General features: G+C 48.6%; 59 protein-coding genes, 2 tRNA genes and 1 pseudogene (1 of these 62 only partly in view). 18 read left to right on the forward strand and 44 right to left on the reverse strand.

The features are described from left to right. Window positions 1–1,111: 1,111 nt before the first annotated feature. Window positions 1,112–1,270: pseudogene (locus BLS62_RS30500) on the forward strand (IS3 family transposase); the annotation flags it as partial. Window positions 1,271–1,518: 248 nt separating this feature from the next. After that, a complete protein-coding gene (gene rirA, locus BLS62_RS15490; protein WP_093182471.1) occupies window positions 1,519–1,989 on the forward strand; it encodes an iron-responsive transcriptional regulator RirA in 471 nt (156 codons plus the stop codon). Window positions 1,990–2,042: 53 nt separating this feature from the next. On the opposite strand, the gene BLS62_RS15495 is transcribed toward rirA, so the two are convergent. The 5 genes from BLS62_RS15495 to BLS62_RS15515 are packed head-to-tail and all read right to left on the reverse strand — an operon-like array spanning window position 2,043 to window position 5,282. Then, on the reverse strand, window positions 2,043–3,269 hold the full coding sequence (locus BLS62_RS15495) for a cell envelope integrity protein TolA (protein WP_093182474.1): 1,227 nt from the start codon (window positions 3,267–3,269) through the stop codon (window positions 2,043–2,045). After that, the gene (locus tag BLS62_RS15500) at window positions 3,266–3,652 is read right to left on the reverse strand and encodes an ExbD/TolR family protein (RefSeq protein WP_093182476.1); all 387 of its coding nucleotides are present in this window, start codon (window positions 3,650–3,652) and stop codon (window positions 3,266–3,268) included. The genes BLS62_RS15495 and BLS62_RS15500 overlap by 4 nt, the downstream gene beginning before the upstream one ends. Before the next feature lie 31 nt (window positions 3,653–3,683). Continuing rightward, the gene (locus BLS62_RS15505) at window positions 3,684–4,067 is read right to left on the reverse strand and encodes an ExbD/TolR family protein (RefSeq protein ID WP_093182479.1); all 384 of its coding nucleotides are present in this window, start codon (window positions 4,065–4,067) and stop codon (window positions 3,684–3,686) included. Next, window positions 4,057–4,782, reverse strand: coding sequence for a MotA/TolQ/ExbB proton channel family protein (locus tag BLS62_RS15510; RefSeq protein ID WP_208990881.1), 726 nt, complete (start codon window positions 4,780–4,782; stop codon window positions 4,057–4,059). The genes BLS62_RS15505 and BLS62_RS15510 overlap by 11 nt, the downstream gene beginning before the upstream one ends. A 56-nt stretch (window positions 4,783–4,838) precedes the next feature. Beyond that, window positions 4,839–5,282: a hypothetical protein gene (locus BLS62_RS15515; protein WP_093182484.1), complete on the reverse strand. Its 444-nt coding sequence runs from the start codon at window positions 5,280–5,282 to the stop codon at window positions 4,839–4,841. A gap of 306 nt (window positions 5,283–5,588) precedes the next feature. Here BLS62_RS15515 and BLS62_RS15520 point away from each other — a divergent pair, with 306 nt between their 5' ends. Then, a complete protein-coding gene (locus tag BLS62_RS15520; protein ID WP_093188982.1) occupies window positions 5,589–5,747 on the forward strand; it encodes a hemin uptake protein HemP in 159 nt (52 codons plus the stop codon). Window positions 5,748–5,859: 112 nt separating this feature from the next. Here the strand turns inward: BLS62_RS15520 and BLS62_RS15525 are convergent, their stop codons facing one another. The 7 genes from BLS62_RS15525 to kynU all read right to left on the reverse strand — a co-directional run bounded on the left by BLS62_RS15525 (window position 5,860) and on the right by kynU (window position 12,967). Further along, the gene (locus BLS62_RS15525; RefSeq protein ID WP_093188985.1) at window positions 5,860–7,059 is read right to left on the reverse strand and encodes an ABC transporter substrate-binding protein; all 1,200 of its coding nucleotides are present in this window, start codon (window positions 7,057–7,059) and stop codon (window positions 5,860–5,862) included. 86 nt (window positions 7,060–7,145) lie between these two features. Further along, complete coding sequence (locus BLS62_RS15530; protein ID WP_093182486.1) at window positions 7,146–8,126, reverse strand: branched-chain amino acid ABC transporter permease; 981 nt, start codon at window positions 8,124–8,126, stop codon at window positions 7,146–7,148. A gap of 13 nt (window positions 8,127–8,139) precedes the next feature. Beyond that, complete coding sequence (locus BLS62_RS15535) at window positions 8,140–9,012, reverse strand: branched-chain amino acid ABC transporter permease (RefSeq protein ID WP_093182488.1); 873 nt, start codon at window positions 9,010–9,012, stop codon at window positions 8,140–8,142. 14 nt (window positions 9,013–9,026) lie between these two features. Continuing rightward, window positions 9,027–9,797 carry an ABC transporter ATP-binding protein gene (locus BLS62_RS15540; RefSeq protein WP_244283591.1) on the reverse strand — a complete coding sequence of 257 codons (771 nt, stop codon included), beginning with the start codon at window positions 9,795–9,797 and terminating at the stop codon, window positions 9,027–9,029. Then, window positions 9,797–10,570 carry an ABC transporter ATP-binding protein gene (locus BLS62_RS15545; protein ID WP_093182490.1) on the reverse strand — a complete coding sequence of 258 codons (774 nt, stop codon included), beginning with the start codon at window positions 10,568–10,570 and terminating at the stop codon, window positions 9,797–9,799. Before BLS62_RS15545 ends, BLS62_RS15540 begins: the two co-directional genes overlap by 1 nt. A gap of 319 nt (window positions 10,571–10,889) precedes the next feature. Next, window positions 10,890–11,732 carry a tryptophan 2,3-dioxygenase gene (kynA, locus tag BLS62_RS15550; RefSeq protein ID WP_093182492.1) on the reverse strand — a complete coding sequence of 281 codons (843 nt, stop codon included), beginning with the start codon at window positions 11,730–11,732 and terminating at the stop codon, window positions 10,890–10,892. A gap of 2 nt (window positions 11,733–11,734) precedes the next feature. Then, on the reverse strand, window positions 11,735–12,967 hold the full coding sequence (gene kynU / locus BLS62_RS15555; protein ID WP_093188991.1) for a kynureninase: 1,233 nt from the start codon (window positions 12,965–12,967) through the stop codon (window positions 11,735–11,737). Between the two features lie 355 nt (window positions 12,968–13,322). On the opposite strand from kynU, the gene BLS62_RS15560 reads away from it, so the two are divergent. Then, entirely contained in the window at window positions 13,323–13,781 is a 459-nt protein-coding gene (locus tag BLS62_RS15560) for an NUDIX hydrolase (RefSeq protein WP_093182494.1), read from the forward strand. Window positions 13,782–13,787: 6 nt separating this feature from the next. On the opposite strand, the gene BLS62_RS15565 is transcribed toward BLS62_RS15560, so the two are convergent. Further along, window positions 13,788–14,633, reverse strand: a complete 846-nt coding sequence (locus BLS62_RS15565) for an amino acid ABC transporter permease (RefSeq protein WP_208990882.1) — start codon at window positions 14,631–14,633, stop codon at window positions 13,788–13,790. 161 nt (window positions 14,634–14,794) lie between these two features. Here BLS62_RS15565 and BLS62_RS15570 point away from each other — a divergent pair, with 161 nt between their 5' ends. Beyond that, a complete protein-coding gene (locus BLS62_RS15570) occupies window positions 14,795–15,571 on the forward strand; it encodes a transporter substrate-binding domain-containing protein (protein WP_200798524.1) in 777 nt (258 codons plus the stop codon). An 80-nt stretch (window positions 15,572–15,651) separates the two neighbouring features. Here BLS62_RS15570 and BLS62_RS15575 read toward each other — a convergent pair whose 3' ends face one another. The 6 genes from BLS62_RS15575 to BLS62_RS15595 form a co-directional block, all read right to left on the reverse strand. Then, a complete protein-coding gene (locus BLS62_RS15575) occupies window positions 15,652–16,311 on the reverse strand; it encodes a glutathione S-transferase family protein (RefSeq protein ID WP_093182496.1) in 660 nt (219 codons plus the stop codon). A gap of 226 nt (window positions 16,312–16,537) precedes the next feature. Then, window positions 16,538–17,308, reverse strand: coding sequence for a hypothetical protein (locus tag BLS62_RS15580; RefSeq protein WP_093182498.1), 771 nt, complete (start codon window positions 17,306–17,308; stop codon window positions 16,538–16,540). Further along, window positions 17,308–18,375, reverse strand: coding sequence for a Rieske 2Fe-2S domain-containing protein (locus tag BLS62_RS15585; RefSeq protein WP_093182500.1), 1,068 nt, complete (start codon window positions 18,373–18,375; stop codon window positions 17,308–17,310). Before BLS62_RS15585 ends, BLS62_RS15580 begins: the two co-directional genes overlap by 1 nt. After that, window positions 18,372–18,539 (reverse strand): hypothetical protein, encoded by a 168-nt coding sequence (locus tag BLS62_RS31075; protein WP_159436546.1) that lies wholly within the window; start codon window positions 18,537–18,539, stop codon window positions 18,372–18,374. Before BLS62_RS31075 ends, BLS62_RS15585 begins: the two co-directional genes overlap by 4 nt. After that, window positions 18,539–18,808, reverse strand: a complete 270-nt coding sequence (locus BLS62_RS15590; protein WP_093182502.1) for a hypothetical protein — start codon at window positions 18,806–18,808, stop codon at window positions 18,539–18,541. The genes BLS62_RS31075 and BLS62_RS15590 overlap by 1 nt, the downstream gene beginning before the upstream one ends. Window positions 18,809–18,854: 46 nt before the next feature. Continuing rightward, window positions 18,855–20,471, reverse strand: a complete 1,617-nt coding sequence (locus BLS62_RS15595; RefSeq protein WP_093182504.1) for a glutamate synthase-related protein — start codon at window positions 20,469–20,471, stop codon at window positions 18,855–18,857. Between the two features lie 552 nt (window positions 20,472–21,023). On the opposite strand from BLS62_RS15595, the gene mog reads away from it, so the two are divergent. Then, window positions 21,024–21,548, forward strand: a complete 525-nt coding sequence (mog, locus tag BLS62_RS15600) for a molybdopterin adenylyltransferase (protein WP_093182506.1) — start codon at window positions 21,024–21,026, stop codon at window positions 21,546–21,548. An 8-nt stretch (window positions 21,549–21,556) separates the two neighbouring features. Here the strand turns inward: mog and BLS62_RS15605 are convergent, their stop codons facing one another. Next, entirely contained in the window at window positions 21,557–22,141 is a 585-nt protein-coding gene (locus BLS62_RS15605; RefSeq protein WP_093182508.1) for a nitroreductase family protein, read from the reverse strand. 215 nt (window positions 22,142–22,356) lie between these two features. On the opposite strand from BLS62_RS15605, the gene BLS62_RS15610 reads away from it, so the two are divergent. Continuing rightward, the gene (locus BLS62_RS15610) at window positions 22,357–23,577 is read left to right on the forward strand and encodes a dipeptidase (RefSeq protein ID WP_093182510.1); all 1,221 of its coding nucleotides are present in this window, start codon (window positions 22,357–22,359) and stop codon (window positions 23,575–23,577) included. Between the two features lie 73 nt (window positions 23,578–23,650). Here BLS62_RS15610 and BLS62_RS15615 read toward each other — a convergent pair. The 5 genes from BLS62_RS15615 to BLS62_RS15635 form a co-directional block, all read right to left on the reverse strand. After that, window positions 23,651–23,727, reverse strand: a tRNA-Arg gene (locus tag BLS62_RS15615). A gap of 79 nt (window positions 23,728–23,806) precedes the next feature. After that, window positions 23,807–23,883 (reverse strand) — tRNA-Arg (locus BLS62_RS15620). A 192-nt stretch (window positions 23,884–24,075) separates the two neighbouring features. Then, entirely contained in the window at window positions 24,076–25,620 is a 1,545-nt protein-coding gene (locus tag BLS62_RS15625) for a sensor histidine kinase (protein ID WP_208990884.1), read from the reverse strand. Between the two features lie 130 nt (window positions 25,621–25,750). Further along, the gene (locus tag BLS62_RS15630; RefSeq protein WP_093182512.1) at window positions 25,751–27,196 is read right to left on the reverse strand and encodes a dihydrolipoyl dehydrogenase family protein; all 1,446 of its coding nucleotides are present in this window, start codon (window positions 27,194–27,196) and stop codon (window positions 25,751–25,753) included. 40 nt (window positions 27,197–27,236) lie between these two features. Beyond that, complete coding sequence (locus BLS62_RS15635; protein WP_093182514.1) at window positions 27,237–28,013, reverse strand: TVP38/TMEM64 family protein; 777 nt, start codon at window positions 28,011–28,013, stop codon at window positions 27,237–27,239. 448 nt (window positions 28,014–28,461) lie between these two features. Here BLS62_RS15635 and rpmH point away from each other — a divergent pair, with 448 nt between their 5' ends. The 10 genes from rpmH (at window position 28,462) to BLS62_RS15685 (ending at window position 37,539) form a co-directional block, all read left to right on the forward strand. After that, a complete protein-coding gene (rpmH, locus tag BLS62_RS15640; protein ID WP_093182516.1) occupies window positions 28,462–28,596 on the forward strand; it encodes a 50S ribosomal protein L34 in 135 nt (44 codons plus the stop codon). Window positions 28,597–28,599: 3 nt separating this feature from the next. Continuing rightward, window positions 28,600–29,064, forward strand: a complete 465-nt coding sequence (rnpA, locus tag BLS62_RS15645) for a ribonuclease P protein component (RefSeq protein WP_348271864.1) — start codon at window positions 28,600–28,602, stop codon at window positions 29,062–29,064. Between the two features lie 49 nt (window positions 29,065–29,113). Then, window positions 29,114–30,925 (forward strand): membrane protein insertase YidC, encoded by a 1,812-nt coding sequence (gene yidC / locus BLS62_RS15650; protein ID WP_093182518.1) that lies wholly within the window; start codon window positions 29,114–29,116, stop codon window positions 30,923–30,925. Between the two features lie 223 nt (window positions 30,926–31,148). After that, entirely contained in the window at window positions 31,149–31,799 is a 651-nt protein-coding gene (gene yihA, locus BLS62_RS15655; RefSeq protein ID WP_093182520.1) for a ribosome biogenesis GTP-binding protein YihA/YsxC, read from the forward strand. 276 nt (window positions 31,800–32,075) lie between these two features. After that, a complete protein-coding gene (locus BLS62_RS15660) occupies window positions 32,076–33,002 on the forward strand; it encodes an EAL domain-containing protein (protein WP_093182522.1) in 927 nt (308 codons plus the stop codon). Between the two features lie 152 nt (window positions 33,003–33,154). Next, the gene (gene argB, locus BLS62_RS15665) at window positions 33,155–34,042 is read left to right on the forward strand and encodes an acetylglutamate kinase (protein ID WP_208990885.1); all 888 of its coding nucleotides are present in this window, start codon (window positions 33,155–33,157) and stop codon (window positions 34,040–34,042) included. Between the two features lie 114 nt (window positions 34,043–34,156). Then, on the forward strand, window positions 34,157–34,855 hold the full coding sequence (locus BLS62_RS15670) for a pyrimidine 5'-nucleotidase (RefSeq protein ID WP_093182524.1): 699 nt from the start codon (window positions 34,157–34,159) through the stop codon (window positions 34,853–34,855). A gap of 191 nt (window positions 34,856–35,046) precedes the next feature. Continuing rightward, complete coding sequence (locus BLS62_RS15675; RefSeq protein ID WP_093182526.1) at window positions 35,047–35,940, forward strand: LysR substrate-binding domain-containing protein; 894 nt, start codon at window positions 35,047–35,049, stop codon at window positions 35,938–35,940. 119 nt (window positions 35,941–36,059) lie between these two features. Then, window positions 36,060–36,902: a 2,3,4,5-tetrahydropyridine-2,6-dicarboxylate N-succinyltransferase gene (gene dapD, locus BLS62_RS15680; RefSeq protein WP_093189007.1), complete on the forward strand. Its 843-nt coding sequence runs from the start codon at window positions 36,060–36,062 to the stop codon at window positions 36,900–36,902. A 178-nt stretch (window positions 36,903–37,080) separates the two neighbouring features. Beyond that, window positions 37,081–37,539, forward strand: a complete 459-nt coding sequence (locus BLS62_RS15685) for a DUF4265 domain-containing protein (protein ID WP_093182528.1) — start codon at window positions 37,081–37,083, stop codon at window positions 37,537–37,539. A 17-nt stretch (window positions 37,540–37,556) separates the two neighbouring features. Here BLS62_RS15685 and BLS62_RS15690 read toward each other — a convergent pair whose 3' ends face one another. From BLS62_RS15690 to BLS62_RS15735, 10 genes are all read right to left on the reverse strand, one after another. Beyond that, entirely contained in the window at window positions 37,557–38,177 is a 621-nt protein-coding gene (locus tag BLS62_RS15690; RefSeq protein WP_093182530.1) for an HAD family hydrolase, read from the reverse strand. A 134-nt stretch (window positions 38,178–38,311) separates the two neighbouring features. Next, window positions 38,312–38,779 (reverse strand): dienelactone hydrolase family protein, encoded by a 468-nt coding sequence (locus tag BLS62_RS15695; RefSeq protein WP_093182532.1) that lies wholly within the window; start codon window positions 38,777–38,779, stop codon window positions 38,312–38,314. 203 nt (window positions 38,780–38,982) lie between these two features. Further along, window positions 38,983–40,164, reverse strand: a complete 1,182-nt coding sequence (locus BLS62_RS15700) for an acetate/propionate family kinase (RefSeq protein WP_093182534.1) — start codon at window positions 40,162–40,164, stop codon at window positions 38,983–38,985. Between the two features lie 25 nt (window positions 40,165–40,189). Beyond that, on the reverse strand, window positions 40,190–41,611 hold the full coding sequence (locus BLS62_RS15705; RefSeq protein WP_093182536.1) for a bifunctional enoyl-CoA hydratase/phosphate acetyltransferase: 1,422 nt from the start codon (window positions 41,609–41,611) through the stop codon (window positions 40,190–40,192). 276 nt (window positions 41,612–41,887) lie between these two features. Next, window positions 41,888–42,451, reverse strand: a complete 564-nt coding sequence (locus BLS62_RS15710; protein WP_159436547.1) for a TadE/TadG family type IV pilus assembly protein — start codon at window positions 42,449–42,451, stop codon at window positions 41,888–41,890. Window positions 42,452–42,542: 91 nt separating this feature from the next. Further along, window positions 42,543–43,031 carry a TadE/TadG family type IV pilus assembly protein gene (locus BLS62_RS15715; protein WP_208990886.1) on the reverse strand — a complete coding sequence of 163 codons (489 nt, stop codon included), beginning with the start codon at window positions 43,029–43,031 and terminating at the stop codon, window positions 42,543–42,545. Between the two features lie 89 nt (window positions 43,032–43,120). Next, window positions 43,121–43,630 carry a pilus assembly protein N-terminal domain-containing protein gene (locus BLS62_RS15720; protein ID WP_208990887.1) on the reverse strand — a complete coding sequence of 170 codons (510 nt, stop codon included), beginning with the start codon at window positions 43,628–43,630 and terminating at the stop codon, window positions 43,121–43,123. Window positions 43,631–43,777: 147 nt separating this feature from the next. Further along, window positions 43,778–44,644, reverse strand: coding sequence for a C40 family peptidase (locus BLS62_RS15725; RefSeq protein WP_093182542.1), 867 nt, complete (start codon window positions 44,642–44,644; stop codon window positions 43,778–43,780). A 66-nt stretch (window positions 44,645–44,710) separates the two neighbouring features. After that, window positions 44,711–45,061 carry a MarR family transcriptional regulator gene (locus BLS62_RS15730; protein WP_093182544.1) on the reverse strand — a complete coding sequence of 117 codons (351 nt, stop codon included), beginning with the start codon at window positions 45,059–45,061 and terminating at the stop codon, window positions 44,711–44,713. A 114-nt stretch (window positions 45,062–45,175) separates the two neighbouring features. Beyond that, window positions 45,176–46,558: a leucyl aminopeptidase family protein gene (locus BLS62_RS15735; RefSeq protein ID WP_093189013.1), complete on the reverse strand. Its 1,383-nt coding sequence runs from the start codon at window positions 46,556–46,558 to the stop codon at window positions 45,176–45,178. A 212-nt stretch (window positions 46,559–46,770) separates the two neighbouring features. Between BLS62_RS15735 and BLS62_RS15740 the strand changes: the two genes are divergently transcribed. Further along, on the forward strand, window positions 46,771–47,553 hold the full coding sequence (locus BLS62_RS15740) for a tetratricopeptide repeat protein (protein ID WP_093182546.1): 783 nt from the start codon (window positions 46,771–46,773) through the stop codon (window positions 47,551–47,553). A 4-nt stretch (window positions 47,554–47,557) separates the two neighbouring features. On the opposite strand, the gene BLS62_RS15745 is transcribed toward BLS62_RS15740, so the two are convergent. The 9 genes from BLS62_RS15745 to BLS62_RS15785 form a co-directional block, all read right to left on the reverse strand. Further along, complete coding sequence (locus BLS62_RS15745) at window positions 47,558–48,532, reverse strand: type II secretion system F family protein (RefSeq protein ID WP_093182548.1); 975 nt, start codon at window positions 48,530–48,532, stop codon at window positions 47,558–47,560. Window positions 48,533–48,542: 10 nt separating this feature from the next. Then, window positions 48,543–49,562: a type II secretion system F family protein gene (locus BLS62_RS15750; protein WP_093182550.1), complete on the reverse strand. Its 1,020-nt coding sequence runs from the start codon at window positions 49,560–49,562 to the stop codon at window positions 48,543–48,545. Further along, window positions 49,555–51,030, reverse strand: a complete 1,476-nt coding sequence (locus BLS62_RS15755; protein ID WP_093182552.1) for a CpaF family protein — start codon at window positions 51,028–51,030, stop codon at window positions 49,555–49,557. The genes BLS62_RS15750 and BLS62_RS15755 overlap by 8 nt, the downstream gene beginning before the upstream one ends. A 40-nt stretch (window positions 51,031–51,070) precedes the next feature. Then, complete coding sequence (locus tag BLS62_RS15760; protein ID WP_093182555.1) at window positions 51,071–52,351, reverse strand: AAA family ATPase; 1,281 nt, start codon at window positions 52,349–52,351, stop codon at window positions 51,071–51,073. Between the two features lie 12 nt (window positions 52,352–52,363). Next, the gene (locus BLS62_RS15765) at window positions 52,364–53,098 is read right to left on the reverse strand and encodes a CpaD family pilus assembly protein (protein WP_093182557.1); all 735 of its coding nucleotides are present in this window, start codon (window positions 53,096–53,098) and stop codon (window positions 52,364–52,366) included. Window positions 53,099–53,109: 11 nt separating this feature from the next. Continuing rightward, complete coding sequence (locus BLS62_RS15770) at window positions 53,110–54,561, reverse strand: type II and III secretion system protein family protein (RefSeq protein WP_208990889.1); 1,452 nt, start codon at window positions 54,559–54,561, stop codon at window positions 53,110–53,112. 10 nt (window positions 54,562–54,571) lie between these two features. Continuing rightward, the gene (gene cpaB, locus BLS62_RS15775; protein WP_093182559.1) at window positions 54,572–55,351 is read right to left on the reverse strand and encodes a Flp pilus assembly protein CpaB; all 780 of its coding nucleotides are present in this window, start codon (window positions 55,349–55,351) and stop codon (window positions 54,572–54,574) included. A 228-nt stretch (window positions 55,352–55,579) separates the two neighbouring features. Beyond that, window positions 55,580–56,092: an A24 family peptidase gene (locus tag BLS62_RS15780; protein WP_093182561.1), complete on the reverse strand. Its 513-nt coding sequence runs from the start codon at window positions 56,090–56,092 to the stop codon at window positions 55,580–55,582. Window positions 56,093–56,561: 469 nt separating this feature from the next. Beyond that, window positions 56,562–57,409, reverse strand: the 3' portion of a protein-coding gene (locus BLS62_RS15785) for a 2-hydroxyacid dehydrogenase (RefSeq protein WP_093182563.1). The gene runs 97 nt beyond the window's last position; the window shows 848 of its 945 coding nt (coding positions 98–945); its start codon lies off the right edge, out of view; it ends in the stop codon at window positions 56,562–56,564.

A 57,409-nucleotide genomic window follows, 5' to 3' on the forward strand; every position in this document is an offset into this window, starting at 1 on the left:
CCAACCCAAACCCTAACAAATACTCAATTTGCACAGAGACGTGTATTTGCCAACTTCATCAAACACTTCACGCGCCCAGTCTAGCAAGACACTCCCTACACCCATAACAATGAGTAAATACAACCCTCTAATACATCACCAATGTCGATCCAATAACCTACCAAAACATTGAGCGGTGAGCGGTGAGCGGTGAGCGGTGAGCGGTGAGCGGTGAGCGGTGAGCGGTGAGCGGTGAGCGGTGAGCGGTGAGCGGTGAGCGGTGAGCGGTGAGCCAAAAAACACGGTCCAGAATAATCCGCAACTCTCAAACAATCATTTGCATCCTAAACGCAAAGCCATGCGTGTTTTATGTCAAATCCGCGTTCTTATGTTCAGATCATAGCATAAGACGCGAAAACCGTCACTACAGGCGCGCAAGCCGACAGCTAAGTTGTCCCCTCACCAATACATATCTATGCCCGCGCTCGGCCAGTCTGCTCAATACGCCTATTCCGCATTCTACTCCAAACACAACCAACCATCGGGATCATCTTACAACGAGCCAAGATCGTTAGAGCAAGCCCGCAATATCGATCAGCGCCTTTTCAGCACCTCGTTCTCACCAACAAACCTCAGCCAAAACAAACTCAGGAAGAACATTACGGGAATGGATCAAGATCAAAAACTGTTCCATCCTTTCATCGTCAGTGCAACGCCTACTCAGACATCCATAGCGGCGCAAAGCCCAGCTCTTTGAAAACCGAATATCGAAAACAAATGGCCCCTCAAGGCAGAGCCCGTCTACGCAAACTCACAACACAAACATAAATAAGAACAAACACAAGCAGAGGAAGAAATTACGGTAAAACAACCTGATAGGAGTCATCAGCAGATCAAAGCATAGGTATTCCGCGCCAGCACATTCCTCAGCTAGAAAGCAAGCCAATGTTATAGATATGACATGCAACGTCCCTCATCACCGGCAAACATATTACTCAAGTAGAATTCTCCCATCATATGCTCAACGCCCCATGCGACCTGTATGCTGAGCTGGCTCAGGTTTCTTGGGCAAGTAGTGTAAGTGGATTTAGCTCCTGAAAGTGGCATTATGCCAAGAATAGGAGAGCCCCCCGTGAGCAGACGTCCGCGCCGAAACCATAGTCCGGCTTTTAAAAGTCCGGCTTTTAAAGCGAAAGTGGCGCTTGCTGCTATTCGCGGAGAGAAGACCTTAAATGAACTAGCTCAGGACTTTGACGTGCACGCGAACCAGATCAAACAGTGGAAAGAGCAGCCCCATGCAGTAGTACCCCGGCCATTAATGGAGAAGTTTTGGCATATCTTCATGTTTGTGGAACTATTATTGAATAAGCACTCTCGCTTTAATATATTTGCGAGGCGCCCTCTCGTGAGCAACGGTGCCAACCTTCGTTGCGCGACTCGCGAAGTTTTTAATGACTCTAAACTAGGAATGGTTTATTGTTGAGTTAGAAATGCATATTTTTATTGACCACACACTTCGGAAGACGCATAGCTTTAGATATGAGACTGACACAACAAACCAATTATGCCGTTCGTGCTCTCATGTATTGCGCGGCTAACCCTGGCAGACCAAGCAAGGTTGCAGAGATTGCGGCTTCGTTTTCCATGTCGGAAACGCATCTTTTCAAAATTATGAAGGTGCTTGTTGACTCTGACCTGATGAAGACTATTCGCGGGCGTAACGGTGGTATTGTTCTGCCTCGCCCTGCTGAACAAATCAGTGTTGGACAGGTTGTTCGTGCAACGGAAGAATCCTTCCTGCTAGCAGAATGTTTTGACAGTGGCCGACAGGATTGCCCTCTGGTCAATCACTGTGGGTTCAACTCTGTTCTTCATGAAGCGCTGGAAGCATTCCTTGGTGTGCTGGACAAATGTACGATTGCGGATCTTGCAGATAATCGTGCTGGCATTCGTCATCTGTTGCAGATCGAAGATCCTCTTTTGCCAAAGAACATTGCTGCCGCTGAATAAGCCGGGGGTGATATGTGAGATGATCAGGCAGCGGCTATTCGCTGCCTTTTTTGTTATTTGACGCGGAAAACTATTGGCGCCGTTCTGCTTATCGAGTTTTTTCTCATAGACGGAGGAAATGCGGGGAACGGAGAAGCGGCTCTCACAGCCTTCAAAGCAGCCTGATCTAGCTTTTTGTTTCCGCTGGAGCGCGAGACCGTCGCCGCTGTCACAGTCCCACTTCGCTGGACAGTGAACGTCACGCGGACAGTGCCCGTTTTCTTGCGCTTTTTTTCCCGCTTAGGATATTTACGTTCCGCTGCTCTTTGCAGCTTCCTTTGAACACTGCCCCAATAATTATCCTTTGCCGCATTGCCTGCGCCATCACCTGAGCCGGCGACATTATTTCCGCTCTTAGCTGTTTTTGTGCCTTTGCGGGTAACGTCGGACCCTCTTTTCTGATTGAACTGCGCATTGCCTGCACGTTGTGGTGGCTTTTTCTGCTTTTTTGGCTTTGCTTTGTTTGGTTGCTTTGGTCTCGGCGGCGCGGCGCGCGGTATTGGAACAGTCACAGCAGCGACGTTGGTTTCTACCGGCTTCGCTTCCAGTTCTTTTGTTTCTTCAACTCGCGTTGCTGTCTCAGCTTCAACAGGCTTCACTTCTTTCAGCTCAACAGGTGTCTCAAGCTCTTTAGGTTGAAGAGGTTTTGCTGCTTCCGGCTGAACGGATTCAGCTTTCTCCCTCGCTTTAATTTTCAAATCAGCTTGAGTTGACTGTGCCTGTGTCAGCTCGACAGGCTTAAGAGCATCAATCTCGCTGGAGGCCGTCACTTCCCTTACAGAAATTGGAGTAGCGGGCACGGCTTCTTCGTTAGGCTTAACTTCGGAAATTTCAGTTTTCTGCGTGATACCTTCAATTTGCGGCACGATAACCGGCGCAACCGTTTGAGGTATTAGCTGTACAATGCGTTTGGCTGGAGTGATGACGGGTTCAACAACCTCAACCGGTTTTACAGGCGTTATCTCCCGTGGTTCCTGAGTGACTTCTTTTTGTTCAATCTCGCGCGGTTTGATTTCCTTCGGCTGCTCTTGCTCGATTGGTTCTATAACCTCACGCGACCCAGCAATCAGGTCTTCAATGGACCCCACAACAGATACGGAAGTTGATTGGCTTGAGGCGATTTGAACTTCAGGAGTGCGGGTGTAGAACCATGCAAAGCCGGCAGCATGAACACTGACAGAGATAAGCAGGGCGGCGGTTAGGGCTGAGCCACCTAATTTTCCAGATCCATTCCGCTTCATTTTGAAGCCCTGACGGTTACGAGCGTGATCTCTGCAAAACCCTGCTTTTTGAGAGCAGCTAGTGTTCTTGCTAGAGTCTGGCCGGACAAGGCTTTGTCAGCTACAACCATCAACGGACTACTTTCAGATCCAATTGGAACCAAATCAGCAACGTCTACGGGCTGATCATTTTGTAATATGCTGCCGTCAGCAGCCATGATCAGCGCTCCTGCGATGAGCTCCCGGCTGGTTTGTTCGCGCGTCTCCGCGGGTTTGACGTTTTTGGCATCATCCCGATCAATTGACCCCGCGAAGAGAAAAAAGATCAGCATGAGAAACACGATGTTGATCAACGGGATCGTGTTCTCCAGGGCTCTCTTCTGCGGTTTTGTCTGTAGACGCATTTCAAATTCTTCTTTTGGCGAAGTTACTTAATTAATTGCCGACGAGGGTTGCGGACCAACCTGCTGTTTTTAACATTTCCAGCGCGGTTACCACATCCTGAACCGTAGACTCTTTCGCAGCTAAAATCGCGATGGGCCGGCCCTGCTCAATTCCTGCTTCTTTTAGAGATTGCAGCAGGAGTTCAGCCTGCAATGCATCTCCATTGAGTGTCAGCTTTCCTTCTGCAAAAATACGCAGGAGCACAGGCGCCTCTTTCATTTGCCCTGCGCCCTCTTTCCCAGTTCCAACATCCAAACGCTGGTAAACTGAAAATGTAGATGCCAGCATAAAGAACATCAGCAATAGGAAAATCACATCAATCAAGGATGTGAGGCCGGGTGCTCGGCTGCGCTTGGGAGCAGCACTAAGGCGCATCGTGGACAACCTCGAAGCGTGCCATTTCTCTGGATGTCGCTTTTTCGTCCGTCTGAGCCACAACAGACGTGATTGCGCCAGTAAACAGCTCAGTGACGATCCGTTCCATTGCACCCTGCTCGCGTTCGATGCGGCCCTCAAATAATGACAGCATTACAGATGCTGGAATTGCGACTGCCAAGCCTACGGCTGTCGTGAGCAGTGCAACCCAGATGCCTCCGGCGAGCATTGATGGGTCAACCTGAGATCCCGCATCAGCCATCGCCTGAAATGCGCCAATCATACCAATCACAGTGCCAAACAGACCGAGCAAAGGTGCGATTTGAGCGATCATATCCAACGGGCGCAAATAGCTGCGAAGATCACCTAAATGCGTGAAGCAAACGCGCTCGACATCCTCGCGGATTTTTTCTTCTGGCACCTGAGGCTTCATGAGACCGCGCATGGCATGGGCAAGCACATCAGAAACCGGAGAGCGGTCCGTTACGACCAGATGATAGGCTTGGTCTCGTTTACCGACGCGCCAAAATGCGACAGCTTGCTGAGCTTTGCGATGCCGGCCAACACCAGCAACACCAAACTGCCAGAGTTTTGCAAAGACTATCGTCAAAGCCAGCACACTTACAGCCAGCAGTAGGCCGACAACAATACCGCCTTTTTCGAGAAGGCCCATAAAAGGACTGAGGGCGGATGTCAGGCCTAAAGTTTCGATCATTGCGTTCATTTCTGGCGGTCTCGCAGCTCTCTATCAAATCTGGATAATGAGGAAATTTACATGGTTAGTTCTATTGCAGCACGGGAGGACACATGCAATGCGTCCAAACAGCTGGATGGAGACACCGCAGCCGACCCCTCACATTGAGACACATCGTTGATCAGCAGTGACGAGATTTGGTTACACTCGCTTGATGGAAGATCGTATTGCTGAACACGGGTTTTACCAGTGGGAAGACGACCCGTCTTCATGCTCAGAAAGTCGGAGATTCCACCAGTGCTGTCAAACACTACCAAATCCAGTGAAAGCTGGCTGATCTCGTCGTTGAGGTGATTTCTGACCAGTAAGCTGACCCGACACCCTGCATTAATGGTTTCGGCCTTGTTCAGTTGAAGCGCTATGACTGGCTCTTTTGCGCCTTCAGTGGATTGCGCGAAGCCTGTTTGCGTTATCCACAACGGAAGAACCGCGAGTAAAAGTATCTTAGCCAGCTTGTTCATGGGGCCCCAACATATAAAATAAATATATTTGCAAATGCAAATCAGTCGCAGATATCAAGGATATCGTGGGCTGGCTGACTGTTGAGGGAGAGCATAACAGCTGGCTTGCGCACCGATACATACCCTACTCAAGGACGGTTTGCGAGAGGACGCGACTCCAGCAATTTTTGAGTAGGCATTGCACTTGTAATAAAACTTGAATATGAAAGTCAAGAATTAAACACGCTAGATGAAATAGTAATAATGTGAGTATCGCGACCATGCACTGTAACGCTTATCGGGGAAAGACAGGGACGGATGTATGCCATGGATAAATCTCAAGAATGCATTGAAAATCAATCACATGAGAAGATGGTTGATAGCAAGGACCTGTTTGGTCAGGAACGGGAGATCACGATCTCACACCGTGAGAATCTCTACCGACTTTCTATCACAAAGCTTGGAAAACTGATTCTTACTAAGTAATTATGGAAAGCTCAGGCTTCAACTGCATTTGCTCGACAAACCAGCATTCCAAACGAAAACGGCCGGCCCCATATGAGGCCGGCACGCTTTTGGTTCGCTTCAAAGATTGAACTTAGTTCAAGTCCTGCTGCATTACGAACGCATCACCATCAACCTTAAACAGGCCATAAGATCCTGGTACGTCGCCAGCATTGTCAAAGTTCAGGTCGCCAGAAGCGCCCTTGTAGTCGATGTCTTTGCCAGCTGCGATCAGCTCAACAGCCTTTTTCCATTCGCCTGGACGAACAGCTTCGCCCTGACCGTTGGAAACAGCAGCCATCGATGTGGAAACCTTGGTGGAAACACCACCAGATTTTTCCAGTGCCAACGCCATCAGGAATGCCGCGTCGTAAGAGCTTGTCACGAAGATTGCGTCTGGGTTACCGCCAACGCTAATGTAGGCTTCGTTGAACAGCTCAAGGCTATCTGACTTTTCACCAACGGGAGAAGACGCAATAAAGTTGGTGAGGTTTTCTGCACCAAGCTCACGAATGAGCGCATCAGACTTCATGCCATCGCCGCCAACGAAGTTGGTGAAGAAGCCATTTTCCAGAGCCTGACGAAGGATGGTAAGGCCAGTGCCGTCACCGTAATCGAAGATCACCAAAGTATCTGCGCCACCACGAGCCAATTCAGCAAGGTTGGAGCGGTAAGACGCTTTGCCTTCTTCGTGTGCAGCGTAACCAGCGATTTCGCCGCCGTTTGCTTCAAACTCAACTTTGAACGCATTGGAAAGACCGCTGCCGTAATCATTGTTGAGGTAGGCGACAGCGACTTTTTTGGTGCCGAGGTTCAGCAAAGTGCGAGCAAGAGAACGCCCCTGAAAGTCATCTGATGGCACAGTACGGAACACTTGGCCCTTGTCTTCAAGACCAGTGATTTCCGGAGATGTGCCTGACGGTGTGATCAGGGTGATCCCAGCAGGAACAGTTACTGAGTTTGCAACAGCCAGAACAGATCCAGAGCAATGCGGGCCAACAAGACCAGCAACCTGTTCGATGTTCACCAGCTTGGTCGCGGCATCAACGCCGTTCTGCGGGTTACAAGCACTGTCGCCAACAACTGGCTTGATTTTCTGGCCACCCAGAATACCGCCCTGCTCGTTCACCTGCTGGAATGCCAGCTGAGCTGCTTCCAACATTGGTGGTGCCATAGCCGCAATCGGGCCAGAAATACCACCAAGAAGACCAATTTTCACGTCTGCCTGAACAGCCTGTGCTGTCAATGCAGTTGCGCCGAACAAGCTCGCTGCCAATGCGATTTTCTTAAGCATCAGTTCACCTCCAAAGAACCCTGTTTCATATGACATCCGTATCGGACCAGGGCTGTAAAATTGATTTTCATTCGAGTGCTTGGGGGTTATTCCGCTGCACCTTCTTGTTTTTGAGAAAGTTTTTCTTCGGGCCTGCTTGCCGTTCCTTGAGGTTCGGGAAGAATACCTTCCGGGCGGAACCGAAGAACCAGCTGCAACAGCAGGCCAATAATGAAGACACGCATGTACTTCGCCTTAATGGCGTATTCCGTTGGCAATTGATCTGTCACGAATTCTGAAGCGGACCAGATGATCCAGACAACAGCCACGCCGAGCAATGCGCCACGGTTGTTTCCTGAGCCGCCGAGAATCAACATAATCCAGATCAGGAATGTGGCGATCATGGGATCAATTGCTTCTGGGGTTATGGAACGGTTAAAATGCGCGAACAATGCGCCGCCTAATCCCATAATTGCAGCACCAAAGATGAACGCTTCCAAACGACGCGCCTTGATGTCTTTGCCCATTGCTGTTGCGGCATCTTCATTGTCACGAATGCCGCGCATCATCCTGCCCCAAGGTGCGGAAATCTGACGCTCGATCGCAAAATAAACAATCGCAACGATCGCAATGACCAATGCCAGATACGCGAGCTGCGAATACAGATAGGACAGGTCACCAAACGGACGTGGGATCTTGTTGACACCGCGCGCACCGCCGGTCATCCAGCCTTCAGACTTCACAACCAGACGAATAATCTCAGCAACACCGATTGTCGCGATTGCGAGATAATCTGAGCGGAAGCGCAGGCACACTTTGCCAATTGGCCATGCGATCAAGCCAGACGCAATCATAGCCCCGACCCAGCCGAACACGACAGGCAGGTTGAACCCACCCACATGAACCGCTGATTCCGGGGAAGTCAAAACTGCAGATGCATACGCTCCTACTGCGAAGAAGCCTGCAATCCCGGCGTTAAAGAGCCCCGAGAAGCCCCACTGAATGTTGAGACCGAGTGCGAGAAGAGAGTAAATGCCGATAAAGATCGCCATGTACACCGCGTAGTTGAGCAAGCCGATGAGTTCCATGGTTCTTCTCCCTCTACAGTACTTTGCCCTTGAGCAGACCAGTGGGCCGCACAAGAAGAATGAGCAGAAGGATCGCAAAAGCCATCGCGGCCTTGTACTCTCCGGGGATGAAAAGAACGGATGTTTCTTCGGCAATACCGACGATGAGACCACCGATTACGGCCCCTTCAACACGACCTACCCCGCCGAGGATTGCGGCTGCGAACATGGGCAGCAGCATGGTCCAACCCATCAACGGCTTCAGCTCGGTATTAATGCCGAGGAAGAACCCGGAGGCTGCACACAACATTCCGACAATGCCCCAGGTGAGCATTGTGATTTTGCGGTTGTCGACACCGGAAAGAAGCGCAAGATCCGGGTTGTCGGACATGGCCCGCATGGCCTTGCCCCACTTGGTTTTTTGCAAGAATGTCCAAAGCACTCCAACAATCACGAACATTGCGATCATAGTGTAGATCTCACGGTCGCGAATGCGAATGCCCCAGTAATCATCCGGACGAACAATACCGCGCGTGTAGGTTTCTGTATCAACACCCCAAACAACCTGTACGACAGCGCGCAACATCAGCGCGATGCCGAGTGACGACATCACAACAATGATTTTTGGTCGGTCAGACAGATAGTCATAAAAGACCTTGTCGATACCGATTGCCATAAAGGCGCAGACAACCATCGCAACAGGCAGAGCCACCCATGGGCTCACACCGAAAACGGTGACGACACCCAGAGCGGCGAATGCGCCAAGGGTTGCTAAATCACCATGTGCGAGATGCGCAAATCTCAAGATACCGAAAACAAGCGTGATCCCGACGGCTCCCAGAGCGTAGATCGACCCCAGCACGATTCCCGGCATGAGGTAAAAATTGACGAATTCCATAAAAGGCATTGGATTTTCCCTTATTACCCACCGAGGAACATTTCAGCGACTTCGCGATCTGCGAGCAGCTCTTGCCCCGTTCCTTCGTGCCGGTTGTTACCAGCTGCCAGAACGTAGCCTTTGTCAGCAAAAGCAAGCGCTTGCTTTGCGTGCTGCTCTACGAGCAAGATCGAAAGACCTGCATCACGCAGGTTGCGGGTGATCTCAAAAATCTGCTCCATATACTTAGGAGACAGACCAGCGGTTGGCTCATCCAGAAGAAGCAAGGACGGATCAAGCATCAGGGCTCGGCCCATCGCCACCATCTGGCGTTGACCGCCTGACAGGTTGCCTGCCATTGCAGTTCTGCGTTCTTTGAGATCAGGGAAAAGGGTATAAACCCTGTCCAGACTTGCGGAGATGTCGCCTTTGCGTAGGAAAGCGCCCATTTCCAAATTTTCGTGAATGGTCATCTCACGAAAGATGTTGTTGACCTGCGGGACATAACACACGCCGTGCTGAACAATCCGGTTGGGTCTCCAGCCTGCAATGTCCGTATCATTGACGATGATGGACCCACCACGCACCTTCAAAAGGCCGAAGATTGCTTTCATCGCTGTTGATTTACCAGCGCCATTGGGGCCGACGATCACAACGATTTCCTGTTCAGTTACCTGCAGGTCGACACCCATCAGGATGTCCGCGTCCCCATACCCACCGCGAACACCTGTCATGGTGAGGATTGGCTTGCCAGAGTATTTCTGTTGCGCTGTCTGCTTTGACATAGGTTGCTCTGCAATTGCTTGAGACGTCATTAAAGTGCAGCCTCCCCGACGGTTTCACCGAGGTAAGCTTCGAGCACACGCGCATCGGAACGTACGGTTTGGAAATCACCTTCGATGAGAACGGAGCCTTCGGCCATGCAGATGACAGGGTTACAGAGTTTCTCAATCATCTCCATATCGTGTTCGATCAGGATGAAGGTGTAGCCGCGTTCCTTGTTCAAAATCAGTATCTTATCTTCCAATCGGCGGAGTAAGGTTCTGTTGACGCCAGCAGCAGGCTCATCCAGCAATACGAGCTTGGCGTCCGTCATCATGGTGCGGCCAAGCTCAAGAAGCTTTTTCTGGCCACCAGAGAGATTGCCTGCGCGTTCATGTGCGACATGAGACAGCTCCAGAAACTCAAGCGTTTCCGTTGCTTTCTGGCGAATTTCTTCTTCTTGCGTTTTGACGCTGTTATAGCCGATCCAGTTCTGGAGCAGGCTCTCACCTTTTTGTGCCGGAGGAACCAGCATCAAGTTTTCCAACGCGGACAGGCGATGAAATTCATGCGGGATCTGAAACGTGCGCACGAGCCCCTTATGAAACAGCTGGTCAGAGCTGAGCCCGGTTACATCCTCGCCCAAAAAACGAATTTTCCCGCTGGTCGGCTTTAAAGCCCCGGCTATGAGATTAAACGTCGTGGTTTTACCTGCACCGTTCGGGCCAACTAAACCAGTGATTGTGCCTTTTTCAACCGAAAATGCGCAATTATTGACTGCCCTGAACCCGCCAAATTGCTTTGACAGCTGTTCGATTTCCAGCATTCTTATCCCCCCAGACTGCAAAGGACTGGATTATTATTGTTGTCAATCCTCTACCTAATGCCCTTAGCGGCATATTATTTCAAGATAGAAGAAAGTCCCCTTTGCAATACAATCACTCGATTATTCTATTTTTGGCCGAACAAGCTGAGTGAAACTTTCCGGACTCTGCTTGATCACAACCTTCCCAGATATTGCAACAAACATAGCTTCGACTGCGCATATATTGCCTGATCTATATAGATATTTCCACTTATATGCGTAAATTGAATGTTTTTTAGAACATAATAATTTCATTAAACTGCAGAATTACGCAGCAATCTTACAGATCGCCACGCACTTGCCAAAGTTCTGGAAACAGCACGGTATCCAGCATTTTTTTCAAATATGACACTCCAGACGTGCCTCCAGTGCCCATTTTATTGCCAATTATGCGCTCAACTGTCGTCACATGGTTGAAACGCCAACGCCGGAAGAAGTCTTCAAAGTCGATAAGCTTTTCGGCAAGATCATAAAAATGCCAATTGTCGCGCGGATTGCGGTAGATTATTTCCCAAGCCTTCTGAACGGAGGCATCTGCCGTGTAGGGTTTAGTCACATCACGATTGAGCACATCAGCTGAGATTTCAAAACCAGCACGCGCCAATGCACGAACCATCTCGTCGTAAATTCCCGGTGCTTCATAAATCTGCTGTAACCACTTGGCGACCTCAGGCATATGTTCGTGCGGTTTCATGAGAGCTGCATTTTTGTTGCCAACTACAAATTCAATTGCGCGGTACTGGTAGCTTTGGAAGCCGGAGGATTTTCCGAGGCTATCGCGGAAACTGGTATAATCGCTTGGCGTCATCGTGCGCAGGATGTCCCAAGCACCGGTGAGCTGGAAGAAAATTTTATTCACGCGTGCCATGAGTTTGGAAACCTGCGCAAACTCATCTTCTGCCATGGCGGTACAGGCCTCGGACATCTCACGGATCGCGAGTTTCATCCAAAGCTCTGCGGTTTGGTGCTGAATGATAAAGAGCAGCTCATCATGGGCATCTGTTAAGGGCGCTTGTGCTCCCAAAATATCAGGCAGACGAAGGTAATCCCCGTAAGACATATTCTCTTTGAAAGAGAGCTCCGCGCCATGATGTTCCAATTTGGATTTCGTAGTTTCAGCCATGATTATGTCACCTTACTCTTGCGGTGGTACGCAGGAGTATCCCAAAGGTTGCCTGCAATAATTTCACCAAGAATTTCTGCTGCTTTGACGATATTTGCGTAGGTTAGATACAACGGAGCAAAGCCAAAGCGGATGATGTTTGGAGCCCGAAAATCGCCAATAACACCGTGATCAATCAATGCCTGCATAATTGCATAGCCGTGCTCATGACAAAACGACACTTGAGACCCGCGCTTGTATGGGTCTGTTGGAGATGCAAGTTCCAGCGACGGGCAGCGGCGTTTTACTTCGGAAATAAAGAGCTCACTTAACTCAATGGATTTTGCCTGCAACGCTTCAAGGCTGGTTTGGTCAAACACATCCAATGCGGCATCCAGAGCTGTCATGGCCAGAACCTGTGGTGTTCCAACACGCATCTGATCTGTTTTTGCCGATGGTTCGTACCCCAGATCGAACGCAAACGGAGCACTGTGCCCCATCCACCCTGTCAGTGGATTTCCTGCTGCATTTTTATGCTGCGGCGCAACATAAACAAATGCCGGAGCACCTGGGCCGCCATTCAAGTATTTATAACTGCATCCAACAGCGAAATCTGCTTCAGCAGCCTTCAAATGAACCGGAAAAGCCCCTGCAGAATGGCAAAGATCCCACATTGCCAGAGCCCCGACAGCATGTGCCTTTTCTGTCAGTTCCTTCATGTTGTGTTTGCGACCTGTGCGGTAATCCACTTCAGTCAGCATCATAACAGCAACACTCTCATCCAGAGCGTTTTCTACGTCTTCCGGTGCGACAAGGCGCAATTCGAGATCCTCTGAAACCAGACCCTTCAAACCCTGTGCCATATAAAGGTCAGTCGGGAAGTTGCCTGTATCTGAAAGAATGACTTTTCGGCTAGGACGCATTTTGATTGCGGTCGCAAGCACCTTGAACACATTGAGGGACGTGCTATCTGCGCAAACAAGCGTCCCTTCATCTGCGCCAACCAGTTTAGCGATACGATCACCAACCTTGCTCGGCAAGTCGATCCAGTTGTGGCAGTTCCAGCCTTTGATGAGGCTTTTGCCCCATTGTTCTTCTACCGCGTTTGTTAATGCAGCGGAGACGCTTTTCGGCAGAGCACCCAAGGAGTTACCATCCAGATAAATCACATCATCCGGGAGCGAGAAAAACTGCTGAAGGTGGGCAAGTTGATCCTGCTCGTCTCTTTGCTCAATGCTTATTGCATCCAATTCCACAATCACGTCCCCTGTACCCTTTGAATTACTACCGCACAATGTTGGCATCAAACCCGCTTTATGCGGCGATTCCATTTCGGAATATTTCAAGTTTAAAGTAATTTTAGCAACAGTCTTGCCTCAAAGTCTAGGTAAAATGCATTAGGCGTAGAGTTCAGAACAATTATTCCAAATTTGGGGTATATGAAACGATTCTGTTCAGATATAACCTGCCGTACAGCGACATCTTGCAATAGCGCTGAAAAATAATAGGCCGTACATTTGATCATAAGTGGCAGATCAAAACTCTGTTCAAGACCGGAACTCCGCATCAACAACAATAGGATGAGGTCGGGCCACTTTAAGGAAGATGCACATGAAGAGGGCCCTAAGGAAGACGGAGCCGCAACGGTTGCTTGAACCTAAACGCCAGTATGCTGCTCTGCCTTTCAGGAAAAACAAAAAGGGCAAGCTACAGATACTACTCATTACTTCTCGTGAAACCAAGCGTTGGGTTCTTCCCAAAGGCTGGCCGATGAAGGACCTAAGCGGCTGCGAGACGGCAGCTCAGGAAGCGTTTGAGGAAGCTGGTATTCGGGGGAAGTTCTCCACTCGACTTGCAGGGATTTATCACTACCCAAAGCTCAGAGTGACCAAACAACCAATTCCATGCAGTGTAAAAGTGTATCCGCTGGAAGTGGATGACATGTTGGATGAATGGCCTGAGCGAGAAGAGCGCACACGAAAATGGTTTTCCGTGCGCGATGCTGTACGGGCGGTTCATGAACCAGAATTGAAAGCACTGCTTGCCAACTGGCAACCTTCCGATGATTGATATCGTTTAGATGTGCTCAGCATTAAAGCGACGCTCCAGCCAACGGACGCCCTGAGAGACGATCAGGATCAACACCAAATATTCCAAAACCAGCACCGTATAGATTTCCAGTGGCCGATATTCAGTCACGACCAACTCATTGGCACGGCGCGTTAAATCCTGCAATCCGATCACAGATACGAGGCTCGACATTTTCAGCATGTAAACAAGCTGGTTACCCAATGGCGGCAGCATGCGTCTTATTGCGAGCGGCAGAATGATGAAACGTAGGCGTTGGACGTAACGTAGCCCCAGTGAGCGGCCTGCTTCTATTTGGCCTTTATCGACCGATTGAATTCCTGCTCTAAAGATTTCTGCCTGGAAGGCGCTATCTGACAGTGCGAGAGCCAAGACCCCTGCCCAAAACACATTAATGGAAATATTGGCAACCACTGGCAGCCCATAATACACCCAGAAAATTAGCACCAGACTTGGAACGGAGCGGACAACCTCAACATACGTGCGGTTGAATGCACGCCCGTATTTGTTATCAGACAGACCCGGTAATGCAACGCACAGCCCCACAATCATAGAAATGATGATTGCCGTGAGCGAAACAACAAGTGTTTCCTTCAATCCCGAGATCATAAAACTGAGATTAATTCGGCCAGTTTCAGTATTGGGAGAGACGACATACCAGCCCCATTGATCTCCTGTACATCCCGCCAGCACGAATGCCAAAGCGACAAGAACCGCTGCATTTTGGAGTTTCAAGGTATCTACCTTCCAAGAGTAATTTAAGCTGACTGTGCCCTTCACGACTTCGGCAGCTTTCGCACCTGCTCCGACATAGGTCGTTTTGTTGGAAGTCAAACCGCGAGAATCGCACGTATTTATACAAAGCTTACAGGGAATTACCGCACACAATAATTTGAAGGCATTTTCTGTCGAACAAGGGCATTATGGGGCCCAATAAAATCAATAACTTTGCAATGAGCCAGATCTCAAATCGTGTTTCAAGGGACTCAAAGACGATGCTTCGATCATTTCTTGCTATAATTTCCGCAGTGGGCTTCTTATTCTCGGGCTCCGCTTTCGCGCAATCAGCACTCCATGAAATTCTTGATTCCGGCGAACTGAAAGTTGGAACCACAGGGGACTGGAATCCGATGTCTGTTCGTGATCCTGCCAGCAATGGTTATAAGGGCTATGACATCGATATTATGAATGAACTAGCCAATGACCTTGGCGTGAAGCTCGTTTTCATCCCAACTGACTGGAAAACGCTGGTCAATGGGATTATCGCTGGTAAATATGACCTAACAGGATCTGCTTCCATTTCGCCAAGCCGTATGAAAGTTTCTGGATACTCTGACAGCTACATTTCCGTTGAAATTCTGCCGTTCACCCTCAGCAAAAACGTCGACAAATACAACAGCTGGGACAGCATCAACCAAGACAGCGTGATTGTTGCGACCACTCTGGGCACGACCTTCGAAAAACTCAGCAAAGAGTGGTTCCCGAATGCTTCCATAAAAGTTGTTGAAGCTCCGGCACGTGGCTATCAGGAAGTTCTATCTGGTAGAGCAGATGTATTCATCACGTCCAACATAGAAGGTGCAACGCTCAAGGCCAAGTTCCCGACTATCGTGAATGTGCCAGTAGAAGAGAGCCGCAATCCAACTCCAATTGCGATGTTGATGCCGCAGACCGACCAAGTCTGGATTAACTACGTCAACAACTGGATCAAAGTTAAGAGAATGAATGGTTTCCTTGATAGCACAGCCCAGAAATGGGGCCTTGCAAAATAAGACCTTGCTCTCATAAATGCAAAAAGGCGCTGCATTGATAGCAGCGCTTTTTTTGTATGTTCAACAATATGAATTGGGACTTAAGCATCTACCTGAATGAACTTTGCCACCCAGTCCTGCATGGCCTTGCGGTTTATATCAATGGACGTCGCAGCATGAGAAAGGGATTGCATTTCCTGCCACCAGCGTTGGCATTTTGGACCGAGCTTCAGCTCTCCACCGAACATTGTTGCCAATTGGTGAGCCTGTGAGAATGTAGTTGCATAAGCACACTCTACCAACGTTACATGATGACCGACAGCGTAAGGAGCTGCTTCAATTAGGTCTTCCAGACGCTCGAATGCGGCACCCATATTCTCTATGAGCTGGTGGTAACAGGGATCGCTGGGAGACGTACCAGCTTTGATTGGCGCGTAGAACGCACGAACACTTGGTTCAATTCGCGTATCATGCATGCCCATTAACATTCGAACCAAGGCGCGTTCTGCCGCCGCTTCGGGAAGTAGTGCCGGAGACGGAGCCGTTTCCTCCAGATATTCCAAAATTGCATTTGAATCAGATAACCCAGCATTCCCGTCTTTTAGGCCGGGAATAGAGCCAGAGGGAATGATTGCTTTGTATGTTTTAGATCCGTATCCGTCTGGTGGCGGCAATTCTGCGTACTCTAAGCCTTTCATGTCCAAGGCAATTCGAACTTTGGCGCAGAAAACGGATTCCGAATAGGCAAAAAATTGTATCATTAGGTCACCAGAATGCTTCTTGAACCGAGCGTTTAGCCAACATGCTTGGGAACATGCAACGGACATTTAACGCCCGGAAAAGGGGAGCGGTGCTAATTGTGCTGCACTGCAAACCTGATGTTTTTAGCAGCCTCTGGATTTGTAAGCCACTACAACCTTCGGGCATCAAGCCCAATTGAGGAGAAATCAATCCTCCCCGCATTGGCATCCAAAGCTCTGAGTTTTGCTATAACTGCTTTGCAGTATCAAGATCGACTTTGAAGATCATCATATCGTCCCTGCGTTCAACTTCCCCCTCAAGAGAAATGAGCAGCGCTGTCCAATCCTGCACTTCAGACGTTAGCGGTCCACCATCTTTGTTTGCCAACACAAAGAACTCGTGACCTAGAAGTGGGCTAACCGTAACGAGGACAGGTGGAATTCCACCGATGATACATAGGTTGGCACAGGCTTTGTGGGCCAGACCAACGCCCGGACGCATCGCTCCACTATAGCATTTCCCATCACAAATCTCGCCTGTCAGTCGCCATTTACCGAGCTGCTCAGCCGGTGCAGGTGTGAAATCTGCGACAGGATTTTCCGCGGCACGTAGTAAGACACGACCGCCAACCTGCAGCATATCTATATCACCACGCTTGAGCAGAATCCCTCCGGCATCAACGGGTTGCCCGCTGAGTGGGCCAGCTAGTGACTGCATTCCGGTTTTGCCAACACCAGACATTATCATCGCATGAGGCTTGCTACGTCCATCTTCGCCAGCAGGTAACCGTAGGATGGGATAGGGTTTTGCATCCACATAGCCTGTGAAGGTTTGGTATCCAGCTCCCCAAGCAAATCGGGCGTCTCCCGGATCGGGTACGGAAGAACCAATTCCAAAAGCAACTCCTGCTGCCACGCCGACAACAATTGCAGATATGAAAAACAAGAACTTTTGAAGGCTTTTGGGTGGTTTTTTAGCCCACCCAATGAAAAACGGATCTGGTTTCTTTTTAGCCATCAGCTTTTCTCCGCAATCATCGGCAGAATGACAGGTTCAACACGTGTCCCTGGAGGAAGTGCGTTGATGTTCAACCACAATTTCCCGTTTTCCAATTTGAGCCGATAGGTAGATATCTTCTCTGTAAATGGCGGCGGCGATCTTCCATCTTCCAAACGGTATTGGTAACCGTGCCAAGGACATGTGACACAGCCATAGACAATCTTACCTTCCCCAAGTGGTCCATTTTGATGCGCGCACACGTTGGAAATAGCCGAAAGCTTTTTGCCATCCCGGAAGATTGCAACACGTTCGTCATCCGTAATGGCAATAATTTTAGCACGCTTGTCTGGCACTTCACGCGGGTCACCTGCATCCACCCATGAGCCAGAATCATCCATGATATTCTGTTCGGAATCAACTAATCGCTCTTTTCTGGCAGCCAACAAATGAAGCGTGATGACCAGAGCTGCGGACACGCCAACTGCACTGGTCATGAAGGGACCTGCTGCGCTTTGAAGAGCACCCAAGGCCACATGCCCAATGATCAATGCATAGGCCAGATAGATGCCCATATGCAGAATTTTCCAAAACGTTGGTTTTAGAAAATGTAACCAGAAATCATGACTGGTAACCGCCAGAATAGTCAGGATCAAAAGAGCACCTAAACCCAGCAATTCAAATGGGAAGCCGAGAAAGCGGTCAAAGCTCGTGTTTACGATAAAGATAGATGTATATTTATTGACCGGTGAAAACGCGTTGTACCAACCTAGAATATTATCGACATGGAAAAACGCGAGTATGCACGTGAGCACACCCAAATGCCGACGATTATAAAGCAGCGGCAGGAACCGTTTATCCAATCGCGAAAGCGGGCCAATGCAGAGAATAAATGTGAGAAGATAGAAAACGCAGGTCCCGAATGCCTGCGCTTTGTAAATATCCCAATCAATAGGCCGTGTTACATTCTGGAACGTGGGCGCCACATAAATGTAGATCCCCAAATATGCTCCAACAATAGCAAGCACGACAACATCATAGACCAATTTGGTCCGGTTCCAGATTACGGGTACGTATTTGACGCTCACTGGCTTGTCTCCTGAACAGCTTTTGCTTTGTCATCGAGCGGAACAGGTTGCTGTTCATGGACGCCGGTAGGGCGCAACATGAGTGCCAGCCCTAAAACTAAGGGGATGAGGAAAGCCAAAACAATCCAAATTGTGCGGTGAGCTTTACGAAAGGCGCGTTGCATTATTTTTTGCCCTCCTCCTCTTCGTGAAGCTCTTTTTCTTCTTTATCAAGCAAGAGCTTTTCGCCTGTTCGCTCCAAGGCGATCCAGCGCATGATGACAACCGGCCAAAGCAAAATCAGCCCCGGTACAATCTGCAGACGGAAAAGGAATGCACCACGGGCTGCAAGTTCAATGCGCCCGAGGCCAATCGAGATGAAACAGAGCGCAACGACAAGGCCAATCACGCAATAAATTTGTGCAATGAGAATAATGCTTTCAGCAATAACCATATGTGCGACCTACTGAGTTAATCCTAGTGTTTCCTTTCATGGCTCTCTAATCCAGAGGGCCATGTCCAGCCCAGCTTATGCCTGCGAGCTCCGACATTTCTTTTTTCCAACTGGTGATATCGTTGTGACTAAAATCAGAAATGTGCGCATGACCACATGCCCGCGCCAACACCTTCATCAATTCCACTGATGCAGTGAAGAATTTCTCCAAGCGCTTGGCAGATTTCTCGACTTCCAACCGTGCAACCAGATGGGGCTGCTGCGTTGCGATGCCGACCGGACAGTTGTTTGTGTGACACGCCCGCATTGCCAGGCAACCAATAGCCTGCATAGGAGCATTTGCCAGCGCGACGGCATCGGCGCCGAGCGCCATCGCTTTTACGAAGTCCTCAGGTTTCCTGAGACCACCCGTGATAACAAGTGTCACATCACGCCGCCCATTACGATCCAAGTGGCGTCTGGCACGGGCAAGCGCCGGAATCGTGGGAACTGAGATGTTGTCTCTGAAAATCAACGGTGAAGCGCCTGTACCACCGCCTCGACCATCCAGAATAATGTAATCAACGCCGACTTCTAGTGCGGCATCAATATCTTTTTCAATATGCTGTGCGGAGAGTTTGAAACCAATCGGGATACCTCCCGTTTTGTCTCTTACTTCATCAGCAAAGGCTCTAAAGTCAGCAGGTTTCATCCAGTCAGGAAAACGAGCAGGAGAAATAGCCCCCTCGCCTACTTTCAAGCCGCGAACAGCAGCGATCTTCTCAGTAACTTTGGCTGCTGGCAAATGTCCACCAGTCCCAGTTTTCGCCGCCTGACCGCCTTTAAAATGGAAGGCCTGTGCTTTTTCCAGTTGCTCCCATGAGAACCCAAAACGGGCAGAGGCTAACTCGTAGAAATAGCGGGTATTTTCAGCTTGTTCCTCTGGGAGCATGCCCCCTTCTCCAGAACAGATACCTGTTCCGACGCTCTCCGCTCCGCGAGCCAACGCAACCTTTGCTGGTTCGGAAAGAGCGCCAAAGCTCATGTCTGAAACAAAAAGCGGGATCTTGAGATGGAGAGGTTTTTGAGCGCCTGGACCGATGATAATATCAGTCCCGACCGGTTCCTCATCCAAGCGAGGAGGTTTATGCAATTGTGCGGTTAGAATCTGGATGTCTTCCCAGAGAGGCAGTTTTGGGCCGGGTACACCCATCGCCTCAACCGCGCCGTGGTGCCCTGTTTGCTTCAAGCCCGCACGCGCATAGGTTTGAATAAGTTTGGTGTGAGGTTCATCTTCTGTACCGTGGAAATCCGCAAATTTACCAAGGTAAGATTTTCGGAAATACGGCTGAGGGTTATCTGCAGCCCACGCTTTAACTTCGTCCTCATCTACATAGACTTTGCCGTCTTCGATGAAGTGAGTGAACTTCTGCAGAGCTTCCTTGTTGTCATAGGCGCTCACGCCGGAGTTCAGCCGGTAATCCCACTGATGAACTCCACAATAGAGATTGCGGCCCTTCACATACCCGTCAGACAACAGCGCCCCCCGATGAAGGCAGCGGCCATACATGACAGAAATGTCTTCATCAAAACGCACAACAACGAGATCTACCTCGCTAACCAATGCATGGACGGGTTTACGATCTTCAAGCTCATCAAATGCAGCTACTTGCACCTTATGCATTAAGCGACTTCCTCATGCTAAACAGCACCACTGCTGATTGAGCGCTTTCGTTTAAAATTTGACTACCAAGCTACTCTACGTGATTTCCTGTAATTGTTCTAAACAGCACAGTTGCTTTCATGGGTATCCCCATTCACAATTTATTCAGGGGAAAGAGTCACTAGGGTGGTTGATTGAAAACCCCTGTATCTTTGATCTTCAAAGAAGAATATTACATCCACCTCTACGTCATCCGCATGTTTTCTATGGATCTAAACTTAGACTCACTTAGGTTAAGACCCTCATTAAGCAACCATGCCTAAATTGACTGAATTCTTTTGTAATGTCGAAATAGTAACGCCTAAACAAAGAGGCGTCAGTCTCTCAAAATACACACTGAGAAACACATGGGGTATCGGACTGGTATCTGGCTTCCAGCTATCGTTATTTGTTGGGGACGGAGCTAAATAAGAATAAGAGGACAAGAGGTTCTGAACGCTAAAAATATTTGAACCCAAGCAGCTACGGCCTTAATCTCCTACCTAAATCCTTAGAGTCTAATGTGAGACACCCATGAAAATTGCAGCAGTTACTATCTCTGACCGTGCCAGCGATGGAACCTACGAGGACAAGAGCGGTCCTGCTATTCTTGCATATCTTGAGAATGCGGTGACCAGCCCTTGGGAGCCAATTCATAAAATCATCCCGGATGGAATTGAAAGCGTTAGTAGCACCTTGAAGCGACTTGCTGATGAAGACGGCGTTGATCTCATTCTCACAACTGGTGGCACAGGCCCCTCACCGCGTGATCTAACTCCTGAAGCGATGGAGCTGGTGATGGAGAAAGAGCTGCGTGGTTTTGGTGAATTGATGCGCCAGCTCTCCCTGAAAGAAGTGCCAACAGCGATTCTATCTCGTCAAACAGCCGGCACCCGTGGCAAAAGCCTGATCATCAACCTACCCGGCAAACCCACAAGTATCAAAACGTGCCTCGATGCGGTTTTCCAAGCTGTCCCATATTGTCTGGACCTTATCGGCGCAGGCCGAATTGAAACAGATCCAGACGTCATTGTTGCATTCCGCCCAAAGGCGAAATAGCCGGTGATTTAGGTTGGCACCCATGTTGAGAGGATTTCCTGAGCTTCCTGTCTGCCTTTAGCTGGTTTGGCGTCTGCCACCTTGCCCAGGGAGATGAAGCAAAGGAATTCCTCATTTTTTGCCAGACCCAATCCTTTGTGGAAGGTCTCTGCACGTGCAGACTCTCCGCTTGTGATGCGTGATGCATAACCTAATGCATGTGCAACCAGCACCATGCTTTGCATGGCAGCACCTGCTGAAAGCATCTGCTCATACTGAGGGATGCGCGTTTCGTCATTTCCATGAAAACACCCGACCATTACCAAAAGCACGGGGCCTCTTTGTGCTTTCTCTCGTGCACTCGTTAAAGCTTCCTCTGTCGGGTCTTCGTGGGTCTCTTGGATGACTTGCGCAAAAAGATCTCCCAAAGCATTCCGAGCATCGGAAGGTATCTCCAGGATGCGGAACGGGTGCAACCTCCCATGATCAGGAGCTGCTGCTGCGGCCTCCACGATAGCCTTTAACTCTTCAGCAGAAGGTCCCGGAGCCTCCATACGCTTGAGCGAAGCAGAGGTTCTGGATGATATTAGTTCGATCAACTGATCTGCTGTCATTTAGAAGCCTCTTGAGTTTAACTCTCTCTAAAACCAATAAAAACCGTCTCCTATAATACTCAGAGGGCGGCTTGACTGACAAGCTTATGCAACTTAAAAATCAGAATAGCACCTTCACATCAATAAGTTGAAAATACTGGACAGCGCCAGAGATTACCCTAAGGTAATTTGATATCTCCTGCCGTGACAGGCCATATCGATACTGGATGCATATTATGGGTATTTCTTATTTAAAGGTTGGTTTCGCAGCTGTCGTCGGGGTTGCCCTTATTGGATATGGGCTTGTTCGTACGGGTTATGTCGCGAGCTACGTCGACAACTCGCAAAACGTGGTTGTTGAGCACGCGGAGTATTCTATCAGCGCAAAAGCTAAAGCGCTTCACCAAAAGCTACGCGTCGCGGATCTACATAATGACGTGCTTTTGTGGGATCGGGATATTTCCAATGAGTCTCAAATAGGCCACTCCGATCTGCCGCGTTTCAACAAGGGGAATGTGGGCGTACAGATTTTCACAAGCGTGACGAAATCTCCACGTGGGCAGAACTACAAGAAAAACTCCTCTGAAGCCTTTGACAACATCACTCTATTGGGTTGGTTACAGAGCTGGCAAACAAATGCGTTGAACAACTTGTCTGATCGCGCTCTGCTGCAGGCGCAACGCCTCTACGAGCTGGAGAAGAAGCACCCAAACAACGTTAAAGTCGTTCATACAAGACAAGAGCTCGAGGATGTTCTGAAAGACAGAGCTGGTGGCTCCAATAAAATAGCTGGGGTTCTTGGAACCGAAGGCGGCCATGCGCTGGACGGTGACCTGAAGAACATAGACCGGCTTTATGACGGTGGGCTGCGTATGATGGGCTTGCAACATTTCTTTGACAACAAACTTGGCGGCTCGCTGCACGGGCAATCTAAAGCTGGCCTCACCGACTTTGGCCGAGCAGTCGTTCGCCAAATGGAGAGCAAAGAGATGATCGTCGACGTTGCGCATTCATCACCGGCAGTTGTCGATGATGTTCTGGCGATGGCAACCCGCCCGATTGTTGTGTCTCACACTGGCGTTAAAGGCATTTGCGATACACCCCGCAATCTCACAGATGAACAAGTCAGGAAAATTTCTACTAAGGGTGGTTTGATCGGGATTGGATTTTGGGATGCGGCGGCTTGTGATATCAGCCCGAAAGGTGTTGCAGATTCAATCGAATATGCAGTTTCTCTTGCTGGAATAAATCATGTGGCGCTTGGTTCTGACTTCGACGGGTCGGTTACGACCGCGTTTGATAGCTCAGAATATTCTGTCCTAACAAATGAGCTTTTGAAAAAAGGCTTCACCGAAGATCAGATAGCAGCGGTCATGGGAGAAAATATAATTAGGTTCTTGCTAGAAAATCTACCGCAAGGTGCAGCAGTTCAAGAAACAGTTGCCTCAACTGATTAAGTGAAGAAGCAAAATAGATTGCGCGAGCACATCGAATTGTGTCTCGTAATCTATAAAATTTCAAAAGGGAAAATGGTGCACCGGAGAGGAGTCGAACCCCTGACCCCCAGATTCGTAGTCTGGTGCTCTATCCAGCTGAGCTACCGGTGCATCTTTTTTCTCGCGACCGAGAAGTAATCATTTTGGTCTTGTGCCCATTAGGATCACCTGAATTATCAGGAGAAGATAATGGTGCACCGGAGAGGAGTCGAACCCCTGACCCCCAGATTCGTAGTCTGGTGCTCTATCCAGCTGAGCTACCGGTGCATCTGCGTTCCCTGCGGAACGGAGACTTATCTAGCTGCCTTACTGGACCTTGGCAAGCGCTTTAGAGAAGTTTTTTGAAGGTAATTTGCGTTTTGGGGATAACAATTTCTGACTATCAGAACAAAGACGTAGAGCGTTGCAGCCTAAACGTGAGGAAAGCTGTGCTTGCATAGTGCAGCTTTCCTCATTTCGTCACTTACTGCTGTCCGCAGGAAAGAGCCGGGTAATTTTTTCTGCGCTCCGCTGCCCCTGTTTATAGGGCAACTGGATTTTAAAGCAGGCCCCTGTTGTGACCTTGGTTTCCAGCGTTATCTTTCCACCATGAGCAACCACAATCTCTGCAGCGATGGCAAGACCCAAGCCGGTGCCACCGACCTTGCCAGAGGTCTGGAATGCTTTGAACAAACCTTCCTGAGCTCTCTTGGGAATTCCCGGTCCTGTATCGGTCACATAAATGGAGAGCATATCGCCCTCTACCTCTGACTTGATTTCAATGCGGCATACAACACCAGACCCAGACTTGGATGCCTCCATTGCCTGTACAGCGTTGCGGCAAAGGTTGAGGAGGACACGGAAGATCTGCTCAGGATCCGCTTCAAGCTCCTGCGCCTCTGGCACATCAACATGCATCTCAATACCATCGACATGCCGAGATAGGCCCAAAACCTCCTCCACGTCCCTTAGAACGGACGCTAAGCGGATCACGCGGAGTTCTGGCGCCGCCTCCTGAGCTTTACCGTAAGACAGCACGGCGCTCGTATAACTGACTGCACGATCAAGTGTTGCAAGGATTTTGGGTGCAACGCGTTGTACTGTTGGATCAGGCAGCAATTCCAAACGCTCAAGGAACAATTGGGCGGATGCCAGCAAGTTGCGCATATCATGGTTGATCTTGGAGACCGCCAGCCCGAGCGCTGCCATACGACGTTGTTGGCTCAATGTCTGATTTAATGATTTCTGCATGGACTGAAGCTGCATCTCTGCTTCACCCAGCTCATCAGTCCGGCCACTTGGCTTAATGATCTCCCGAGCATTTTCTGGAGATTCAGCAAACCGCATCATCGATCCTGTGAGGCGTTGCAGTGGACGCAGAAGCAACGAGCGAATGGACAGGTAGACGAGCGCAGCCGTCAAACAAGAGATCAACAGGGACAGCTTGAGGATATTAAGCGCGTATGTTTGCAGATCATCACGAAGAAGGCTTGCTGGAAGCACCATATCGACGCGGCCACCGGATCTCATATCAACTTCACCAATAACGCGGATTTGTCCTGTCCGCGCACCAATCAAGAACTGGAGACTGCAGCCAATAGCTTCCCAAGGCGCATCCAGTGTCATGTCTATAGTCTTAGTGATATTGATTGGCGATCCGTCCAGGGCGATCAGCCGTCGGCGTTCCCCCATAGCAAGAGAGATCGCCTGCGCTCCTGTTGCATCCAGCAGCCGTTGCTGAACCTCAGGCGAAAGAGTTTCGCTATCTGATAGCAAGGTGGCGGCAACACCGCCAACTTTCAGCCTGTCATTAAGCCAAATATTTCTGAAATTTGCGACGGAAGGAACAAAAATTAAAACTTCGCTCAACATGACAAACAATATTGTCAGCACCAGAAGTTTGCCAGAAAGGCCCATTCCGCCGCGAAATAGCTTGCGGCGCTTAATGTTCGAAGTTCCCTCCGAATCTAACTTTTCTGGCGTGACCTCCGCTTCTGAGGTCACTTTTCCTTTGTTTTCAGCCATTCACCTACCTGATGAGTTGGTACACAATAATCGTGCAGCGCTAATTGTTGTTATGCGCTATGCCTTACTCATTTTTAACAGATGATGAGTGCTAGGCAACACACTTGTGTTACAACACATCACGACTTCGTCACCCAAACATTCTCAAAATCGCCAGAACTCTGCGGACCCAAAGGTTTTTTGGGGCATCGGCATAATACGTAAGTGCAGCTCTGCGGATTGCTTCATTTAGCGTCGGGTAGGGTAAAACTACACCAAGGAGTGCGCCTACTTTGAGCTTTTGCGAGATCATCAGTGCCAGCAAGCCGATTTGTTCACCTGCACCTGGCCCTACAATTGAGGCGCCAATCAACTGACCTTTGGCGGTTGCGAGTAGTTTGACCTGACCTTTGCCTTTACCTTCAGCAAGTGCGCGGTCATTGCCGGAAAATTCCGCAGTTAAGACACGAAGCTTATCGCCAAGTTGCTCCTTAGCCTGCTGTTCGGACAACCCAACCTGACCGATCTCTGGTTCTGTATATGTTACAGCTGGCATGGTGATGCTGTTATGGTTGATTGGCATACGGAACAAGATTGAGCGAATGACGAGAGAGGCATGTGCGCCTGCGGCATGAGTGAACTGCGGACCACCAGCAACATCACCAATAGCGTAGATTTTCTTATTGGTGGTGCGCAAGCCATCATCCGTTTTGATGCCACGACGCGAATATTCGACACCAGCGGCTTCCAAACCAAGAGAAGCGACATTTGGTGCACGACCTGCTGCGATTAGAAGATGACTGCCTTCGATTGTTCCTTCGGCTTCATCATCCACTTTGACTGAGACTTTCACACCAGCCTCAGTTTTCTCAATTTTGTTGACCTTGGTATTTGCAAGGATTTCCACGCCTTCAGACGCCATCGTCTCGATGACTTGAGCGGCATGTTCAGGATCTGTCACAGCGAGTGGACGCAGCGCCTCAATAACAGTTACGCGACTGCCAAGGCGACGATGCGCCTGTGCCATTTCCATACCGATTGGGCCAGCGCCGATTATGATGAGGTGCTCTGGTCGCTCTTTCAGCTCAAAGAGCGTTTCGTTGGTTAAGAACGGAGTGTCTTCCACACCCGGAATAGGTGGAATCGCTGCACGGGACCCTGTCGCCACAACAAAGCGGCGGGCTTTGATGTTCTGACCGTTAACCTGTACCGTATCAGGCGCAGTAAATTCGCCTGCTCCCTGAATGACATGAACACCTAAGCCCTGAAACCGTTCAACGGAATCATGGGGTGCAATAGTCGCGATGACGCCCTGAACGTGATCATTCACTTGAGAGAAGTCTATCTGCGGTTCTTGCGCAGCAATACCAAACTTCTCCGAGCCTCTGAAGGTTGCTGCCGCTTTACCAGCCGCAATGATCGCTTTCGATGGGACACAGCCATAGTTCAGACAATCACCGCCCATCTTGCCTTTTTCAATCAGCACAACATCCACACCAAAGGCTGCTGCGGCTGCAGCGACGGAAAGCCCACCTGAGCCAGCGCCAATTACACAAATGTCCGGGGTCAATGTTTTTGTGGTTTTGTTCTTTGTCATCGGGAAGGTCCGTAATTTTTAAATTGATGGTCTCTGAGATTTATTGGCCACGAATGCGCTGAATGACTGGTGGGATGAGGGCCACCAATCCCAAAGCTGCAAATGCCCAAATCAGCTCAGGCGTAATGAGTGCTGAGATTTGAACTTCACATGTACCGGCTGCAGAACACCCAGGGTTCGCCTGCTCCTGTGCTAGGATTACACTATCCAAACCAGCGCCAACGAATGCATAAGCAAATGTGCCTGGGATGATGCCGACGAATGTCGCAATGAGATAAGTTGGCAAAGCAACGTTAAACAGCGCCGGCGCTATATTGACCAGCCAGAATGGAAAGACCGGTGTAAGGCGCAGAAACAAAAGGTAGCTGAAGCCATTTTTGCGGAACCCCTCAGACATTTTGTCCAGGAATGGTCCAGCGCGTTTTTTCAAAACTGCCCCAATTGAGGTTTTTGCAGCAAAGAACAAGAGTGCAGCGCCAATGGTTGCGGCAAATACAGTCAGTAACCCACCGAAAAACCATCCAAACAGAAACCCGCCTGCAATTGTCAGCAAGGACGCGCCGGGAAACGACAACGCAACTGCCAGCGTATAAACCGCAAAATAAATGAGCGGAGTGAGAATCGGGTACTGGTTCAGATAATCCGCCAGCAGTTGCTGGTTTTTAATAAGATTGCTGATGGTTATATTTTGGTGCCATCCTTGGGAAAGTCCATAGGCGGAGACTGCAAAGATAACAATCAACAGGCCCCACCGTTTCAGGAAACCTCCGAGCCCAACTGCTGGCGTTTTGTCATCGTTGTGTTCCGTGATTCCCATGTATTCTTCCTCAGAGGTTTTCATGGCTCAGGCATTGAAAGAACTGCTTTATTCATGCGTTCCATAATCTGTCTAAACCGAATTCGTTACTATGTCCCTTGCGCATGATTTCATGGCAATAAACGGATACGTTAGATTTTTCTTACAATCATAACGACCTCCGGGATAATCACAGGTTCGTGCGTTCCCCGTAGTTTCACTCTGTTTTGAATGGGGGGTCACACAGACACACGAGCTTGTGAAGCAATAAACTGTCAGGATATCGTAGATTCCAGCGTTGAAATTATTGACTTGAAGCACGCAGACTAATATAAGCGCCCTCGAATAGGAGTGCGGATCCCATGCGCAAAGTCCTGCGACTTGAATAAAGTTGCAGAGATTTCGGGGATATGACGCATAATCCAAATTAATGTTAAGTTGGAGCCGATGGCTCTGCTAGGGTAATAAAATGAAGCGTACTTTCCAACCGAGCAACCTTGTTCGCAAGCGTCGCCACGGCTTCCGGGCACGTATGGCAACTAAAAATGGTCGTCAGATTCTGGCACGTCGCCGGGCTAAAGGCCGTAAGCGTATTAGCGCTTAAACCGTGACGTTACGCGGCGGCCTTCATTTCATTTCAATTGAACAAAAGTTCCGCCGCAAAGACATGAAAACACTTAAAAAGCGCTCCGAGTTTCTTTCCGTTGCAAAAGGCGGCAGGGTTGCTCGGCGTGCTTTTGTGCTTCAAGCGGCTAAAACCCGCGAAGATGGTGCCCCTCGGATGGGCTATACGGTTACCAAAAAAACCGGAAATTCTGTTGAACGAAGCCGAATAAAGCGCCGACTTCGGGCCGCTGTCGCAACCCTTGATATAGATATTGCGCAAACTGGCGCCGATTACGTACTTGTCGGCCGCAAGGGAGCCTTATCGCAACCTTTTGAGGACCTTCTCAGGGATCTAAAAGGCAGCATTAAGGGCGCATTCAAGCCACGAAAACCTCGCTCTATCAGCCCTAAATCGCATTCGCTGGTAAATTCTAAACCTCCATTAGATAAAGTGCAGGCAGATTGACCAGTGATGATTATTTATTCCAACCTTTTGAAAATGAGTGATCCAGTCGATGACCGATAATCGCAATATGATCGTAGCGATCGTCCTGTCGCTGGTTGTGCTATTGGGTTGGCAATTTTTTATTGCCGGACCTCAGCTCGAAGCTCAGCAAGAAGCGCAACAGGCGCAGCTGGCAAACGACGCACAACAAGCCGGGTCGAGCTCACCAGTTGCATTGCCTGAAGGCGCATCCGGACAAGCGGCTGCCCCAGGGACTGAAGCTGGCACAGCTGTGCAATCATTCGTCAGTCGCGCACAAGCACTGGCAGCCTCACCGCGCCTTACAATTGATAGCCCAAGTCTTTCTGGCTCTATCAATCTTGAAGGCGCGAAGCTGGATGACCTTCGCCTGAAGGACTATCGCCAGACCCTTGATAAAGACAGCGAGACCGTAGTTCTGTTTTCACCAAAGGGTAGCCCTGAGCCATACTATGCAGAACATGGCTGGGTTGCTGATCCGGGTGTGAACGTTAAGCTTCCAAAAGTTGATACAATCTGGACACCACAGACTTCTGGCCGACTGACACCAACTTCTCCAGTGGTTTTAAGCTGGGACAACGGCGAAGGCCTTGTCTTCAAGCGCACTTTCTCTGTCGACGAAAACTATATGTTTACTGTCGACCAAGAAGTTAAGAACACATCTGGCAACCTCGTTCAGCTTTACCCTTACGGCCTGATCGCTCGTAACGGTGAACCAGAAACTGCTGGCTTCTACGTGCTTCACGAAGGTCTTATCGGCGTTATCGGCGATGAAGGTCTGCAAGAAATCAAATACGGTGATCTGGTTGACGACGGCAGTGTACGTCCAGGCAAAGCGAACAAAGGTTGGCTTGGCTTTACGGACAAGTACTGGGCTGCAACTCTGATCCCTGCTTCAGGTAGTGATTTCCAGCCAAACTTCTCTTACAGCGCCGCTTCTCAAAACTTCCAGGCAGATTACCTTGGCAGCGCTATCCAGGCTAATAACGGAGCCACTGCTTCAAACTCCTCACTGCTGTATGCTGGCGCGAAAGTAACCAACCTTCTCAACGGCTACCAAGAATCCTTGGATATCCTGAACTTCGATCTGATGATCGATTGGGGTTGGTTCTACTTCCTGACCAAGCCAATGTTCTGGCTGATCGACAAGCTTTACGGTCTTGTTGGCAATTTTGGTATCGCAATTCTGCTGGTTACCGTTCTTGTTAAGGCAGCGTTCTTCCCGCTTGCGAACAAGTCTTACGTCTCCATGAGTAAAATGAAGCTCGTGCAACCGCAAATGACTGTGATCCGCGAGAAGTTCAAGGACGACAAGCAGAAACAACAGCAAGCCATGATGGAGCTGTATAAGACTGAAAAGATCAATCCGTTGGCAGGGTGTTTGCCGATGGTCATTCAGATCCCAGTCTTCTTCTCGCTCTATAAGGTTCTGTTCGTTACCATCGAAATGCGTCAAGCGCCGTTCTTTGGGTGGATTCAGGATCTTTCCGCTCCAGATCCAACGACAGTCTTCAACCTGTTTGGACTGATCCCTTGGGATCCACCAAGCTTCCTGATGATTGGTATCTGGCCGCTGGTCATGGGTGTAACCATGTTCCTGCAGATGAAGATGAACCCAGCCCCAGCAGAACCTGCTCAGCAGATGATCTTCAACTGGATGCCTGTGCTGTTCACCTTCATGCTGGCAACCTTCCCAGCTGGTCTTGTTATCTACTGGGCTTGGAACAACTCCTTGTCCGTTGCACAGCAGGCCGTCATCATGCGTCGTCAGGGTGTGAAGCTTGAACTGTTCAGCAACATTACAAGTTCCTTCAAAAAGGGAACGAAAGGCAAGAGCAAATAGGCTCTCTTGTTAGAATGAATTAAAACGCGGTCTTCGGGCCGCGTTTTTTGTTTGAGGCAACTTCAGCACTTTCCTATGATTATCTAGAAAACGCTGGTATTCCGTAGAAAATACGATATATCGAAGCTCCCATTTTAGGGAACAAACAACAGAAGCAAGAGATTACAGTCGCAGCGCTAAAGAGCTCTCGACCAAAAGCCTTTTGCAAGCTAAAAGGCGGTTTATGAGCTTGGAAAAAGAACTAACAGCAGAGCAGCTTGAGGCGGGACGCCTTTTATTTGCTCGGACTTGGGATTTCATCACTAGTGTTAAAGAGATGCACCAGCTGCCTGATCTCGGCGGTGTTGAGATTGCATTCGCTGGTCGCTCAAATGTTGGCAAATCCAGCCTCATTAACAAGCTGACAGAGCGGAAAGCACTGGCACGGACATCCAACACTCCAGGCCGCACACAGATGCTGAACTTCTTTGGCGCTGAGCATACACAGCTGCGAATTGTTGACATGCCGGGTTATGGCTATGCACAAGCTCCCAAAGACATGGTCGACGCGTGGACCACGCTTATTTTTAAGTACCTCCGCGGAAGAAGCACCCTGCGCCGTGTGTTCTCACTGATTGATGCCCGTCATGGAATTAAACCGAATGACCTGGAGGCGATGGCTATTTTGGACAAGGCCGCCGTCCCCTATCAGATCGTGTTTACCAAGGTTGACAAAATCAAACCTGGCCAGCTTGAGACGCTGAAAGAAGAGACACTTAAAATACTTACCAAACGCCCTGCAGCCCACCCAGAGATTATTTGTACCTCTTCGGAAAATGGCTCGGGCATGGATGAGCTGCGCGCAGAGATTGCGATTCTCATCAGCTTTGGCTAATAAATGGATGGCGCAGAGACGATTTTCACTCTGCGCTTTTCAAAACCCTTGAGCATAAAAAGTGATAGGCGTCTATCCTGCAAAGTGCAGTTTCTCTCTTGTATTCACATTTTGAAGCCTTTTCCCCAACCTCAACCGCTACCCTATTGACGTAAGGTTATTTTACCCCCCGAATACAGACCAGACCGTCGTCGAGGGGAGGTCGTCTAATGCCTATAAGAGATAATCAAAAAAGCAATCACAGTGCGTTCACAGCTGGCGTGAGGGGATGATTGTATGCACATCACACCATTCATATCCTCACATCGGGCGTCGGCACCTGATCACGCCTTTGCTAAAGCGCAGACTTATATCTGGCGTCTTGCAAGTACCGCTTCGACCCTGTTCATTGCGGGGCTAGATCTCAAAAAGTGGTACCAAGCACGACAGTTTGGGCCAAATCCGTTGGAGCGTTCTTTAATCGCCGCCTATTTGCGGGATGAGTTTGTTCTCCACTACCAACCTATCGTGCGAGTTCATGATCGTAAGATCGTGGGTGCTGAAGCACTCATTCGTTGGGAGCATCCAGAGAATGGCCTTCTGCCCCCTTCCCGTTTCATCACCACTCTTTGCCGAAGCTGTCTAGGCAAAGATGTAGGGTACTGGGTTCTTCGCGAGGCTTGCAAAGCAAGGGCAAACTGGGCTTATCTTGTCGACCCTACTTTCAAGATATCCGTCAATATCTGCGGTAGAATGTTTACGGACCAATACCTTGTATCTCGCATTCAAAAAATTCTCACTGAAACAGGTATGTCGGGCTGCTCGCTTGAGCTGGAAGTCACAGAACAAATTGATATTGACCGAGCTCCACACGCTTTGAACAGTCTGCATCAACTACAGGAACTTGGTGTATCAGTTGCGCTCGACGATTTTGGGACGGGTTACGCTTCCATGAAACACCTTCTGGACTGCCAGGTTGATCGCATCAAAATTGATCGTAACTTCCTATCCGGAGTGCCACATTCCAGTATTCACTGCGCCACATGTACTCACATGATCGAACTCGCACATTTATTGGATATGGAGGTCACAGCTGAAGGCGTCGAAAATGAAGAGCAGATGCAACTTTTGGAAAAGAGTGGCTGTACCAACGCACAAGGATACCTCTTTCTACAACCAGCGGCTGAAGATGGGTTCGTTACTTACCTAAGGGAAAGTCTTTAAGTTTTTCGTCGCCTACAATTGAGCAAAACTTTGCAGGCTCTGCTAATTGAGCGTTTGTGACCCGAATGCAAAGGGGCTATAACCTGCTGCACGCAAACCGTGTGGTTTGCGTGTGAACCCTTTTTGCATTCCCCGCAGGTGAATAGATCGCTATGAGTTTCTTGGAATCCAGTAATCGCGCCCATGTTATCGCTCAAGCTCTTCCATACATGCAGCGTTATGATGATCGACGCGTCGTCGTGAAATACGGTGGCAATGCTATGGGGGATGATGCTCTCAGCCGTGCGTTTGCCCGAGATATCACTCTGCTGCGCCAGTCAGGTGTACACCCAGTGGTCGTCCATGGCGGAGGCCCGCAGATCGGCTCCATGCTTGATCGCCTCAACATCAAGAGCGAGTTCAAAGGCGGCCTTCGGGTTACGGATCGGGCAACTGTTGAAATTGTCGAGATGGTTCTTGCTGGCTCTATCAACAAAAGCATTGTAGCGAATATTAATCGTGAGGGTGGCCGTGCTGTCGGGCTTTGTGGCAAAGACGGTGACATGGTGACCGCTCGCAAATTACATCGTAAACACCGCGATCCAGATTCAAAAATTGAAGAAATTTTGGATCTTGGTTTTGTTGGCGAGCCGGAACATGTCAACGCGAAGGTTCTCGAGCTTATCCTCGAAAAAGACCTGATCCCGGTTATAGCGCCTGTCGCACCGGGGCGGGACGGCGAGACTTACAACATCAATGCCGATACCTTCGCGGGTGCAATTGCAGGGTCTCTCAACGCAAAACGTCTTCTGTTTTTGACAGATGTTCCGGGTGTTTTGGACCGCGACGGCAAGTTGATCAAACAGCTCACCCGCGCCGGTGCACGCGCATTGATGGAAGACGGGACTATCTCTGGCGGTATGATTCCAAAGGTTGAAACCTGCCTCGATGCACTGGAACAAGGCGTCGAAGGTGTTGTTATCGTAGACGGAAAAGTCGCTCATGCTGTTTTGCTTGAGCTGTTTACCGATCACGGTGCTGGCACGCTTATCGTTCCTTGATTTCACGAAGAGAGAGGCGTTACTAATTTCGCCTCTCTTACCATTCATATTCTTTCTTGTTTTGCTGATTACAAATAACACTTATCGGTTTAACCGATAGATGAATGGAACCGAATGACCCTCTCCCCGTTTGCTCGCGTTGAAAGCTGGATTTTTGATTTAGACAACACTCTGTACCCGCACCACTCCAATTTGTTTGAGCAGATTGATCAAAGGATGTCTGAGTTTGTTCAAAAACTTACGGGGAAACCGGCTGATGAAGCCCGTGAGCTGCAGCTTTCCTACTACAAAGAATACGGCACCACGCTGCGAGGCCTGATGCTTGAACATGATATTGAGCCAGACGAATTTTTGGAATATGTCCACGATATCGACCATTCCGTTTTGGAACCGAACCCATACTTATCAGATGCGATCAATCAGCTGCCGGGCAAATGCTATATTTTGACCAATGGCACACGCAAACACGCGGAAGCTGTCGCAAACCGGTTGGGCATCACCCATCATTTTGAAGATATTTTTGGCATTGTTGAAGCTGGTCTTATCCCGAAACCAGCCGAGCAGACTTACAAACGGTTTTTGGATAAGAATAGTATTAGGGCCTCCAACGCGGCAATGTTTGAAGATCTCTCCAGGAATCTGGTTATTCCCAACACCATGGGTATGCGGACGGTGCTGGTTGTCCCAGATGGAACTCGTGAAGTTTTCCGCGAAGACTGGGAACTCTCTAATGGAGCGGAGCCACACGTGGACTTTGTGACTGATCATTTGGATGGATTTCTTCATAATATCCTTGGGGAACTCAAGGATTAGATAAATTATGCAAAAGCATGATGAGACCCCAATATCTCGTCTGAAACTCCAGTAGGGGCAGTTTAAGCTAGAAATCACGATATTTGCGCACAAAAAAGCTCAAATGGAAAAAATATCAGTATCAACTAGACGAATGATTATTTTCCCTTTATTGAGATTAATTCAAGAACTCATAAGGAAGGGCAATCGTCATGGTTTCACTGCGCGCGCTACATGCGTTTTCACTGTTGGCTAAACATGGCCGAGCAGCTCGTGCCGCAGAAGACCTCGGCGTTACCCCATCAGCGCTGACCCACCTACTCCGATCATTGGAGAACGAGCTGGGAGCTGCTTTAGTTATTCGCGATGGCCGCGGTCTTGCTCTGACAGAAGAAGGCCAGCGACTGACGACCAATCTTGGTAACTCCTTCGATCAGATTGAGCACGCGGTTGAGGCTTTTCGCCGCCGTAGCCGGACAGAACTGCGTATCTCAACGCTTTCAACGGTTGCAACGCGCTGGCTCATTCCGCGATTACCAGATTTTCAGGAGAAACATCCTGATATCGAGCTGCTCATATCGACGAGTATGCGCGTCGTAGATTTGGATAGAGAGTCATATGATTGCGCAATCCGCTTAGGAGAAGGCGCATGGCCTCATGTTGAGAGGCATATGCTCTGGCAGGAAGATTTGGTTGTTGCTTTTGCTCCGCACCTCAGCAATGGCGACCCGAACCCGGATATCAAGCTGCTGGATAAGCTTAAGCTGCTTCATACGTCTTCCAGACGCGAGGACTGGCCGCGTTGGTTGAAAGGAACTGGTCTGCCTCATCCTGACCAGACCGCTGGCGCAATGTTTGAAAGCCGGAACATGGCTATTCAGGCGGCAGTTGCCGGTATGGGCGCAATTGCAATCGATACGCGCTTTGTTGAACAGGAAGTTGCTGCAGGTCATCTGGTTGTACCGGACTGGCCCCGCCTTTCACTGGAAAGTGGTTATTGGTTTGTGAGAAATTCCAATCGTCCGCTCACGCGTCCCGTTTCCTCATTCCACAAGTGGCTAATGGATCAATCTCAGCGCCCTTTCAAGGCACGTGAAGCAACCTGAATTGATAGTTGAGACAACCGGAACTCTGATAGTATTGACTTCTGGTTGTCCCTTGCGTACGCCTCGGTAGCTCTAATTCGAAACCCATTAATTGTGAGAGACTGCCGCCAATGAGCCAGATTGATCTTGCGGCCCTTGAGGCCACCATCAACGCTGCATTTGATGACCGTGATAATGTAAACACAAACACCACCGGTGACGTGCGCGATGCTGTAACTACCGCGCTAAACTTGCTGGATCACGGAAAACTGCGCGTTGCAGAAAAAACGTCTGGCGATTGGGTCGTAAACCAGTGGGCTAAGAAAGCTGTGTTGCTTTCATTCCGCTTGAACTCAATGCAAATCATTCAAGGTGGACCTGACGGCGCGCCCTGGTGGGACAAAGTTCCTTCCAAGTTTGACGGCTGGAGTGCTGTCAACTTTGAAGAAGCTGGCTTCCGCGCGGTTCCAGGTTCAATCGTTCGCCGCTCTGCATTCATCGGAAAATCTGTTGTTCTGATGCCAAGCTTTGTAAACCTTGGCGCCTTCGTTGATGAAGGTACTATGGTTGATACATGGGTGACGGTTGGCTCGTGCGCGCAGATTGGCAAAAACGTTCACATTTCCGGTGGTGTTGGTATTGGCGGCGTTCTTGAGCCACTTCAGGCTGGTCCAGTGATCATCGAAGATAACTGCTTCATTGGCGCTCGCTCCGAGGTTGTTGAAGGCGTTATCATTCGTGAAGGTGCAGTGCTGGCGATGGGTGTCTTCATCTCCGCGACCACCAAGATCATTGATCGTTCCACCGGCGAGGTCTTCATTGGTGAAGTGCCTGCTTACTCTGTTGTTGTTCCAGGCTCCATGCCAGGTAAACCGCTTCCAGATGGCACCCCAGGTCCAAATCTCAACTGTGCAGTTATCGTAAAACGCGTTGATGCTCAGACACGTTCTAAAACCTCTGTGAACGAGTTGCTGCGCGACTAAGGGCACGGCTCCATTCAAAATTCAAAAGCCGGGGCATTTGCTCCGGTTTTTTGTTAGTAACGATCTTCTTACCTAGCCGCGTTCTAACCGGAATTGCTGGTATAAACATAAATGAACAGTATCTTGGTTGCGTCGATTTTTTGCATGAGTATATTGCGCTAAGAACCTGTGAGGCCCCATGAATACCAAATCAAACCTACATAAACTTGTCTTCAAGCTGGACCCACATGACTGGCATGGAATTGGCAGTGAAACCGTGTGGGTTCGCGCTCTTGGCGGTAACCGTTATCAGCTTGAAAACACCCCCTTCTTCGCCGATGGCGTTGCAAATGGCGATGAGCTGTTGGCGGAACGTGAAAGCGGGCAGCTTGTGTTTGACAAGGTTGCCAAACCCTCAGGCCACTCGACTTACCGCATTATGGTTGAGGACAGCACACAGGCTGAGGAATTTGCCAGACAGTGGGACAAACTGGAAAAGATTGGCTGTACTTGTGAGGACATCGATGCCGATCCACCGCTGTTCAGCGTGGACGTTCCAACGGCCACCGACATCCACAAAACCTACGCTATCTTAGAGGAAGGTGAAGGGCTTGGCATCTGGGCCTTTGAAGAAGGACATTGCGGGCACAAGATTTAGCGCCCGCTAACCTCACCTTATGGGAGCGGCACTCCGAGTTGCTTGAGCTCGCCGCGAAGCTTGTCTGATGTTGAGAAGTGCAGTGCTTGCATTCCGACCTGCCGCGCTGCTTCAACATTCTTCAACGTATCATCGATGAAAACCAAGCCAGACGGATCTAGCTGGTTCCGCTGCAAAAGCACGTTGTAAATTGCGGGATCAGGCTTCAGCAAGCGCTCGTCTGCTGACACTACAGTGTCAATGAAGCTGGTCGTCAGGAATGGATAGAGACGCTTGGCATCCTCAAATTTTTCCGAGGAGAAATTTGTGATTGCGTATAGTGGGATATCCAGCGCTTTAAGCTCTTCCAGCAGGGCAACATTGCCCTCTATTACCCCACCCAGCATCTCTTCCCAGCGCTCGTCGTAAGCACGGATAAGGTCTTCATGCTCTGGATAAAGGTCAATGCGCTCAGCGATTGCTTGCGCCCAGGAGCGACCACGGTCTTGCTCTAGGTTCCACTCGTAAGGGCAAACTTCATTCAGGAAATGCTTTCGTTTTTCCTGATCTGGAATGAGGTCACGGTATAGATTTTCAGGATCCCATATAAAAAGAACATTCCCGATATCAAACACAACTGCTTTGACCGGTGAGGACATCAGCCCCTCCTTTTTGAGGTGTAAGCTACTCTGTATATTTGGGAATATTGGTAGTGGGACAACGGAGGCAAAGCAAGGTCAATTGGGTGCCAAGATCACAAAGATTGGCAGTGTTCGTATTAGGACGGACAAGATTACAAGTTCCAGTGAGCGCACAATGCGATCGAAGCATTTTGTGTGACTTTGCGAGCGATATCTTTCCCCACTCCAAAGCCAGAGATGCATACATCCCTCACCTCAACTTCTTCTATAGCACCCAGTGCCTTCAGCCCAGATTGAACATTGGAAATCACTTCGCCTTGCTCATCATTCTCTAACGCTGCATCAATAAGCACCTGAGCTTCTTCACGGGTTGCCGGGGTCTTGCCGTTGAACAAATCAAGAATGAAAACAGCATACCCGCTATCAGCAATTTTTGCGGCTTGAGAAATTGCGTCCTCCGTTAAACCGAACCAGTCATGAAAGAGGAGCAGAGCTGGAAGCTTTTGACTTGCCCGCGGGACAACAACATACCCAAGGTTTCTGTTATGGTATTCCACCAAACGCAACTCTGCGGCATTTAACGAGCCTGGAAGAGCTATTGTGGTTGCGGCGATGATCATAGGAATACCAATGTGTTTGTAACAGTTATTTTAATTGAGATGCACACCTCAATATATAACTTTTCTTGATAATTTAACCTATGTAGATATGTTTGCGCAACTATCCAGTCTGTAGCAATACGTATAAGTCATAAAAAGAAAAGCCGTTCCTCCACACTAGGACGAACGGCTTTAATTCACTTCGCGTATCAGTGTAATACGAATTACGCTTCGCAGATTACTCTGGTTTGACGAGCGATCATTGCTTCTTCATTGGTTGGGATCGCCATGACCTTAACTTTTGAAGTTGCCTTAGAAATAACGATAGCGTCTTTGGCACGTGCCTTGTTCGCTTCTGCATCGATCTCTACGCCAAGGAACTCAAGTCCCTTACATACACCAGCGCGGGCCAGTGAAGAATTTTCACCGATACCACCAGTAAAGACAATTGCGTCAAGGCCACCCATTACGGCAACCAACGCACCAAGCTCACGCTTGATACGGTTATCGTAATATTCGAGTGCACGCTTGGCATCTGGGCTGTCGGAGCTTTCCAGATCGCGCATGTCCTGAGAAATGCCTGAAAGGCCCTTCATACCGGACTCTTTATTCAGCAGGTTTGCAACTTCGCTTACAGACATGCCTTTTTCTTCTATCAGGTAGAAGATGACGCCCGGATCGATAAGGCCGCAACGTGTACCCATTGCCAGACCGTCAACAGGGGTGAAACCCATTGTGGTGGTAACAGATTTACCGTTTTCGATCGCACACATGGACGCGCCATTGCCTAGGTGGGCTACAACAACTTTGCCATCTGCGATTTCTGGTGCAACATTGTGCAGTTCTTCCGCAATATAGTGGAAGGATTGACCGTGCATGCCGTAACGACGAATGCCTTCATCGTAGAACTTCATAGGAATCGCGTAGGCTTCGTTTTTGAATTCCTGTGTCCGGTGGAACGCAGTATCAAAACACGCAACGTTTGGCTTACCCGGGAACGCAGCTTTAGAGCCTGCGATACCAGCCAGATTGTGTGGGTTATGAAGAGGTGCAAGCGGATTGAACGTTTCCAGCTCAGCGGCAACTTCATCAGTTACCAAAACAGGAGCAGAGTACTTGGAAGAACCGTGAACAACACGGTGTCCGATAGCGTCCACTTCAAGGTTCGGATCAAACTCGATCAAAAGCGCAAGAATGACCTGAAGCGCGGAGTTGTGGTTCTGCGCTTCGTCTGTAGAAAGCGCACGATCCATAATGGTTGTGCCTTCAGCAGATTTACCTTTGATCCAAGCAGATGCACCCAGACCATCGATTTGGCCAGAAAGTACGCTGTTTTCGCCTTTGAACAGCTGGAACTTGATGGAGGAAGACCCAGCATTCAGGACTAGAATGGTTTCAATTTTCATTATTATTTTCTCAACTATCCCGAAATCATTCAGCAGCTGCTGCCAGATCCTGCTCACCAGTAAATGCTACACCATTGCGCTGGTAGTAGTCATACATGGATGCAAGAGCACAAGAAACGAGGCGAGCACGGTCATTGTCCGCACGGCTGGTCAGAATGATTGGTACAAGAGCACCAGTTACCAAACCTGCAGTCTCAGCATGAGCAAGGAAGGTCAATTCCTTTACAACCATGTTACCAGCTTCGAGGTTAGGAACAATCAGCACTTCTGCACGGCCAGCAACAGCAGACACGATGCCTTTGGTGCGAGCTGCTTCCAGATCGATTGCGTTATCCATTGCCAGAGGACCGTCAACAATACCGCCCTTGATCTGGCCGCGTTCTGCCATCTTGGACAGGACAGCAGCATCGATTGTGGAAGGGATTGCCGGGTTCACTGTTTCCAAAGCGGACAAGATACCAACTTTTGGAGGTTCAATGCCGATTGAACGCGCAATGTCGATCGCATTTTGCGTGATGTCGACTTTTGCCGTCAGGTCTGGAGCAATGTTGATTGCAGCATCAGACACGATCAACGGAGTATCACGGCCCGGTACATCCATAACAAACGAATGCGACAAACGACGTTTGGTGCGCAGACCGCCTTCGCGTTTTACAACATGGCGAAGCAGGTCATCAGTGTGCAGATGGCCTTTCATCACAGACCGAACACGTCCGTCATGAACCAGCGCAATAGCCTTAGCTGCTGCAGAGCCTTCATCAGGCGTATCGATCAGCTCGTACTCAGAGATATCTGCGCCGATTTTTTCAGCTGCTGCACGAATGCGCTTTTCAGGACCAACCAAGATTGGAATGATCAAGCCAGCTTTTGCTGCCATTACAGCGCCGCCAAGAGAGTTGGCGTCATCTGGGCAAACAACAGAGGTTGGGATCGCAGGGAGCTGTGCAGCAATTGCAACCAAACGATCAAAGTGCTGGTGGCGCTTCATCAGCAGGCCTGGCAGCTCTTCGGCATCGTAGGAGATTGATGTGGTTGGCGCTTCTACGCAAGCTTCACCTTCAGCGACCAAAGTGCCATCATCAACTTTTACGTCGGTTGCAAGGCGAACAATGTTGTTTGGGAGTTTTGCAAGAACAGTAACGGTAACGTCAAGAACCTGGCCAACCTTCACCTTGTTGTGGAAGGAGAGTGTCTGGTCTTTGTAAACACAGCCAGGGCCTGGAAGGTAATTGCCAACAACCGCAGAAATCAGGGATGCACCCCACATGAACGGTGCAGATGGTCCGTCTTTTTTCTCAATTCCTTCCCACTGCGCATTTGGCAGGTGTAAAGGATTGACGTTGCCGGATGCATGCGCAAATACGTAAAGGTCATTTGCTGTGCAAATACGCGAACGAGTAACAGTATCACCGACTTTGATTTGGTCGTAAGTCCGGTTGGTAGCCATTGAGAGCCTCTTCTCTTTTTTACATACCGCCAGTCATCTAAGCTCAACTTAATTGCGACAGGGCTTTGAGGGGAGGTCTCAGCCATACTGTCGTTGCTCTGTGACTGTTCGGCGGTATAATGCGTTAAATACTTCGCCAAGCTTGAGGCGCTTATTCACCATTTGAACTAACAAATCTATCGGTAAAGAACACTAAACAGCAGATTTCGGCGATCTGCGAAGTTATGACACATCACTATTTAGGTTACAGCACCAAACCTTACGTAAATGTTCGTATTACGGGTAACTAGCACAGTTACCTTTATATTCAACACATGAGACTTGTCGCGGCTGTAACACAAAACTATCGTTTAATGAGATCGAAGTTAAAGCACCTTCACCCTCGCCGTTACCCTTTTTGAGCATCTTACTCAGCCCTGAGAACAGCTCACCTAGGATAAAGTTGTATTCCACACTGGTCGCTGAAATAAGATAGTATTGCCCGTTGGTTAGCATAGTATCTGAAAACTTAATACCGTCTGGAACACTACCTTGCGACCACGCATTTCGCTGGCCATTCCTCCAGCTCCATACGATAGTAGGACTTTTCTTAATGACTAAGACCATCCCAATTTTCACATCAACATCAGCATCCTCATAAGGGGTCATTTGATGGTCAATAGCTCTTTCAATATCGTCCATAGTCTCAGTGACATCAGCAGAACGCGCGACTAAATCAGCAATTGAGGAACCAGTTTTACTCACACGCCGATCATAAGACAAAGCTGTGGTCAGCTCAATCATACCCACAAACAAGAACAGAAGTAATGGGAGAACAATTGCAAATTCAATGGCAGCCACACCCACTTCATTTGAGAACAAAGAGTGCAATTTTTTGGCTGTTCGCTGGTGCAATCTCATGGGATGCCTTAACTTCTACACTTCTGCCTCGCTAAAAAGGCTCGTTCCTAAAAACTTCAGTCGCGACTAGAATACGATTGCCATTTGTTGACGCACCAAAAATCTCAATCATTTTTGAAGTAATCATTGGCCATGCACAAACAACTCTCACGAGAACAACGTCACTGGCGCCGCCTGGATCCCAATTTTGTGTCATGACAACATTACCATCTTCAATCAGCGGTCTTGCTTCGGGAATATCTCCAAAATCAGGAACGGAGATGACATCGATAAAAATCTTATCTTCGACCGACTTCAGAAGTCCTGTGCCGTTCTCAAGAATTACATTTTTAAACTTAGTCTTATTGTAGGTCCCGTTCTGCTGACCATTGAACACTTGGCCAGTTCGGATTTGCCTTGCAGCTTCGGAGACAGCATTATCCAGCAGAACTTCAACAAGGAATGATAGCCCAAGCTCGAAGATCGCCATTACCAGAGGAAATAAAACAATCGAAATACCAGCAAACTCAATTGCGGTCACTCCACGAGTATCATGAAAAAACTGCTTGGACTTCCCACAAAGAAGGCGGTACCCGCCTCTAAAAAACCGCATACGCTTTGGTCCATTTATTACTGGCCTGAATTTGCGACAATGCCATTTTCTGCTAACTCATTTCGCGCACTAATCGTGCCTGCAATGTCAGTAATTTTTTTCTTGTCATCACCGAGACGAAGTACTTCGTGACAATCGGGATTGCACGAATACGTGAAGCGGCTGCTGTTTCGTTGTACAGCCACGTACCCGGCCGTAGCAGCAGTTACTGTAATCTGCTCTTCAACAACAGGTTCAGAATCAGCATTCAACACAATCAGATTGGTCGTTCCATATGACTTGCCAGTGATTACAATTGTCACGCGATCATGAATTGTCACGTCTGCAATGCTTGGGTTACCAAGGATGATCGTTTCAGCGGGCTCATCAAGCCGAAAGACTTTAGCTTGATCCGTAATGACCTCGACATCTGCTTGAGCCGATGTCGTTGCACCAACGAGACCAGCAGTCATCACCGCAGCACAGAACATCTGAGACCAAAACGCTATCGGGCGTGCGACGACCTGATTATGCAGTTTCTTGAGCACGGTAAACCCCACCGAATAACTGTTAAAAATTACCAGTTATTTGTGCGATTATTTTAGTGAACGAATGCCTAACATCAGCGTTTTGTTTGAAAAAGAAGGTCGCTAATCGCTACTATGGTTAAGCAAAAGTAAACTTTATTTTGTACATCAAAGCCGGCGAATGGAGGTGAGTTTTCCAAACTCATTTTCACCAATGCGCGTGAGTGCATCCTGTAAGTTTTCATAGGCAACAGTCATCGAATAACCGTTTGCATGTAAGAGTGTATTCTCGTCTGACATGACACCTATATGACCGCTCCAAAACATAAGATCGCCGCGTTTTAATGAGGGAAGACCATTGGTTATATCCAGAGGAGCACCCAAGGAAGCTTCTTGCATGTCTGCATCACGTGGTGACAGGATACCCCCAGCTTGCAGTGACAACTGTATCAACCCGGAACAATCCAGCCCTAATGAAGACCGACCTCCCCATAGGTAGGGAGTTCCAACGAGAGACTCAGCAACGGCAACCCAATCGTCAACACCATGACTGCATTCAACCAAGTGCTTTTTTACAACAAACGATCCATCAGATAACTGCGCGAACTCCAAGCCACGTGTTATTTCACGCCCAACAACATGAACCAGTGAGCTCATCGATATTTGACCCAAAACGGGCCGCTTCATTTCGGCTTCAGGATATCTGTAAGTTCGCAATGCCGCTACTCTGTGCGTGGCCATCGTAACTTTGCCAAGGGCTTCAGTAGGCAACCACCCCACATATCCGTCAGTTTGTTGCTGCCCCCATGACCAGCCTTCTGAAGTGGTTTCAAACACTCGAAAGACTTCACCGAAGTTTAGCTCTGTATCGATCCCTGTTGACCTATCTGGATTTCGTCGAAGTTCAATTCGATCTGCACAAACAGAATAGTCAGTTCCTTCAACAAAGCTCTCAGCGGAGACTTGCCCACGGTACTTCGAAGAAGCAATATCAGAGCGAACAGGGTGTAACCGGCGATCCAGTTGAACAGTCATGAAGAGAGCCTTTAGAACAGAGTTGTGGCCAAATATACGATAAAAGAATGGAGGATCGCATCCCGATTAACGTGATAGCTCCTGCCCCTTTTCTGAAACCAGATCACCTAATCGCTCAAGATAAAGCGCCCCTGCCACGGTCCGGGTCACAATCACGTTCCGGCGGTCACTTTCATCCCGTTTTCTAGACAACAGTTTGTTGGTGCCCAATGTATCAAGCGCGCGCGTAATCGCTGGCTTGGTCACGCCAAGTTTCAGGGCTAACCCGCGGACGGTATGTGGTGGAGGCTCAAGATATACAGTTAAAAGAATAGACATTTGCCGAGCAGTCAAATCCTGATCTGCCGCACGCACCAATTCCAACACTACATCATGCCATAGCTTGAGCGCCTGAGATGGGCGGATCTCTACGGGCATACTTTTTTCGTCCTAATCCCTGTTGCAGGCTAAAATCTAGCCTGCAAATTGTTTCGGGACCCTTACTAGATTGAGATATTAGATAATTTTTACAGGTAAAGGCCCCGAGAAACCTTATCCAAATCGAGTTTTTAACATGTCAAAGAGAGCTCTAATTGCCTGAGCCTCTCCACCATGGGTTCTGAAATCTTTCTCAATCGGCGTCCAACCATAGATATCGAGATGAACCCAGCTGCCGGAGCGCTCTACAAATTTTTGCAAGAACAACGCTGCGGTAATAGAACCAGCGAACCCAGCCCCGCTGGTGTTGATATTTGCTAGGTCTGCGGTTTTGGAGGTGATGTACTTGTTGTACGGTTTCCAAAGAGGCATACGCCAAAGTGGGTCATTCACAGCTTCACTATGAACCGCAATGGTCTCGGCCAGATCTTCATCATCAGTATAATAAGGCGGAAGGTCCGGACCCAATGCAACACGTGCAGCCCCTGTGAGCGTTGCCATGTCGATAATCAGTTCTGGAGTTTCTTCATCAGCGAAGGCAAGAGCGTCAGCAAGAACCAGCCGGCCTTCGGCATCGGTATTTCCTATCTCGACAGACAATCCCTTACGGCTTATAAAAATATCAGAAGGCCTGAAAGACCGACCCGAGATTGCATTTTCAACGGCTGGGATAATAACCCGAAGACGAACAGGCAGCTTCGCCTTCATGATCATGGCAGCAAGGCCGAGTACATTTGCAGCACCGCCCATGTCTTTTTTCATGAGGATCATGCCAGCAGCTGGTTTTACGTCCAACCCACCACTATCAAAAATAACACCCTTACCGACCAAGGTGATTTTTGGATCGGTGTCTTTGCCCCAAATCGCATCGACAAGGCGAGGTGCTCTATCACTTCCGTTACCAACAGCATGAACGAGAGGGAATTCTTTTTCCAACTCGTCGCCAATCACAATATTGGAAGAACCACCATGATCATCAAATAGCGTGGTAGCAACGGTGGCAAGCTCCTCAGGGCCCATGTCATTGGCTGGCGTGTTGATGAGATCTTTCGCCAGTCGAGTTCCATCCAAAATCGGCATTAGTTCATCAATGATCGCCTTATCAGAGATCACCAACTGTGCTTTTGAAGGGGAAACTTTTTTGTAGGCATCAAACCGATAAGCTGCCAGTGCAAATCCCAAGGCTACACCTGCAACATCATCAAAACCATCCGACAACTCGTATGTACCTGCTGGAAGGTTTTTGTTGAGAGCTGCGCCAGTCTCAAGAGCTTCGTACTCGCCGTTACCAAAGCCAAACAGCACCGCTGCAACTTCGCCTTCAGCACTCGGGATAATCAAGGTGTCACCGAACCTTGCCTTAAACCCCTGCGCGTTTGACCAGGCTTTTGATAGGCCACCAATGCTCTCCAGATGTTCCTCCAATTCCGCGGCAAGAACTGCTGAAACTGAAATTGGATTTGTTGAATCACCTGCAAGAATAATTGGATCGTGCACCTGGAGCTCCATTTTTGGGATTTGAGAAACTATTGCGCTCTCTCCGTGGAAAGCGCTTGGTGCAAAGTAGCGCCGAAGCAACTTATCCGCAAGGCACTCAGTCCTCTGCTCCCCTACGAAGCTGAATTACGAAACTTGGATAATTAACCAGAAATTAGGGTTAATATTTCATTTTCAAACAATATTTGAAGTTCTTCGATTTTGAGGGTTCTATGACCATCTTTCAACGCACAAGCAAAATGAAAATACCGGCTGGTATCTTTAAAAGAACAACAGCATTGTCCTTGCTGCTCGTTTGTGGGTTGAGCGTGTCGGGCTGCGCAAGTCAAAGGCCTCAAGCACGGCCTTCTAGGTCCCAAACACAGCAACTCTCACCCGGTTCTGCAGAAATGCAAAAAGCACTCGCGTATTGGGGAGCTGCTTATACCAAGGATCAGAAAAATCCTCGTACAATCCTTAATTATGCAGCTGCTTTGCGGATGAATAATCAAGGCGATCAAGCAGAGGCCATTTTGAGACGTGGCGTTATTGCAAATTCATCTAACACGACGATCGCCGCCAGCTATGGTAAAGTTCTCGCTGAAAATGGCAAACTGCAGGAAGCGTTAAACGTAATTGAAAACGCGTTTGACCCTGCGCAGCCAAATTGGAAAATGCTCTCAGCAAAAGCTGCGATACTGGACCAGTTGGGTGACACCAAACAAGCCCGCCAAGTCTACAATCAAGCTTTAAAAATCTCACCAAATGAGCCTACAGTCCTAAACAACCTTGGAATGTCCTACTTGCTAGCCGGCGATTTAAGAAACGCTGAAAAAGCCCTTGAGATGGCCATGGAAACCGGCCGTGCTGGAAGTCAGGTTAGGCAAAACCTAGCTCTCACACTGGGCCTGCAGGGCCGGTTTGACGAAGCTGTAAAGGTGGCACAAGCCGATATGGACCCACGCCAAGCTGCAGAGAACGTTGCTTACTTGAAGACGATGTTGGGTAAGGCGTAGATAATTAGAACGTACGCGTTACCTGAATTACGGCAGGGCCAATAATAACAATAAATAGAACCGGCAAGAAAAACAGCATCATTGGCACTGTCAGCTTTGGTGGCAGAGCAGCAGCTTTTCGTTCGGCTTCTTGCATACGTTCCCGTCGGCTTTCATCAGATAAGACTCTCAAAGCAGAACCGATTGGCGTACCATATTTTTCTGCCTGACTGAGCGCGACAACGACATTCTTAACGCCATCAAGGCCGGTCCTCTCCGCCAAGTTATGATAGGCTATTCTTCGTTCGTCTAAATAAGACAGTTCAGCATTTGCCAGCACAAGTTCTTCAGCCAGGGCAGCGGATTGGGCACCGATTTCTTCTGCAACCTTTTTGAATGCCGCTTCAATAGATATACCTGATTCAACACAGATGAGCATTAGATCCATTGCATCTGGCCATGCCCTTCGAATTGTCTCCTGGCGTTTCGTAATCTGGTTCTGCACAAATATGCTGGGTGCGTAAAAGCCAATTGCGGCGAAAACTAAACAACATGCGAGAACACCGACAAATGGCATATCCACTTTAATTATTACAAATAAATAGAAGAATGCAGCAGAGAAAAATGCTACGGGCAGAATAATTTGGAGAAACAAATAGGTATATAAAGGTGATGCCCCGCGATGGCCAGCCATCTTAAGCTTCTTTACTACTCCGTCACTGGAAAGTAATTTTTTCAAGTCATATTTATCGACAAATTCCCGCACACTTTCTTTAGGATTACTCCTCAAAGATACACGTTGTGTTTCTTTATCACTCGTCAAACGACTTCGTTCGCGGGTCCGGATTTTATCCCGCTCTAAAGCGGCTGACTTCATACGCGACTTTAGTTCGTCTCGCTCGAAGAAAGGAGACATGAGGGCATAAATAGTCCCCGACACGGCCACAAGTGTAAGGATAACAACGAATAAGTTGTTTTCTCCCAAATAAGCAAGATCCATGTCAGTCCTCCTAAATCTTAAAGTCGATCATCTTGCGCATAACCAACACGCCAAGCGACATCCAAAACAATCCAACTCCAATAAGAAACAAACCGGTATCCGTATCTATAAGTAATCGGATATAATCAGGCGCTACCAATGTGAGCATGAGTGTTACTAGAAAAGGAAGAGACCCAATAATGGCGGCAGATGACTTGGCTTCCTGACTAACCGCCCTAATTTTCCCCTTCATTTCCTTCCGCTGGCGGAGCGTTTTCGAAAGGTTAGTTAATGCCTCTGACAGACTGCCACCAGCTTGCGCTTGAATAGTTATCACAATGGCCAGAAAGTTTGTTTCCTGTAGAGGCACCCTTTTGGGCATATTGTGGATCGCTTCAGCCAGAGGGAAACCCATTTGCATTTTGTCTAGAACCAGCGCAAATTCTGTCCCTACCGGATCTTTCGCTTCAGAAGCGGCAATTTGAAGACAATCGCCCACCGGCATTCCCGACTTCACTCCCCGAACAATAATGTCAACGGCATTTGGGAACTCATCCAAAAACTTATTGAAACGTCTTTTTCGGGCTCTCGACACGTAAAAACGCGGCAAACCGAATAGACCTACAAACAACAATGCCAAGGCAATCCAGATTGACTGCCCGGATAATAGACTGAGCGCGAAAACAACAACTCCGCATATGACAGAATAAAGATAATACTTGGGTTTACTCCAAGTAAGACCAGCTTGACCTATCCAGTCCGCGAAAACAGGTTTATCTGCATTCTTCTTTTTCGCAGCCTGCTGCGCTTCCATCACTTTTAACTGATCCTGCACTGACTTACGCCTTGCAGTTCCATCCAGTTTTTTTGAACCACCAGAAAGCTGAGTGTTATTTTTCTCGACTAAACTGTCTTTTCTTTTTCCCAATTTGTCATTTGAAAACAGTGGCATCAGGAGTGTAAAAGTCACACCAATTACACTCACTACAATCAGGAATGTAGTTGCGTAATCAGCCAGTGGAGATTGTAAAAAACTATCTAGGTCACGCATGTAGACCTCCGGGAATGTCCGAGGTATCCAACGCGCGTGCGAGACGCTCTTCCTCGTTGAAGTATCTTGCCCGTTCCCAGAACAGCGGCCTGCCAATACCCGTAGAGCGATGCTGTCCTACGATCTTGCCATTGGCATCTTCCCCGGTAATGTCATAGACAAAAAGATCTTGTGTCGTGATGACATCCCCTTCCATCCCAACAACTTCGGTGATGTGGGTGATCCGTCTGGAGCCATCTCTCAACCGCGCAGCCTGTACAATTATATCAATAGAGCCAACAACAATCTCACGAACAGTTTTTGAGGGAAGAGAGAACCCTCCGAGGGCAATCATAGATTCAATACGCTTCAAGCATTCGCGTGGGGAGTTGGAGTGAATGGTTCCCATGGATCCATCATGACCCGTATTCATCGCCTGAAGAAGATCGAAAACTTCCGGTCCACGAACCTCACCAACAATGATGCGCTCGGGTCGCATACGCAGACAGTTTTTAATCAATTCACGCATGGTAATCTCCCCTTCCCCTTCCAGGTTGGGAGGTCTGGTTTCCAATCTCACCACATGCGGCTGTTGCAACTGAAGTTCTGCACTATCTTCGCAGGTAATAATACGCTCTGTGCTGTCAATGTAACGCGTCAGGCAATTCAATAGGGTCGTTTTGCCTGAACCGGTACCACCCGAGATTACCGTATTACAACGGACACGCCCAATGATCTCCAGAATTTCAGCGCCTTCTGGAGAAATTGTTCCAAACTTAACCAGCTGGTCCAAAGTAAGTTTGTCTTTTTTAAACTTACGAATAGTGAGTGCAGGGCCATCTAAGGACAACGGCGGGGCAATTACGTTTACACGAGAACCGTCCGGTAAGCGTGCATCACATATGGGACTAGATTCATCAACTCGTCGCCCAACCTGGGATACGATGCGTTGGCAGATATTCATCAACTGCCGGTTGTCACGGAAATGGATGTTGGTTTGCTCCACCATCCCACCCGTTTCAATATAGACAGTATCCGCTCCGTTGACCATGATATCAGAGATATCATCGCGTGCGAGCAGAGGCTCTAACGGCCCATACCCCAATACATCGTTACATATGTCTTCCAGCAAGTCTTCTTGCTCGGAAATGGACATAACGAGATTTTTTAGGGCGATGATATCATTGACGACATCCCTAATCTCATCGCGAGCGTCCTCTTGCTCCAAGCGCGAAAGTTGAGATAGATCAATGGCTTCAACAAGCGCGTTAAAAATTGACGCCTTTGTCGCGTAGTACTCTTGTGTCCGCTTTGCTTCTTGAGGAGTTTCCTTCGCCTTTTCTGGCTGGGAGTCCTTCACTTGTGGCTTTGTGCTGTTGGAGGCATCCTGATAGGCAGGCACTTTAGCCTGTACTGCTACCGCTGCTTCAACAGAAGCTGGTTTTGACTTTTTGTTGCCAAATTCACCGTTGCCACGTCTACCGAACATATTCTCTCGCCTTTACTCCAGCACGGACCTTCTAAGATGTTTACTTGCGAACTTTTTTGATAAGTGCGGCAAAAAGAGATTTGTTCTTGGTTTGCATTTCTGCTTTGCCTGTCACTTTCACTGCCATATCTTCAAACAAACCAGCCACAGCGTGTCTGCTCTCAAATTCGGCTATCATCTGCCCATTGTTAGAAGCCGTTCCAAAGAGAGCTGGTTCAAACGGGATTGTGGCCAAGGAAACGACATTTAGAGCACGACTAAACTCGTCTGGCTTAATTTCCGGACGTTTTGGTATATTAACTTTGTTCAGGACCAAATAAGGTTTAGCGTCATTTGGGCGAAGCTGTGCAATGCGATCGACAAGGTTCTTTGCGTTCCGCAAGTTTGCAAGGTCCGGTTCAGCTACAATGATGATCTCGTCTACCTTTGCAAGGATGTGACGCACCCAGCCATTCCAGCTATGCGGTAAGTCGAGAACAACGGTCGGTGTTCCCTTTTGCATAACTTCAATAACTTGATCAAACTTATCTGGCTCAAAGTCATATGTTTGATCAAGTGTTGCGGGAGCTGCAAGCAAACTTAGGCGGTCATTACACTTGGCAAGCAGGCGGTCTAAAAGCGTATCATCCAAACGATCTGGGGACGCAATAGCCTCCATAACGCCTTGCAAGGGATCTTGATTAAAATCCAACCCAGCAGTCCCAAATGGAAGATCGAGATCAGCAATAGCTACGTCATTTTCCAGCTTCTTTGCTATTGACCAGGATAGGTTGTGAGCAATAGACGAAGCACCACACCCCCCTTTAGCTCCAATAACAGCAATTGTGCGGCCAAACGGCTCAGCGCTAGTGTCTGAATAAAACTGTCCAATTGTATTAATCAGACGAGCTATGTCGATTGGCCCAACAATGTATTCGCTTACTCCGCGCTGTATGAGCGTCCGGTAGAGGTCGACATCATTAACACGTCCAATTACGAGAACATTTGTTCCTGCATCGCAAACTTCAGCCAGTTGATCGAGCTCCTCTACAACCTCTTTCGAGTTGGAGAGAGTCTCCACAATCAACAAATTGGGTGTTGCAGCGCTTTTAAAAACATCAATCGCTGCAGTAACACCACCTTGTTGTACCATGGTGTGGGTCTTCGACATTCTTCGATCCACACTCGCATTCTGGATCGTCTCAGCTGTACGGGAATCTAAACAGAAGGCCTGAACAGAGATGCGAGGAATACTCACGATCTGGAAATTGGATGTAGACAGTTGGCTGGTTGAATTCTGCCCCTGTGCCATACCCGCATCCTTGTATGCAATATCGCTCATATTATAATCCCACTACTGCTGTGCCACGCTAGATACCGCAGCTCCAACACCTTCCTCATAACTGGTAGCCGTTGACTCACCCTTACGACTTAACCCGATAATTACTGTAGCCCGCTCCGGATCACGCGGACCAAGAGGCCTTGGGCGCAGCAAGTCAGCTGGATTGTCAACCATCGCAGCTAGGTTAGCTTGTGAAGCGCACCCAAGGTTTGGATAATCAATATTTTGGTCGCCACCATTCATTGCATTGGGCCAGTTTCCGCAGTTACGAACTACACCTTTGATCCGCATAAAGGAAAGGCGAAGAGGCGCAGAAGCTGCCATATCTGAAACCGGATATGTTCGTAGGACGATCCGATCCGCATCAACACCGCCTGCTTTAAGAGCAGACCGAATTTGTGGAGCAATTGACCGTACGGCGGCTTCATTTGCAGAACCTGATGGCATTAAGACTTCAACAAATCCGTTGCCATCGATACCAGCTTCTTGACCAAATGCGGCAATTGCCACCTTTAATGATCTATTTAGGTTCCGCATCTCACCAGATACAGGAATGTCAAAATTCTCTGGAGCTTCGGTGATGACAATTGGATGCCTTTTCCTGTAATCGAAATCAGCAATTGAATTCTGCTCAACATAGGACGGCTGCGAATTGCAAGCGGCGAGGAGAAAGAGTGTTCCACCAATAATTGCCGCTGACTTTAAAAAAGTTCCACATTTAGAAGTGGGTGACAGTTGGATATGCATTTCACGTGTCCTCACTCATAAATGTAACCAACTTTGCCGTTATAGCTCCCTTTCACAGGAGCATCGTTTGCTCTGTAAATTCGGCTCAACTGATTGAGAAATATCGTCGACTGGTCACTTGGTGCCGCAAAATTATCATCAGGGCGTGTTATCTGTGAGCGAGCTACAGGGCGCACAATATAAGGCGTTACGAAGATCACAAGTTCGGTTTGTCTGTTCACATAATCGCGGCTTTTGAACATAGTTCCCAGGATCGGAACGTCTTTAAGGCCGGGAATACCATCAATTTCTTGGCCGTAATTTTGCTTCAACAAGCCCGCCAAAACCAATGTACCGCCAGATGGCAATTCCAACGTAGACTCTGCACGGCGAACCTTGAGAGCTGAAACGGACACAGAACCACCAATACTCACGGCTCCCTCTGAACTCAGCTCACTGACTTCTGTTTTAACACGCAACTTAATCCGTCCTCCGGAAAGGACGACAGGCGTAAAATCTAAGCTAACACCAAAAGGTTTGAACTCCAGGCTCACTTTATTGTCTTCATAAGCTACTGGAATTGGGAATTCACCACCAGCAAGGAAGCTGGCATTTTCACCTGAAACTGCGACCAGAGTTGGTTCCGCAAGGGTTCGCATCACGCCTTCGCGTTCCAGTGCTTTTAAAGTTGGTGAAAAGGACCCACCACCAAACGAGAGTTTCCCGCCCAACGATCCAGCATTCACAACCGAAGGATTAATATTGTATGCAGGTGAGGTATTAAAGCCGATATCCAAAGCACCAATTTTAATGGAGCCTTTCAGGTTCACACCTAGCTGCTTGATGGTTGTCCGTTCGACTTCTGCGACAGTCACCTTTAGCTGAACTTGGTCTTTCTCAGCAATACCAATCGTGTTTACAATCTTCTTCTCATCATTGCTCACAAATTTTAGTGCTATGTCATAGGCCTGCTGCGCTTCTAAAGAGGAAACAGCAGTCCCTGATAAGACAATGCTCTGATTTATAATGTCAGCATTAATATCAGAATTTGGAAGCAGGCGATCAAGGAGTTCAATCAGGCCGGAAGGATCAGGCTGAACATTGAGATTAAAAGAGGCTAGTTGCCGGCCGCCATTCCCAAACAAAACAAGAGATGCTTGCCCGATCTCATTTCCAAACACGAAAACGCGATTTCTAGTCCGAACGACCGCATCCGCAACCTCTGGCTTAGACACAAGAACATCACGAACTTCTTCGTTTGTATTCAAAACGATAGAACGACCTTTTCCAACATTCAACTGCCGGACTTTTCCGCCATATTGTGCTGTAACTTCTACCGTGGTTTCGAAGGCGCTTTGAGCTGAGCCAGTGGTTGGAAGGACTAATGTCAAAGCTATCGCAATAAAGGTATTTGTGGCGACGCGGCTAAGCCGAAGGAGCTTCAGCAGACAACTCGCCAGTACAATTTGTCGAAGAAAAACCATGGCTTACCTACTAATTCCCGTTTACTGACTGGGAGGCAACCCCATACTTCACGAACTTCACTCCACCTTTGACGCGGCGCGGTTGCTTCACACCATCTTTAGAGTCAGCCGCGCTCCTCAATGAAAGCGACAGAGTTCCCATCTGCGTTGCACGGATGATCGCTTCTGCTTCATGAGGAAGCAGTTCCAGTGTCGCTGTTTGATCGGGCGACATAGCCTTTTCATTATTTTCAGAAGCCGTCGTTGTATCGATCGCCAATACACGGATGTTTTCGAGTAGCGTTTCACTGACGAAGCCGTCATCTCGTTTATTGCTTCGCATAGTCACCAGCACATCCACTTTATCACCCGGGAGGATGAAGCCACCCGCGGTTGAAACCGCATCAACAGGAACAGCAACAGCACGTTTCCCTTTTGGGAGGATCGCAGCCAAGAAGCCCTTGTCTGTGTCTATGAGGCGTTCGGCACGGACTGGCTCTCCAACAAAAGTGGCAGCTTTCACAATCTGACCCAAAAATTCGTCTGCCGCTTCTGGATTGAAGCTTCGTAAAATCATCCCGTCAGAGACTGATTCTTCGGGCCACTTGGCCCACAACAGATCCCCGTCAGTAAGCGCAGTTCCAATTTTAAGGTCTTGCGCAGCCACAAGGATTTCAAGTGACGGAATCTCTTGTTCTTGAGCCACAATGGTTGGCGTCTGCTCACGCGAGCCAGAGGAAAGGTTTAGCCAAGCTGCTAACCCACCTGCGCTCAAAGCGATGATCAAGACAAAAATTCTGGAGCCCTTCATTTGGCATCCGCCCTCTAAGAGTAATGGCTTAACTAAATTCGTTAACCCTAACTTGCGCAAAAATGGTCAAGACATAGTTAATATTTCGTAATATTATTTCATCCGTTGTTTTTATATATTTTGCAAAAACAACATAGAAATATACAATTAAAACAACGAGTTAATAATTTTGAATAATTGCATACAGCAACTATTAATAGTTTATTAGAGAGTTATTAGCTGCTCTGATTACAGATTAGGAATCTGCGTAAACCAAAGCGTCTTCGGGTAGATCTGAATACCTGCAATCGCGATAGCAATTCCGTATGGGACGCCTGTTTTTCGGTCATGTAACTTCAGAATCCACTCCTGCCCATGCATAAACTGCGGCAAGTAAGGAATTCTTCGAAGCGCCAAAATCACGAGTGTTAACACCCCACCGTAGATGCTTGTGAGCAAGACAAACTCGACCGTATGCATTGAGAGACCAAGCCATAAAGAGATTGCCGCAAAAAATTTAACATCGCCGCCACCCATAACGCCCAGCGCGAAAAGACCGAAGCCGGCAATCATGACGCCAAAGCCAAGGGCGAAACTCATAGCCACCTGCTCAACGGGCATTTGTATGAGGAAGGCAAGAGCTACAAAAGACATGACGACCGCAAGATTAAGCTTGTTCGGAATGGTCATTGTAAAGAGGTCGAAAAATGCAGCGATTGCAAGCAACAACGGAAACACAACTAATAAGCCATTTGCAATCATAGATTCGCCCCACCCCTTTAACATAAATCACTAGTAGTTTTTGCGGGGTGAAATGCAAAGAAGGCCTTAACACCTGATGGATTTTCAGGTGCTGATGCATATTATATCCAATTTTAATTACCATGCGTAACAAGTTCCCACAGCTGCGAGTCACTATCGTGCCGAGTTGATAAGTGTGATGCTTGTTGATCCAGAAACGCAGCCTTTGAGAGTGTTGGGGCAGATGACATGCTAATCGCTGTCAAAGTGACTAGCCCCGCAATCAACGCAAATTCAATTGTTGCTGTGCCCAAATCGCGCTGCAGCACACTACTAAGTATGGATAGCATCAGGTTTTCGCCGCTTTATTATTGTTGATCTTTGAGGGTAACGCTTGCGGCTAAACCTAGGGTTGATTGTTGTCTCTCAATTTGAACTGGTTTTATCTCTGCTCCGCTAAGACCTTGTAAGGATTTGAGAGCAGCACTGGCTAATATCCAACCTTCAAATCCACCAGATTTTCGAGAAGCTGCCCACTTTCGTACTGCTTGATTTGTTGCACTACATATTCAGAAAGCGCCTGAGGATCACTCTCAGCAGCAACGTGCGGTGTGATGATGCAGTTCTCATGCGCCCAAAGCGGACTTGTTGTTGGCAAAGGCTCGACAGCGAACACATCCAGACTTGCCCCTTTGAGGAGGCCGGATGTCAATGCTGCATCGAGTGCCGCCTCATCCTGCGTCGCACCACGGCCTGCATTAATGTAAATTGGGCCGCCTAATGGTCCGTTTTGCGATAACATTGCCAGCCGTTCGGCATTGATAAGCTTATGGGTCGCAGGTGTGGATGGCAGTAGGTTAATCAGGATGTCAGTTTTATTGAGAAACGGTTCGAATTGCTGCTCACCTGCAAAACTCTCAATGCCCGCAATAGTTTTGGACGTTCTGGACCACCCTGCAACGGAGAATCCCAGATGTTTGAGCGCATTGGCTGAAGCTAGACCAAGTTCCCCCAAACCAAGAATGCCGACCTGAACATCCTTTGCAGCCCACTGCCTATGCCCTTGCCACTCGCCAGCTTTCTGCTGAGCAGCATAGGTTAGATGCTGGCGATGATGCAGCAGAGTTTGGAAGACAACCCACTCCGTCATTCTGCTTGTCAGGTCAGGATCGACTATGCGCACAAGAGGTAGATTTGGAAGCGCAGGCAAAGATGTAAGATGATCAACGCCTGCTCCCAATGAGAAAATTACTTTCAAATTTGGTAGAGCTAAAAAGGCGGCAGGGTCTGGTTTCCAAGCGAGCAGATATTCTGCATTCTCGGGTTCTGAGACTCCAC

The organism is Pseudovibrio sp. Tun.PSC04-5.I4 (assembly GCF_900104145.1).
GTDB lineage: Bacteria > Pseudomonadota > Alphaproteobacteria > Rhizobiales > Stappiaceae > Pseudovibrio.

Bases quoted from the DNA above. Each gene is read 5' to 3' on its own strand.
- BLS62_RS15745 (WP_093182548.1), bottom strand. From the start codon at position 48,532: ATGGATCTTGCTTATTTGGGAGAAAACAACTTATTCGTTGTTATCCTT.
- BLS62_RS15595 (WP_093182504.1), bottom strand. From the start codon at position 20,471: ATGCATAAGGTGCAAGTAGCTGCATTTGATGAGCTTGAAGATCGTAAA.
- BLS62_RS15515 (WP_093182484.1), bottom strand. From the start codon at position 5,282: ATGAACAAGCTGGCTAAGATACTTTTACTCGCGGTTCTTCCGTTGTGG.
- BLS62_RS15780 (WP_093182561.1), bottom strand. From the start codon at position 56,092: ATGATTGCAAATGGCTTATTAGTTGTGTTTCCGTTGTTGCTTGCAATC.
- BLS62_RS15570 (WP_200798524.1), top strand. From the start codon at position 14,795: ATGCTTCGATCATTTCTTGCTATAATTTCCGCAGTGGGCTTCTTATTC.
- BLS62_RS15750 (WP_093182550.1), bottom strand. From the start codon at position 49,562: ATGCGTGACCTAGATAGTTTTTTACAATCTCCACTGGCTGATTACGCA.
- BLS62_RS15630 (WP_093182512.1), bottom strand. From the start codon at position 27,196: ATGACAAAGAACAAAACCACAAAAACATTGACCCCGGACATTTGTGTA.
- rirA (WP_093182471.1), top strand. From the start codon at position 1,519: ATGAGACTGACACAACAAACCAATTATGCCGTTCGTGCTCTCATGTAT.
- BLS62_RS15495 (WP_093182474.1), bottom strand. From the start codon at position 3,269: ATGAAGCGGAATGGATCTGGAAAATTAGGTGGCTCAGCCCTAACCGCC.
- BLS62_RS15530 (WP_093182486.1), bottom strand. From the start codon at position 8,126: ATGGAACTCATCGGCTTGCTCAACTACGCGGTGTACATGGCGATCTTT.
- BLS62_RS15675 (WP_093182526.1), top strand. From the start codon at position 35,047: ATGGTTTCACTGCGCGCGCTACATGCGTTTTCACTGTTGGCTAAACAT.
- yidC (WP_093182518.1), top strand. From the start codon at position 29,114: ATGACCGATAATCGCAATATGATCGTAGCGATCGTCCTGTCGCTGGTT.
- BLS62_RS15700 (WP_093182534.1), bottom strand. From the start codon at position 40,164: ATGAAAATTGAAACCATTCTAGTCCTGAATGCTGGGTCTTCCTCCATC.
- BLS62_RS15500 (WP_093182476.1), bottom strand. From the start codon at position 3,652: ATGCGTCTACAGACAAAACCGCAGAAGAGAGCCCTGGAGAACACGATC.
- BLS62_RS15560 (WP_093182494.1), top strand. From the start codon at position 13,323: ATGAAGAGGGCCCTAAGGAAGACGGAGCCGCAACGGTTGCTTGAACCT.
- BLS62_RS15625 (WP_208990884.1), bottom strand. From the start codon at position 25,620: ATGGCTGAAAACAAAGGAAAAGTGACCTCAGAAGCGGAGGTCACGCCA.
- BLS62_RS15580 (WP_093182498.1), bottom strand. From the start codon at position 17,308: ATGGCTAAAAAGAAACCAGATCCGTTTTTCATTGGGTGGGCTAAAAAA.
- mog (WP_093182506.1), top strand. From the start codon at position 21,024: ATGAAAATTGCAGCAGTTACTATCTCTGACCGTGCCAGCGATGGAACC.
- BLS62_RS15660 (WP_093182522.1), top strand. From the start codon at position 32,076: ATGCACATCACACCATTCATATCCTCACATCGGGCGTCGGCACCTGAT.
- BLS62_RS15590 (WP_093182502.1), bottom strand. From the start codon at position 18,808: ATGGTTATTGCTGAAAGCATTATTCTCATTGCACAAATTTATTGCGTG.
- BLS62_RS15760 (WP_093182555.1), bottom strand. From the start codon at position 52,351: ATGAGCGATATTGCATACAAGGATGCGGGTATGGCACAGGGGCAGAAT.
- BLS62_RS15525 (WP_093188985.1), bottom strand. From the start codon at position 7,059: ATGCTTAAGAAAATCGCATTGGCAGCGAGCTTGTTCGGCGCAACTGCA.
- BLS62_RS15770 (WP_208990889.1), bottom strand. From the start codon at position 54,561: ATGGTTTTTCTTCGACAAATTGTACTGGCGAGTTGTCTGCTGAAGCTC.
- BLS62_RS15685 (WP_093182528.1), top strand. From the start codon at position 37,081: ATGAATACCAAATCAAACCTACATAAACTTGTCTTCAAGCTGGACCCA.
- yihA (WP_093182520.1), top strand. From the start codon at position 31,149: ATGAGCTTGGAAAAAGAACTAACAGCAGAGCAGCTTGAGGCGGGACGC.
- BLS62_RS15575 (WP_093182496.1), bottom strand. From the start codon at position 16,311: ATGATACAATTTTTTGCCTATTCGGAATCCGTTTTCTGCGCCAAAGTT.
- cpaB (WP_093182559.1), bottom strand. From the start codon at position 55,351: ATGAAGGGCTCCAGAATTTTTGTCTTGATCATCGCTTTGAGCGCAGGT.
- BLS62_RS15690 (WP_093182530.1), bottom strand. From the start codon at position 38,177: ATGTCCTCACCGGTCAAAGCAGTTGTGTTTGATATCGGGAATGTTCTT.
- rpmH (WP_093182516.1), top strand. From the start codon at position 28,462: ATGAAGCGTACTTTCCAACCGAGCAACCTTGTTCGCAAGCGTCGCCAC.
- BLS62_RS15705 (WP_093182536.1), bottom strand. From the start codon at position 41,611: ATGGCTACCAACCGGACTTACGACCAAATCAAAGTCGGTGATACTGTT.
- BLS62_RS15535 (WP_093182488.1), bottom strand. From the start codon at position 9,012: ATGCCTTTTATGGAATTCGTCAATTTTTACCTCATGCCGGGAATCGTG.
- BLS62_RS15510 (WP_208990881.1), bottom strand. From the start codon at position 4,782: ATGATCGAAACTTTAGGCCTGACATCCGCCCTCAGTCCTTTTATGGGC.
- BLS62_RS15695 (WP_093182532.1), bottom strand. From the start codon at position 38,779: ATGATCATCGCCGCAACCACAATAGCTCTTCCAGGCTCGTTAAATGCC.
- BLS62_RS15635 (WP_093182514.1), bottom strand. From the start codon at position 28,013: ATGGGAATCACGGAACACAACGATGACAAAACGCCAGCAGTTGGGCTC.
- BLS62_RS15755 (WP_093182552.1), bottom strand. From the start codon at position 51,030: ATGTTCGGTAGACGTGGCAACGGTGAATTTGGCAACAAAAAGTCAAAA.
- BLS62_RS15545 (WP_093182490.1), bottom strand. From the start codon at position 10,570: ATGCTGGAAATCGAACAGCTGTCAAAGCAATTTGGCGGGTTCAGGGCA.
- argB (WP_208990885.1), top strand. From the start codon at position 33,155: ATGAGTTTCTTGGAATCCAGTAATCGCGCCCATGTTATCGCTCAAGCT.
- BLS62_RS15520 (WP_093188982.1), top strand. From the start codon at position 5,589: ATGGATAAATCTCAAGAATGCATTGAAAATCAATCACATGAGAAGATG.
- BLS62_RS15540 (WP_244283591.1), bottom strand. From the start codon at position 9,797: ATGACGTCTCAAGCAATTGCAGAGCAACCTATGTCAAAGCAGACAGCG.
- BLS62_RS15505 (WP_093182479.1), bottom strand. From the start codon at position 4,067: ATGCGCCTTAGTGCTGCTCCCAAGCGCAGCCGAGCACCCGGCCTCACA.
- kynA (WP_093182492.1), bottom strand. From the start codon at position 11,732: ATGGCTGAAACTACGAAATCCAAATTGGAACATCATGGCGCGGAGCTC.
- BLS62_RS15725 (WP_093182542.1), bottom strand. From the start codon at position 44,644: ATGACTGTTCAACTGGATCGCCGGTTACACCCTGTTCGCTCTGATATT.
- BLS62_RS15740 (WP_093182546.1), top strand. From the start codon at position 46,771: ATGACCATCTTTCAACGCACAAGCAAAATGAAAATACCGGCTGGTATC.
- BLS62_RS15730 (WP_093182544.1), bottom strand. From the start codon at position 45,061: ATGCCCGTAGAGATCCGCCCATCTCAGGCGCTCAAGCTATGGCATGAT.
- BLS62_RS15610 (WP_093182510.1), top strand. From the start codon at position 22,357: ATGGGTATTTCTTATTTAAAGGTTGGTTTCGCAGCTGTCGTCGGGGTT.
- BLS62_RS15670 (WP_093182524.1), top strand. From the start codon at position 34,157: ATGACCCTCTCCCCGTTTGCTCGCGTTGAAAGCTGGATTTTTGATTTA.
- BLS62_RS15605 (WP_093182508.1), bottom strand. From the start codon at position 22,141: ATGACAGCAGATCAGTTGATCGAACTAATATCATCCAGAACCTCTGCT.
- BLS62_RS31075 (WP_159436546.1), bottom strand. From the start codon at position 18,539: ATGCAACGCGCCTTTCGTAAAGCTCACCGCACAATTTGGATTGTTTTG.
- BLS62_RS15765 (WP_093182557.1), bottom strand. From the start codon at position 53,098: ATGCATATCCAACTGTCACCCACTTCTAAATGTGGAACTTTTTTAAAG.